The 57,671-nt window shown below is 72.0% G+C and carries 42 protein-coding genes and 1 pseudogene (1 of these 43 running past the window's edge); 11 read left to right on the plus strand and 32 right to left on the minus strand.

Annotated features, from left to right (window positions below; all coding sequences use genetic code 11):
* Window positions 1–299: 299 nt before the first annotated feature.
* From ABD369_RS33890 to eccD, 9 genes are all read right to left on the minus strand, one after another.
* Complete coding sequence (locus ABD369_RS33890; protein WP_344640461.1) at window positions 300–1,985, minus strand: ribonuclease J; 1,686 nt, start codon at window positions 1,983–1,985, stop codon at window positions 300–302.
* A 174-nt stretch (window positions 1,986–2,159) separates the two neighbouring features.
* Entirely contained in the window at window positions 2,160–3,059 is a 900-nt protein-coding gene (gene dapA / locus ABD369_RS33895) for a 4-hydroxy-tetrahydrodipicolinate synthase (RefSeq protein WP_344640462.1), read from the minus strand.
* Between the two features lie 270 nt (window positions 3,060–3,329).
* Entirely contained in the window at window positions 3,330–4,064 is a 735-nt protein-coding gene (gene thyX / locus ABD369_RS33900) for an FAD-dependent thymidylate synthase (protein ID WP_344640463.1), read from the minus strand.
* Window positions 4,065–4,115: 51 nt separating this feature from the next.
* A complete protein-coding gene (locus ABD369_RS33905) occupies window positions 4,116–4,574 on the minus strand; it encodes a tetratricopeptide repeat protein (RefSeq protein ID WP_344640464.1) in 459 nt (152 codons plus the stop codon).
* A 7-nt stretch (window positions 4,575–4,581) separates the two neighbouring features.
* Window positions 4,582–5,328, minus strand: a complete 747-nt coding sequence (gene dapB, locus ABD369_RS33910; RefSeq protein WP_344640465.1) for a 4-hydroxy-tetrahydrodipicolinate reductase — start codon at window positions 5,326–5,328, stop codon at window positions 4,582–4,584.
* Between the two features lie 14 nt (window positions 5,329–5,342).
* A complete protein-coding gene (locus tag ABD369_RS33915; RefSeq protein WP_344640466.1) occupies window positions 5,343–6,710 on the minus strand; it encodes a M16 family metallopeptidase in 1,368 nt (455 codons plus the stop codon).
* Window positions 6,711–6,786: 76 nt separating this feature from the next.
* Window positions 6,787–9,000 carry a polyribonucleotide nucleotidyltransferase gene (locus ABD369_RS33920; RefSeq protein ID WP_344640467.1) on the minus strand — a complete coding sequence of 738 codons (2,214 nt, stop codon included), beginning with the start codon at window positions 8,998–9,000 and terminating at the stop codon, window positions 6,787–6,789.
* 481 nt (window positions 9,001–9,481) lie between these two features.
* On the minus strand, window positions 9,482–9,772 hold the full coding sequence (rpsO, locus tag ABD369_RS33925) for a 30S ribosomal protein S15 (RefSeq protein ID WP_344640468.1): 291 nt from the start codon (window positions 9,770–9,772) through the stop codon (window positions 9,482–9,484).
* 141 nt (window positions 9,773–9,913) lie between these two features.
* Window positions 9,914–11,374 carry a type VII secretion integral membrane protein EccD gene (eccD, locus tag ABD369_RS33930; RefSeq protein WP_344640469.1) on the minus strand — a complete coding sequence of 487 codons (1,461 nt, stop codon included), beginning with the start codon at window positions 11,372–11,374 and terminating at the stop codon, window positions 9,914–9,916.
* A 452-nt stretch (window positions 11,375–11,826) separates the two neighbouring features.
* Between eccD and eccCa the strand changes: the two genes are divergently transcribed.
* Window positions 11,827–15,780, plus strand: coding sequence for a type VII secretion protein EccCa (gene eccCa / locus ABD369_RS33935; protein WP_344640470.1), 3,954 nt, complete (start codon window positions 11,827–11,829; stop codon window positions 15,778–15,780).
* Between the two features lie 460 nt (window positions 15,781–16,240).
* Window positions 16,241–17,653: an APC family permease gene (locus tag ABD369_RS33940; protein ID WP_344640471.1), complete on the plus strand. Its 1,413-nt coding sequence runs from the start codon at window positions 16,241–16,243 to the stop codon at window positions 17,651–17,653.
* 66 nt (window positions 17,654–17,719) lie between these two features.
* Here the strand turns inward: ABD369_RS33940 and mycP are convergent, their stop codons facing one another.
* The 4 genes from mycP to eccB form a co-directional block, all read right to left on the minus strand.
* On the minus strand, window positions 17,720–19,009 hold the full coding sequence (gene mycP, locus ABD369_RS33945; protein ID WP_344640472.1) for a type VII secretion-associated serine protease mycosin: 1,290 nt from the start codon (window positions 19,007–19,009) through the stop codon (window positions 17,720–17,722).
* 138 nt (window positions 19,010–19,147) lie between these two features.
* Window positions 19,148–19,444, minus strand: a complete 297-nt coding sequence (locus ABD369_RS33950; protein WP_344640473.1) for a WXG100 family type VII secretion target — start codon at window positions 19,442–19,444, stop codon at window positions 19,148–19,150.
* Between the two features lie 74 nt (window positions 19,445–19,518).
* On the minus strand, window positions 19,519–19,875 hold the full coding sequence (locus ABD369_RS33955) for a WXG100 family type VII secretion target (RefSeq protein ID WP_344640474.1): 357 nt from the start codon (window positions 19,873–19,875) through the stop codon (window positions 19,519–19,521).
* A gap of 135 nt (window positions 19,876–20,010) precedes the next feature.
* Window positions 20,011–21,630, minus strand: a complete 1,620-nt coding sequence (eccB, locus tag ABD369_RS33960) for a type VII secretion protein EccB (protein WP_344640475.1) — start codon at window positions 21,628–21,630, stop codon at window positions 20,011–20,013.
* Between the two features lie 375 nt (window positions 21,631–22,005).
* On the opposite strand from eccB, the gene eccE reads away from it, so the two are divergent.
* The 3 genes from eccE to ABD369_RS33975 all read left to right on the plus strand — a co-directional run bounded on the left by eccE (window position 22,006) and on the right by ABD369_RS33975 (window position 26,581).
* Window positions 22,006–23,268, plus strand: coding sequence for a type VII secretion protein EccE (eccE, locus tag ABD369_RS33965; protein WP_344640476.1), 1,263 nt, complete (start codon window positions 22,006–22,008; stop codon window positions 23,266–23,268).
* Window positions 23,268–24,035, plus strand: a complete 768-nt coding sequence (locus ABD369_RS33970; protein WP_344640477.1) for a hypothetical protein — start codon at window positions 23,268–23,270, stop codon at window positions 24,033–24,035. Before eccE ends, ABD369_RS33970 begins: the two co-directional genes overlap by 1 nt.
* A gap of 389 nt (window positions 24,036–24,424) precedes the next feature.
* Window positions 24,425–26,581: a nucleotide-binding protein gene (locus ABD369_RS33975; RefSeq protein WP_344640478.1), complete on the plus strand. Its 2,157-nt coding sequence runs from the start codon at window positions 24,425–24,427 to the stop codon at window positions 26,579–26,581.
* A gap of 81 nt (window positions 26,582–26,662) precedes the next feature.
* Here ABD369_RS33975 and ABD369_RS33980 read toward each other — a convergent pair whose 3' ends face one another.
* The 10 genes from ABD369_RS33980 to rimP form a co-directional block, all read right to left on the minus strand.
* Window positions 26,663–27,607 (minus strand): bifunctional riboflavin kinase/FAD synthetase, encoded by a 945-nt coding sequence (locus ABD369_RS33980; protein WP_344640479.1) that lies wholly within the window; start codon window positions 27,605–27,607, stop codon window positions 26,663–26,665.
* Window positions 27,608–27,667: 60 nt separating this feature from the next.
* On the minus strand, window positions 27,668–31,288 hold the full coding sequence (locus tag ABD369_RS33985) for a serine protease (protein WP_344640480.1): 3,621 nt from the start codon (window positions 31,286–31,288) through the stop codon (window positions 27,668–27,670).
* Between the two features lie 329 nt (window positions 31,289–31,617).
* On the minus strand, window positions 31,618–32,523 hold the full coding sequence (gene truB / locus ABD369_RS33990; RefSeq protein WP_344640481.1) for a tRNA pseudouridine(55) synthase TruB: 906 nt from the start codon (window positions 32,521–32,523) through the stop codon (window positions 31,618–31,620).
* Complete coding sequence (locus ABD369_RS33995; protein ID WP_344640482.1) at window positions 32,523–33,581, minus strand: DHH family phosphoesterase; 1,059 nt, start codon at window positions 33,579–33,581, stop codon at window positions 32,523–32,525. The genes truB and ABD369_RS33995 overlap by 1 nt, the downstream gene beginning before the upstream one ends.
* A 119-nt stretch (window positions 33,582–33,700) precedes the next feature.
* Complete coding sequence (gene rbfA, locus ABD369_RS34000) at window positions 33,701–34,144, minus strand: 30S ribosome-binding factor RbfA (RefSeq protein ID WP_344640483.1); 444 nt, start codon at window positions 34,142–34,144, stop codon at window positions 33,701–33,703.
* A 153-nt stretch (window positions 34,145–34,297) separates the two neighbouring features.
* Window positions 34,298–34,594: a DUF503 domain-containing protein gene (locus ABD369_RS34005; RefSeq protein ID WP_344640484.1), complete on the minus strand. Its 297-nt coding sequence runs from the start codon at window positions 34,592–34,594 to the stop codon at window positions 34,298–34,300.
* A 132-nt stretch (window positions 34,595–34,726) separates the two neighbouring features.
* Window positions 34,727–37,858 (minus strand): translation initiation factor IF-2, encoded by a 3,132-nt coding sequence (gene infB / locus ABD369_RS34010; protein ID WP_344640485.1) that lies wholly within the window; start codon window positions 37,856–37,858, stop codon window positions 34,727–34,729.
* A gap of 196 nt (window positions 37,859–38,054) precedes the next feature.
* Entirely contained in the window at window positions 38,055–38,354 is a 300-nt protein-coding gene (locus ABD369_RS34015) for a YlxR family protein (protein ID WP_344640486.1), read from the minus strand.
* Window positions 38,355–38,418: 64 nt separating this feature from the next.
* Window positions 38,419–39,420, minus strand: a complete 1,002-nt coding sequence (nusA, locus tag ABD369_RS34020; protein ID WP_344640487.1) for a transcription termination factor NusA — start codon at window positions 39,418–39,420, stop codon at window positions 38,419–38,421.
* Window positions 39,421–39,467: 47 nt separating this feature from the next.
* Complete coding sequence (rimP, locus tag ABD369_RS34025; protein WP_344640488.1) at window positions 39,468–40,016, minus strand: ribosome maturation factor RimP; 549 nt, start codon at window positions 40,014–40,016, stop codon at window positions 39,468–39,470.
* Between the two features lie 275 nt (window positions 40,017–40,291).
* On the opposite strand from rimP, the gene ABD369_RS34030 reads away from it, so the two are divergent.
* Complete coding sequence (locus tag ABD369_RS34030; protein WP_344640489.1) at window positions 40,292–41,335, plus strand: ferritin-like domain-containing protein; 1,044 nt, start codon at window positions 40,292–40,294, stop codon at window positions 41,333–41,335.
* A 183-nt stretch (window positions 41,336–41,518) separates the two neighbouring features.
* Window positions 41,519–42,442 (plus strand): aminoglycoside phosphotransferase family protein, encoded by a 924-nt coding sequence (locus ABD369_RS34035; protein WP_344640490.1) that lies wholly within the window; start codon window positions 41,519–41,521, stop codon window positions 42,440–42,442.
* Here the strand turns inward: ABD369_RS34035 and ABD369_RS34040 are convergent.
* From ABD369_RS34040 to ABD369_RS34075, 8 genes are all read right to left on the minus strand, one after another.
* Entirely contained in the window at window positions 42,415–42,984 is a 570-nt protein-coding gene (locus ABD369_RS34040) for a GNAT family N-acetyltransferase (protein WP_344640491.1), read from the minus strand. The two genes, ABD369_RS34035 and ABD369_RS34040, sit on opposite strands and share 28 nt — an antisense overlap.
* Window positions 42,985–43,248: 264 nt before the next feature.
* Window positions 43,249–44,124, minus strand: coding sequence for a GNAT family N-acetyltransferase (locus tag ABD369_RS34045; RefSeq protein ID WP_344640509.1), 876 nt, complete (start codon window positions 44,122–44,124; stop codon window positions 43,249–43,251).
* A 177-nt stretch (window positions 44,125–44,301) separates the two neighbouring features.
* Complete coding sequence (gene ispG, locus ABD369_RS34050) at window positions 44,302–45,462, minus strand: flavodoxin-dependent (E)-4-hydroxy-3-methylbut-2-enyl-diphosphate synthase (RefSeq protein WP_344640492.1); 1,161 nt, start codon at window positions 45,460–45,462, stop codon at window positions 44,302–44,304.
* 140 nt (window positions 45,463–45,602) lie between these two features.
* A complete protein-coding gene (locus ABD369_RS34055) occupies window positions 45,603–46,895 on the minus strand; it encodes a M50 family metallopeptidase (RefSeq protein WP_344640510.1) in 1,293 nt (430 codons plus the stop codon).
* A 58-nt stretch (window positions 46,896–46,953) separates the two neighbouring features.
* Window positions 46,954–48,183: a 1-deoxy-D-xylulose-5-phosphate reductoisomerase gene (gene dxr / locus ABD369_RS34060; protein WP_344640493.1), complete on the minus strand. Its 1,230-nt coding sequence runs from the start codon at window positions 48,181–48,183 to the stop codon at window positions 46,954–46,956.
* A gap of 103 nt (window positions 48,184–48,286) precedes the next feature.
* Window positions 48,287–49,729, minus strand: coding sequence for an aldehyde dehydrogenase family protein (locus ABD369_RS34065; protein WP_344640494.1), 1,443 nt, complete (start codon window positions 49,727–49,729; stop codon window positions 48,287–48,289).
* A gap of 170 nt (window positions 49,730–49,899) precedes the next feature.
* Entirely contained in the window at window positions 49,900–51,471 is a 1,572-nt protein-coding gene (locus tag ABD369_RS34070; protein WP_344640495.1) for a PucR family transcriptional regulator, read from the minus strand.
* 166 nt (window positions 51,472–51,637) lie between these two features.
* On the minus strand, window positions 51,638–53,686 hold the full coding sequence (locus tag ABD369_RS34075; RefSeq protein ID WP_344640496.1) for an ATP-binding protein: 2,049 nt from the start codon (window positions 53,684–53,686) through the stop codon (window positions 51,638–51,640).
* Between the two features lie 229 nt (window positions 53,687–53,915).
* On the opposite strand from ABD369_RS34075, the gene gabT reads away from it, so the two are divergent.
* Both gabT and ABD369_RS34085 read left to right on the plus strand, forming a co-directional pair.
* Window positions 53,916–55,274 (plus strand): 4-aminobutyrate--2-oxoglutarate transaminase, encoded by a 1,359-nt coding sequence (gene gabT / locus ABD369_RS34080; RefSeq protein ID WP_344640497.1) that lies wholly within the window; start codon window positions 53,916–53,918, stop codon window positions 55,272–55,274.
* Between the two features lie 380 nt (window positions 55,275–55,654).
* Window positions 55,655–56,272: a phosphatase PAP2 family protein gene (locus ABD369_RS34085; protein ID WP_344640498.1), complete on the plus strand. Its 618-nt coding sequence runs from the start codon at window positions 55,655–55,657 to the stop codon at window positions 56,270–56,272.
* 87 nt (window positions 56,273–56,359) lie between these two features.
* Here ABD369_RS34085 and ABD369_RS34090 read toward each other — a convergent pair whose 3' ends face one another.
* On the minus strand, window positions 56,360–56,695 hold the full coding sequence (locus ABD369_RS34090; RefSeq protein ID WP_344640499.1) for a DUF2218 domain-containing protein: 336 nt from the start codon (window positions 56,693–56,695) through the stop codon (window positions 56,360–56,362).
* A 222-nt stretch (window positions 56,696–56,917) separates the two neighbouring features.
* Between ABD369_RS34090 and ABD369_RS34095 the strand changes: the two genes are divergently transcribed.
* Window positions 56,918–57,397, plus strand: coding sequence for a MarR family winged helix-turn-helix transcriptional regulator (locus ABD369_RS34095; RefSeq protein WP_344640500.1), 480 nt, complete (start codon window positions 56,918–56,920; stop codon window positions 57,395–57,397).
* 123 nt (window positions 57,398–57,520) lie between these two features.
* A pseudogene (locus ABD369_RS34100) lies at window positions 57,521–57,671 on the plus strand (LysR family transcriptional regulator); its annotated part runs 743 nt beyond the window's last position; the annotation flags it as partial.

A 57,671-nucleotide genomic window follows, 5' to 3' on the forward strand; every position in this document is an offset into this window, starting at 1 on the left:
GACGCTTCCTTCGGACCGCCTTCCAGCGGAACCTCCGGGCGCTTCGTTCTTTCGTGTTTCCAGCTTATCAGATGTTTTCCGCTCCGTTTACCGGACCGAATTCCATCGGATTCGCTTTCGCCTTTCGGCGCCCCCAAACTCTATCAGAGTTTTCCGGCCCGCTTTCCGCTCTCGAATTTCGTTCGAGAACTTCCGGCGTCCCGTGGGGCAACCCGGAGAACATTACGCACCGGGCCGCCCCACGTCAAACCGAGCCGGTCGGCTCAGCCGGCCGAACCCGCCTGGACCGCCAGGGCGCCTCAGACCTCGACCACGACCGGCATGATCATCGGGCGCCGGCGGTAGTTGTCCGCCACCCACTTGCCGATGGTGCGCCGGACCAGCTGCTGGACCTGGCGGATCTCCAGCACACCGTCGTTCGCCGACTTGGTCAGCGCCTCTTCCAGCCTCGCCACGACGGGGATGAACGCGCTGTCGTCGATGCCGGAGCCGCGGGCCTGGATGGTCGGACCACTTACGATCTTGCCGTTGGTGGAGTCGACCACGACGAAAGCCGAGATGAAGCCCTCTTCACCGAGGATGCGGCGGTCCTTGAGCGAGGCCTCGGTGATGTCGCCGACCGACGAGCCGTCGACGTAGACGTAACCGGCTTGGACCTTGCCGACGATGCGCGCGACGCCGTTCTCCAGGTCGACGCAGACGCCGTCCTCGGCGATGACCGTACGCTCACGCGGCACACCGGTCGCGATACCCAGGTCGGCCGCCGCTCGCAGGTGGCGCCACTCGCCGTGGACCGGCATCAGGTTGCGCGGCCGGCAGATGTTGAAGAAGTAGAGCAGCTCGCCGGCGGAGGCGTGGCCGGACACGTGCACCTTGGCGTTGCCCTTGTGCACGACCTTGGCGCCCCACCGGGTCAGGCCGTTGATGACCCGGTACACCGCGTTCTCGTTGCCCGGGATCAGCGAGGAGGCGAGGACGACGGTGTCGCCCTGGGTGATCCGGATCTGGTGCTCGCGGTTGGCCATCCGGGAGAGCGCCGCCATCGGCTCGCCCTGCGAGCCGGTGCAGATGAGCACCACCTCGTTGTCCGGCAGGTCATCCAGGGTCTTCACGTCGACGATCAGGTTGCCCGGGACTTTCAGGTAGCCCAGGTCCCGCGCGATGCCCATGTTGCGGACCATCGAGCGGCCCACGAAGGCGACCTTGCGCTTGTACTCGTGGGCCGCGTCCAGCACCTGCTGGATGCGGTGCACGTGGCTGGCGAAGGAAGCGACGATGATGCGGCGATCGGCGTTGGCGAAGACGTTGCGCAGGGCGGCCGAGATGTCCCGCTCGTGCGGGATGAAGCCGGGGACCTCGGCGTTGGTGGAGTCCACCAACAGCAGGTCCATGCCCTCCTCGGCCAGCTTGGCGAAGGTCGGCAGGTCGGTGAGCCGGCCGTCGAGCGGCAGCTGGTCCATCTTGAAGTCACCGGTGGCGACGACCATGCCGGCGGGCGTCCGGACGGCGACCGCGAGGGCGTCCGGGATGGAGTGGTTGACGGCGATGAACTCGCAGTCGAAGGGGCCGATCCGCTCGCGCTGCCCCTCTTCGACCTCCAGCACGTACGGACGAATCCGGTGCTCGGCGAGCTTGGCCTCGATCAGCGCCAGGGTGAGCTTGGAGCCGATCAGCGGGATCTCCGGGTTCTCCCGGAGCAGGTAGGGGACGGCGCCGATGTGGTCCTCGTGCCCGTGGGTGAGGACGATGCCGTCGACCTTGTCCAGCCGGTCCCGGATGTAGCTGAAGTCCGGGAGGATCAGGTCGACACCGGGCTGCTCGTCCTCCGGGAAGAGGACACCGCAGTCGATGATCAGGATGCGGTCCCCGTGCTCGAGGACCGTCATGTTGCGGCCGATCTCACCGAGGCCGCCGAGCGGAGTGATGCGGAGGGCGCCCTCCTTCAGGGCCGGTGGCGCGCCGAGTTCGGGATGCGGGTGGCTCAAAAGACTCTCCTTACGACGCACGCCATATGCCCGGGATCCTCCCCTGAAGACATATGGCGTGCGTGCTTCGTCGGTTTCCTACATTTCAGGTCCTGGTGCCCTCGCGCCTTGGGTCCGGTCCAGCGGCGGGCCTGCGATGGGCCCGGCGAGCCGGGGCGCGCACGTCTGTGTCTGCTACAGGTGTACCCCGCCGGCGGCGAGATCCAGCCTCAGCCGGTCAATCTCCTCCGGCGTGGCGGAGACCAGCGGCAGGCGCAGCGGTCCCGCCGCGTGCCCCTGGAGGTTCAGCGCCGCCTTGCTGAGGATGACGCCCTGGGTGCGGAACATGCCGGTGAACACCGGCAGCAAGCTCTGGTGGATCGACAGCGCCTTGGCGACATCGCCGGCCTGGTAGGCGTCGATCATGGCGCGCAGCTCGCCGGCCACCACATGGCCGACCACGCTGACCACACCGACGGCGCCCACCGACAGCAGCGGCAGGTTGAGGATGTCGTCGCCGGAGTACCAGGCCAGGCCGCTGCGGGCGATGGCCCAGGAGGCGGCGGCGAGGTCGCCCTTGGCGTCCTTGTTGGCGACGATCCGCGGGTGCTCGCCGAGCCGGACCAACGTCTCGGTGCTGAGCGCGACCCCGGAGCGGCCGGGGATGTCGTACAGCATCACCGGCAGCTCGGTGGCGTCCGCGATGGTGACGCTGTGCTGGTACAGGCCCTCCTGCGGGGGCTTGCTGTAGTACGGCGTGACGACCAGCAGGCCGTGGGCGCCTGCCGCCTCGGCCTGGCGGGCGAGCTCGACGCTGTGGTGCGTGTCGTTGGTGCCGACGCCGGCGATGATGTGGGCCCGGTCCCCGACCGCCTCCACCACGGCGCGGACCAGCTGGGCCTTCTCGGCGTCGGAGGTGGTCGGCGACTCACCGGTGGTGCCGTTGAGCACGAGGCCGTCGTTGCCGGAGTCCACGAGGTGCGCGGCCAGGCGCTGTGCGCCGTCGAGGTCGAGACCGCCGTCTGCGGTGAACGGGGTCACCATCGCGGTCAGGACCCGGCCGAAGGGAGTCTGAGGGGTGGAGGTCGGAGCCATGCGTCCAAAACTACTCGTAGGCGGCCGGGGGTCTACCAGGCCGGTCCATGGTTCGGACAGATGTGCCGTTCCGCGGGGGCGGAGTGCCGCTCCGCAGGAGGGCCTGCGAACGGACGGCGGCTGGGCGGCGGGCCCTGACGTGGGACTCCGGTGCTGCTTGCTCGGGGGTTCAAGCAGCACCGGAATCCGTGGTTTTGAGCCTAGGGAGCACCCGGAAAAGCCGCAATCCGGACATGCCACCCGCCCCGCCCGTATGCCTGTCGGCCCAGGTCAGGGGGCGACTCGGCCGTGCTTCTCGAAGGCCGCATGGGTGAGCGGCATGAGCTTCGCCCACTCCGCCTCCATCTGCTCGGCGACCATCTCGATCTCGCGCTGCGGGAAGGACGGAACCGCCGAGTTCTCCCGCTTGGTGCGCAGCGAGAGGAAGTGCATCAGCGAGCGCGCGTTGCAGGTGGCGTACATCGAGGAGAACAGGCCGACCGGCAGCACCGCGCGGGCCACCTCCCGGGCGACACCGGCGTCGAGCATCTCCCGGTACGCCTGGTAGGAGGCCCGGTAGGAGGACTCCATCGCCTCGGTCGCGATCCGGTGCTGTTCCGGGCTGCCCGCAACGAACTCGTACTTGCCGGGGCGGCCCTGCTGGATCAGCTTGCGGTCCTCGCCGGGGACGTAGAAGACCGGCTGCAGCTCGCGGTAGCGACCGGACTCCTCGTTGTAGGACCAACCGCTGCGGTGACGGTGGAACTCGCGGAAGACGAAGATCGGCGCGCTGATGAAGAAGGTCATCGAGTTGTGCTCGAAGGGGGTGCCGTGGCGGTCCCGCATCAGGAAGTTGATCAGCCCCTTGGACTTCTCCGGATCCTGCTGGACCGCCTCCAGGGACTGCTCACCCGCGGTCGAGACGCGCGCCGCCCAGATCACGTCCGAGTCGGCCGCGGCACTGCGCACCAGCTCGACGGTGACATCGCTACGGAACTGCGGAGTCAGGTCCACTTCATCGCTCACGCGAAGATCCTCCAAGAAATACCGGGATGAGCCGTTTGTGACGGCGACAGCCTAGCCCGCCGTGACGGGCGCCGGAGTGGCGTGCAGCTTGATGGCGTGCTGCATGGCCTTGCGGGCGCGCGGCACGTCGCCGGCGTCCGCATAGGCCACCGCGAGCCGGAAGAAGACCCGCCAGTCCGCCGGCGAGGCCTCGGCCTCGGCCTTGCGCCTGGCGAAGACCGCGTCGGCCGAGGCCCGGTCGATCCGGCCCCCCGAGGTGCGCTTCAGCTCGTCCACCGGCAGCCCGCCCTCGGCCTCCAGCTCGCGGGCGAGCCGCTCGCTGGCCCGCCCGAAGCGGATGGTCTGGCGCAGGAACCACACCCCGATCCCCGGGATGACGAAGGCGCAGAGGCCGATGCCGATGCCGAGCGGCTTGCCGGTGGCGATCAGCTGGACGCCCTCGCCCACGCAGATCAGGGCGACCAGGAACAGGACGCCGGAGAGCACGAAGAAACCGGTGCGCGAGGTCATCGACGGCTCACAGGTCCAGGAAGTGTTCGAGGCCGAAGGTGAGGCCCGGGTGGTCCACCACCTTGCGCACGCCGAGCAGGATGCCGGGCATGAAGCAGCTGTGGTGCAGCGAGTCGTGGCGGATGGTCAGGGTCTCGCCGGTGTCGCCGAACAGCACCTCCTGGTGGGCCAGCAGGCCGCGCAGCCGGACCGCGTGCACCGGCACCCCGTCCACGTCCGCGCCGCGCGCACCCTCAAGGCCGTGTGTGGTCGGGTCCTGCTGCGGCCCCCGGCCGGCCTTGGTGCGGGCGGCGGCGATCAGCTGCGCGGTACGGGTGGCGGTACCCGAAGGGGCGTCCGCCTTCCGGTCGTGGTGCAGCTCGACCACCTCGACCGACTCGAAGTACTTGGCCGCGACCTGCGCGAACTGCATGCCGAGGACGGCGCCGATGGAGAAGTTCGGCGCGATCAGCAGACCGGTCCGCGGGCTCTCGGCCAGCCAGCCGCGCACGGTGGCCAGCCGCTCGTCGGTCCAGCCGGTGGTGCCGGTGACCACGTGGATCCCGTTGTGCAGGCAGTATTCGAGGTTGCCCATCACCGAATCGGGGTGGGTCAGTTCGACCACGACCTGGACACCGGCGTCGGCCAGCTCGGAGAGCTCGGAGTCGCGGCCCAGGGTGGCAACCAGCTCCAGGTCGGGGGCGGCCTCGACGGCCTTGACGGCCTCCGAACCGATCCGTCCCCTGGCGCCGATCACGGCAACACGCAGCGTCATCTTCGGTAACCCTCTCAGTGCAGCAGGTCGGCGAGCGCGGCCGCCCGCCTGTCGTTGATCGGGCCGATCAGCGCGAGCGAGGGCCGGTAGGCACCCAGCACATCACGTGCCACGTCCCGGACGTCATCCAGGGTGACCGCCGCGATCTTCGCCAGCATCTCGTCCACGGACAGGTGCTGCCCGTAGCAGAGTTCGGCCTTGCCGATCCGGTTCATCAGCGAGCCGGTGTCCTCCATGCCGAGCACGGTGGAGCCGGAGATCTGCCCGATCGCCCGGTGCAGTTCCTCGGCCGTGATGCCCTCCTCGACCACCTTGGCCAACTCGGCGCGGCAGATCTCCAGGACCTCCTCGACCCGCTTGGGCTGGCAGCCGGCGTAGATGCCGAACAGACCGCTGTCCGCGTACGAGGTGGAGTACGAGTAGACCGAGTACGCCAGGCCCCGCTTCTCCCGGACCTCCTGGAACAGCCGCGAGCTCATCCCTCCGCCGAGGGCCGCGTTGAGCACGCCCAGCGCCCAGCGGCGCTCGTCGTGGCGGGGTATGCCCGGCAGGCCGAGGACCAGGTGGGCCTGCTCGGTGGGACGGTTGAGCACCTGGATCTTCCCGGCGGTGCGCAGCGCCTTGACGGAGCGGGGCAGCTCGGCGGGGTGGCCGGTGGACCTGGCCAGCACCGGCGCGAAGGCCCGCTCGACCAACCGGACCACCTTCTTGTGGTCGAGGTTGCCGGCCGCCGCGACGACCAGGTTCTCGGGCTTGTAGCGGCGGCGGTAGAACCCGGCGATCTGGTCCCGGCTCAGCCCGGTCACGGTCTCCTGGGTGCCCAGGATCGGGCGGCCGAGCGGCGCGGAACCGTAGATGACCTTGGCGAACAGGTCGTGGACCACGTCGCCCGGGTCGTCCTCGGCCATCGCCATCTCCTCCAGGATGACGCCGCGCTCGGCCTCCACGTCCTCCTCGCGAACCAGCGAGCCGGTGACCATGTCGCAGACCACGTCGATGGCCAGCGGCAGGTCGGTGTCGAGCACCCGCGCGTAGTAGCAGGTGTTCTCCTTCGCGGTGAAGGCGTTCATCTCGCCGCCGACCGCGTCCAGGGCGGCCGAGATGTCCAGCGCGCTGCGCCGGGCGGTGCCCTTGAAGAGCAGGTGCTCCAGGTAGTGGGTGGCACCGTTGAGGACCGGGGTCTCGTCCCGGGAGCCGACGCCGACCCAGATCCCGAAGGTCGCCGAGCGGACCGTCGGCAGGGTCTCGGTGACGACCCGCAGGCCGCCGGGAAGGACGGTGCGGCGCACCGTGCCGGCGCCGTCGACGCCTCTGAGCAGGGTGCGAGTGGTGCCGGGTCGCTGCGTTGCCGCCGAGGCCTGAGCCAACGCGGGTACCTCCATGGGTGGGAACAAACAGGGTGCGGCCCGCACGCTCAAGCTGGCGTGCGGGCCGCGGGAGTCAGCTAGCTGCGAGCCGTCACTCGGACGCGGTGGCGGCCTCGCCGCCCTCCTCGCCCTCGACGACCGGGATCAGCGAGAGCTTGCCGCGCGGGTCGATCTCGGCGATCTCGACCTGCACCTTGGTGCCGACCGCGAGCACGTCCTCGACGTTCTCCACGCGCTTGCCGCCGGCCAGCTTGCGGATCTGCGAGATGTGCAGCAGACCGTCCTTGCCCGGCATCAGCGAGACGAACGCGCCGAAGGTCGTGGTCTTGACCACGGTGCCCAGGTAGCGCTCGCCGACCTCCGGCATGGTCGGGTTGGCGATCTGGTTGATCGTGGTGCGGGCGGCCTCGGCGGCCGGGCCGTCCGCGGCACCGATGTAGATGGTGCCGTCGTCCTCGATCGTGATCTCGGCGCCGGTGTCCTCCTGGATCTGGTTGATCATCTTGCCCTTGGGGCCGATGACCTCACCGATCTTGTCCACCGGGATCTTGATGGTGATGATGCGCGGGGCGTTCGGCGACATCTCGTCCGGAGTGTCGATCGCCTCGTTCATCACGTCGAGGATGTGCAGGCGGGCGTCCTTGGCCTGCTTCAGCGCGGCGGCGAGCACCGACGCCGGGATGCCGTTCAGCTTGGTGTCCAGCTGCAGGGCGGTGATGAAGTTGCGGGTACCGGCGACCTTGAAGTCCATGTCGCCGTACGCGTCCTCGGCGCCCAGGATGTCGGTCAGGGTGACGTAGTGCGTCTCACCGTCGATCTCCTGCGAGATCAGGCCCATGGCGATACCGGCGACGGCGGCCTTCAGCGGCACACCGGCGTTCAGCAGCGACATGGTGGAGGCGCAGACCGAGCCCATCGAGGTGGAGCCGTTGGAGCCGAGCGCCTCGGAGACCTGGCGGATGGCGTACGGGAACTCCTCGCGGGTCGGCAGCACGGGCAGGATCGCCCGCTCCGCCAGCGCACCGTGGCCGATCTCGCGGCGCTTGGGCGAGCCCACGCGGCCGGTCTCGCCGACCGAGTACGGCGGGAAGTTGTAGTTGTGCATGTAGCGACGGCGCGTCTCCGGGGAGAGCGTGTCGAGCTGCTGCTCCATGCGGAGCATGTTCAGGGTGGTGACACCCAGGATCTGGGTCTCGCCGCGCTCGAACAGGGCCGAGCCGTGGACCCGCGGGATCGCCTCGACCTCGGCGGCCAGGGTGCGGATGTCGGTGACACCGCGGCCGTCGATGCGGACCTTGTCCTTGATGACGCGCTCGCGGACGATCTTCTTGGTCAGCGCGTTGTAGGCGGCGCTGATCTCCTTCTCGCGGCCCTCGAACTCCGGCAGCAGCTTGTCCGCGGCGATCGCCTTGATGCGGTCGAGCTCGTTGTTGCGCTCCTGCTTGCCGGCGATGGTGAGCGCCTGGGCCAGCTCGTCCTTGACCGCGGCGGTCAGGGCGGCCAGCACGTCGTCCTGGTACTCCAGGAAGACCGGGAACTCGCCGGTCTCCTTGGCGGCCTGGGCGGCCAGCTTGGACTGCGCCTGGCAGAGCACCTTGATGAACGGCTTGGCGGCCTCCAGACCGTCGGCGACGACCTCCTCGGTCGGGGCCTCGGCGCCGTCGGCGACCAGCTTGATGGTCTTGTCGGTGGCCTCGGCCTCGACCATCATGATCGCGACGTCGCCGTCCGGCAGGACGCGACCGGCGACGACCATGTCGAAGACGGCCGACTCCAGCTCGCTGTGGGTCGGGAAGGCGACCCACTGGCCCTTGATCAGGGCGACCCGGACGCCGCCGATCGGGCCGGAGAACGGCAGACCGGCCAGCTGGGTGGAGGCGGAGGCGGCGTTGATGGCCACCACGTCGTACAGGTGGTCCGGGTTCAGCGCCATGACGGTCACGACGACCTGGACCTCGTTGCGCAGGCCCTTGACGAAGGACGGGCGCAGCGGGCGGTCGATCAGGCGGCAGGTGAGGATCGCGTCCTCGGAGGGCCGGCCCTCACGACGGAAGAACGAGCCGGGGATCCGGCCCGCGGCGTACATCCGCTCCTCGACGTCGACGGTCAGCGGGAAGAAGTCGAAGTGCTCCTTCGGCTGCTTGGACGCGCTGGTGGCCGACAGGACCATGGTGTCGTCGTCGAGGTAGGCGACGGCGGAGCCGGCGGCCTGACGGGCCAGCCGGCCGGTCTCGAAGCGGATGGTACGGGTGCCGAAGCTGCCGTTGTCGATGACGGCCTCGGCGTAGAACACGTTCTCTTCCACCTGGAAGATCTCCTCTTTCGTACGTCTCCCGAGGAGCGCCCCTCCGCTTTGCCTACCGGTGGCCCGGGCATCTGGGCCGGTCTTCGATCGAAGCCTCCGGGTCGCCGGCGCCGTCGTCTGGACGGCTCGGCACTCCCCGACGGCCACTACCGAGGACCGGCGCCTCTCGGCCTGCTGGTCGGCGGTCGCGTGTGGACGCTCCCTGGGACGCGGGCGGCTTCCGTTTGAAGCCAGCGGCCCGCTCGGTGATGTCGCACTGCCTCAATTCTCGCGGCGTCTTCGCGACACCATGAGCGGGCATGCCCTTCACCTTACAAATTCACACCCTACAGAGCCCGCCATTACCACGCGTGTGGAAAGGGACTCGTCGCAGGGAGTTCGCCCGGCGTTCGCCGTCCGTCACTGCGGAGGACGGCGGCACCGTGCGGGATGCAGCGAGGGGCGGCTCCCCGGTAGGGGGAGCCGCCCCTGCACGGCGGACTTAGCGGGCGCCGCCGGCGGCACCGCGGCGGATGCCCAGGCGGTCGACGAGCGTACGGAAACGCTCGATGTCCTTCTTGGCCAGGTACTGCAGCAGACGGCGGCGCTGGCCGACCAGGATCAGCAGACCACGGCGGGAGTGGTGGTCGTGCTTGTGGAACTTCAGGTGCTCGGTCAGGTCCGAGATGCGGCGCGAGAGCATCGCGACCTGGACCTCCGGGGAACCGGTGTCGCTCTCGTTCTGACCGAACTCGGCGATGATCTGCTTCTTGACGTCGGCGGCGAGTGCCACGGCATCTCCTTCAAGGGTTTCGCCGAGCGACCCTGGTAGACGGCACAGGATCTGACAGAACTCGGACGGGCCCAAGCGTACCAGCGCCCGCCGGCCGCCCCGACAGCGGGGCGACGGCGGGCGCGTGGCGCGGGCCTCGGATCAGCTGGTGGCGCCGCGGACCAGACCGTAGATGTCCAGCACCGCGAGGGCCAGCGGGACCAGCGAGATCAGCATCAGGCCGTCCACCATGTCCAGGACGCGGCCCCAGAACGGGGAGACGCCCAGACGCGGCACGACCAGCGCGATGGCGGTCAGCACGGCGGCCCCGAAGGCGATCGAGACGCCCAGCCAGACCGTGCGCAGGTCGGTCTGGGTGGTGGAGCCGGCGGCCCGGATGATGAACTCCGGGGTGTGCAGCGACAGGCCCAGGATCAGCAGGCCCAGGCCGGCCAGGCCGGCGATGGTGAGGGCGAAGACCTGCGCGGTGTAGCGGAACAGCCGGGCCCGCAGCATGGTCGCGATGCCGACCGCCAGCGCCAGCAGCTCGCCGTACATGGTGTCGCTGAAGCCGAGCACGGCGCAGGCGCCGACGATCACCGCGGCGCAGCCGCCGACCAGGCCGACCAGCACCTCGTGGCCCCGGCGGGCCTGGTGGGCGATCTTCTCGTACTGGACGGTCTCGGCGCGGTTCTCGTCCTCGGAGAAGTTGCGACCCCGGGTACGGGTCTGGCCGGGGGCGCTGAAGCCGACGGGCAGCCGGGCGAAGCGGGCGGACAGCGCGGGCAGCACGCCGATCGCGGCGATGGCGGCGACACCGGTGACGGCGGCGATGTGGGTGGCCGGGGTACCGGAGAGCAGCACGCCCGCGAAGGTGGCCAGGGTGCCCGCGGCGGCCAGGAAGGAGGAGGCGACGAAGACCGAGTCCTTCTCCGGCAGCAGGCCGACCAGCAGTACCGAGACCACCAGGACGGCGACGCAGCCGACCAGGAACTGGAGCCGGCCGGGACCGTCCCCCTGGTGGGCGATCGCGATGATGCCGCTGCCCGCGATCAGCGTGTGCGGGAGCGCGCCGAGGCCGAGCGCGAGCCCGGCGTCGTGGTCGTCGTAGACCCGGGCGCGGATCCCCGCGAAGGCGACCAGGACGACCGCGGTCACGCCGGACAGGATGCCCGGCAGGCTGTGCATGTCGTGGCGCAGGTCGGAGAACCAGAGCGCGAACCCGAGCAGCACCAGCAGCACGGTCGAGCCGATCAGGCCGAAAGCCCGCATCAGCTCGGGACTCCAGAAGCGGCGGTCGGCCTCGACCGCGCTGGCGATGGCGTCGGCCACGTCGTCGTAGACGGCCGGCGGCAGCGACTCGGCGAACGGGCGCAGGCTCAGCAGGTCGCCGTCGCGCACCTGCTGAGCGGCCAGCGGCAGTCCGCTGTCCAGGACCGTTCCGTCGCGGCGGACCAGGTGGAAGCCGGTCGGCGCACCGTCCGCCTGGGTCTGGCCGGAGAGCCTCAGCACCTCGGGGTAGATGTCCGCGAGCGGGACGTCCTCCGGCAGTGCGACGTCGATCCGGCTGTCCGGCGCCACCACAGTGACCCGGCAGAATCCGGTCGTTGCATTAGCGCTCACCGGCGCTCTCCCCCTTGTTGACTGGCCGTTCGTCGGCTCGGCCCGATCCTCCCGGACCGGAACTCGCGCGATCCGGATGAGACTTGGCGCGGCGTTACCCTACCGCCAGCCGGGCCGGCCCACCCACCGACCCCCGGCCGGTGGCCTGTGAAAGAAGGGTGACGGTGGATCACCCCTCTTCCTCACGACCGGACTGCCCTCGCCCCTGTGGTCGCACCGTCCGGGCAGACCAGTAGGATCGGCCCCTGCGCAAGGCGTAACGGGGGCGGATTCGCGCGACCCCGATGACGCTTGCGGTCGGCGGAGCGGGGGCGGCGTCATCGCAACACGGGGCGTCCTCACCCGTACGTATCCAGTGCGTGAGGGCTGATGCCAGTGGGCGAGCGAAGCGAGCGAACCGTTAGAAGGTGCGAGTTTCGCGAAGCGGCCGACGAGCGAAGCGAGGAGGTCGCATGAGTGTGGTTACCGTCAAGCGTCCGGCGCGGGCGTATCCGCCCGCGGTGCCGGACGAGCCGGTGGAGCTGGTGCCTCCGCCGGAGCTGCCCAGAGCGGGTGGCGAGGACTGGCTGATGTCCCTGTTGCCGTTGCTCGGCATGGGTGGGTCCGCAGCGTTCCTCTTCTCGCCCGGTGCCCAGGGGCCGCAGAAGATGATGGGTGTCCTGATGGTCGCCTCCACCGCGGGTATGGCGGTGGCCCAGATGATCAAGGCACGCAAGGGCGGCAACGCGGGCACCGCGGACGAGCGCCGCGACTACCTGAAGTACCTGCAGCAGATGCGCCGCCAGGTGCGCCGTACGGCCGAGCGCCAGCGCGGCGCCCAGCTGTTCCTGCACCCGGAGCCCGACCAGCTGTGGTCGATCGTGGCGGAGGGCCGCCGGCTGTGGGAACGCAGGCCCGGTGACCCGGACTTCGCCCAGATCAGGCTCGGCCGCGGTCCACAGCAGCTGTCCACGCCGCTGGTGGCACCGCAGACCGCGCCGCTGGACGAGTTGGAGCCGCTGGCCGCCGCTGCGATGAAGAACTTCCTCACCGCGCACGGCACTCTGCAGGACCTGCCGCTGGCGGTCTCGCTGCGCGCCTTCTACCACATCACCGTCTGCGGCGATCCGGACACCGTGTACGGCAACGTCCGGGCGATGATCGCCCAGTTGACCACCCTGCACTCGCCCGATGACCTGGTCATCGCGGTCGCCGCCGCGCCGGGCGCGGTGGAGGAGTGGGAGTGGGCGAAGTGGCTGCCGCACACCCAGCACCGCAAGGACAGCGACGGCGCGGGTTCCCGCCGCCTGATCGCGACCGGGCTCGGTGAGCTGGAGTACCTGCTGGAGAACGAGCTGGCGGGCCGCAAGGGCTTCTCCCGCGACACCGTGCCGTCTCCCGACCAGCCGCACATCGTGGTCATCATGGACGGCGCCTCGGTGCCGCCCGACTCGGCGCTGGCCGGTGCGGAGGGCGTCCAGGGCGTCACCGTGATCGAGGTCGTCCCGGGTGAACTGGACGAGCCCAGCGGACACTTGGTGATCTCTCTGACCAAGGACGAGCTGCTGCTGGAGTCCGCCTCCGGCGCCTCGTACTCCGGCAAGCCGGACACCCTGTCCTCCTGGCAGTCCGAGGCGCTGGCGCGCCAGCTGGCACCGTTCCGGGTCTCGGCCGGCGGGGACGACGGCGACCCGTCGCTGGTCAGCATGGACTTCACCGAGATGATGAGCACCGGTGACCCGGGCTCCTTCGACCCGGCCCGGCACTGGCGTCCGCGTCCGATCGCCGAGAAGCTCAAGGTCCCGCTGGGTGTCGGCCAGAACGGCGAGTACGTCTGGCTGGACATCAAGGAAGCCTCGCTGCAGGGCATGGGCCCGCACGGCATGTGCGTCGGCGCCACCGGTTCCGGCAAGTCCGAGGTGCTCCGCACCATCGTGCTGGCGCTCGCAGTGACCCACTCCTCCGAGGTCCTCAACCTGGTCCTCGCGGACTTCAAGGGTGGTGCCACCTTCGCCGGTATGGCGGAGATGCCGCACACCGCGGCCGTGATCACCAACCTCGAGGGCGAAGCCACCCTGATCGACCGCATGCGCGACGCGATCGAGGGCGAGATGAACCGCCGCCAGGAACTGCTGCGCGCGGCGGGCAACTACGCCAACATCAACGAGTACGAGCGGGCCCGTGCCGCCGGTGCGGCCCTCGACCCGCTGCCCTCGCTGCTGATGATCATCGATGAGTTCTCCGAACTCCTCACCGCGAAGCCGGACTTCATCGATCTGTTCATCCAGATCGGCCGTATCGGCCGTTCGCTGGGCATGCACATGCTGCTCGCCTCGCAGCGCCTCGAGGAGGGCAAGCTCCGCGGTCTGGACACCTTCCTCTCCTACCGTCTGGGTCTGCGCACCTTCTCGGCCGCCGAGTCGCGGGCCGCGATCGGTGTGCCGGACGCCTACCACCTGCCGCCGATCCCGGGTGTCGGTTACCTGAAGTTCGGTTCCGACGTGATGGAGCGCTTCCGCGCCGCGTACGTCTCGGGCCCCTACCGCCCGCCGGGCCAGCAGCGCACCAGCAGCGGCCAGGTGATCACCGCGCAGCCGGTGCTGTTCACCGCGGCCGAGGTGCCGATCATCGAGCCGGTGGTCGAGGAGGTCGTCGAGGAGGTCGAGGAGATCGACGACTCGCTGCTCGACACCATGCTGGACGTCTTCGTCCAGCGGATGCTCGGGCAGGGCCCGCCCGCCCACCAGGTGTGGCTGCCGCCGCTGGAGGACGCCCCCAGCATCGACGGGCTGGTGCTGCCGCTCCAGGTCACCCCCGAACGCGGGCTCACCTCCTCGGACTTCGGCAAGGTCGGCACCCTGAAGGTGCCGGTCGGCATCGTCGACAAGCCGCGCGACCAGCGCCGCGACGTGCTGGAGCAGGACTACTCGGGTGCGGCCGGTCACGGTCTGATCATCGGCGGTCCGCGCTCCGGCAAGTCCACCCTGGTCCGGACCCTGGTGGCGAGCTTCTCGGTCACCCACACCCCGATGGAGACGCAGTTCTACCTGCTGGACTTCGGTGGTGGCGGTTTCCAGAGCCTGGAGGGCCTGCCGCACGTCGGTGGCGTCGCCGGGCGACTGGACGTCGACAAGGTGCGCCGCATGGTCAGCGAGGTGCACGGCGTCCTCAACCACCGTGAGGAGCTGTTCCGCGCGGCCGGGATCGACACCGTCGGCACGTTCCGGTCCAGGCGGGCCAATGGCCAGCTGCCGGACGAGCTGCACGGCGACGTCTTCCTGATCATCGACGGCTGGCTCACCTTCAAGCAGGAGTTCGAGGCGCTGGAGCCGGTCATCTCCGACATCGCCGCGCGCGGTCTCGGCTACGGCGTCCACGTCATCGTGACCGCCTCCCGGTACGCCGAGGTCCGCCCGGCACTCAAGGACCTGCTGCAGAACCGCACCGAGCTGAAGCTCGGTGACTCGATGGAGTCGGAGATCGACCGCAAGGTCGCGGTGAACGTCCCGGCGAACTCGCCCGGCCGCGGCCTCACCGCGGACAAGCTGCACTTCCTGGCCGGCCTGCCGCGCCTGGACGGCAAGTCCACCATCGACGACCTCGGCGACGGCCTGGCCGGCCTGGTCGAGGCGGTCAACGGGGCCTGGACCGGGCCGCGCGCGCCGCAGGTGCGCATGCTGCCCGCAGTGCTCGACGGGAACTCGCTGCCCAAGGGCTTCGAGCACCCCGAACTCGGTGTCGCCTTCGCCGTCGACGAGACCGAACTCGCGCCGGTCTTCCTCAACTTCGAGACCGACCCGATGTTCGTGGTCTTCGGTGAGAGCGAGTCCGGCAAGTCCGCGGTGCTGCGCATGCTGATCAAGCAGATCACCGAGCGCTACACCCCGGACCAGGCCGGCATCGTGATCGGCGACTTCCGCCGCTCGCTGCTGGGCGTGGTGCCGCCGGAGTACCTGGTCGAGTACGCGGCGGCCGCGCCCGCCATGTCCTCGATCGTGGAGATGCTCCGCGGAGCCTGCGCCCGCCGTCTGCCGGGACCGGACGTCACGCCCGAGCAGCTGCGCAACCGCAGCTGGTACAGCGGCAAGGACATGTTCGTGATCGTGGACGACTACGAGCTGGTCGCCACCCAGTCGGGCAACCCGATGGCGCCGCTGGGCGAGTTCCTGCCGTTCGCCCGCGACATCGGTCTGCGCATCATCATCGCGCGCAGCGCCGGTGGTGCCGGCCGGTCGCTCTTCGAGCCGATCATGCAGCGGATGCGCGAGCTGGGCGGCCAGGGCCTGCTGCTCTCCGGTGACAAGAACGAGGGTGCGCTGCTCGGCACGGCCAAGCCGCAGCCGCTGCCGCCGGGCCGTGGCATCTACGTCACCCGCCGGATGACGGCGGGCCAGACCGTCCAGGTCGGCTGGACGCCCGCGCCGTAACAGCGGGCGGTGTCGTAGCACCGAGTGACGAACAGAGGCCGGGTCCGGTGACGGACCCGGCCTCTGCCGTCCCAGGTGCTGAAACGTTATCGAGTTTCTTGCATGACTTTGCTGCGGTTCTCGTTGCGGGAGCGGGCGGCGCGGGGGCCTGGCGGGGCGCCTGGGCCAGCAGCGGCCCACCCAGCAGGGAGCCTTGGATTCACGGGCGGCAATCTGCGTTCACCTTTGATTCAAATACGGCATGGCGAAGGTAACAAATAGGACATGCTCGGTGATCGCCCCGCGCAGCCATAGGATCCCCTGTCCGGCCCGCTTCGGCCTGCGGATTCCGAAGCAGTTCGGCCGTTGACGCGATCTATACGCCCCTGTTCCATGGCTCCGGGAGCGACCGGGACCGACACCAGCCACTGGAGGCGATAGCGCTCCCTCCCCACGACCTCACGAGCCGATCGGAACGCCCATGACCGACACGCTTCGCCCGCCACTCGCCGCAGCCCCCACCACGGCGGCTGAGAGCCTCGACGGAGCGCCGACGAAGCTCAGCCGTTCGCTCGGTGTCGTGGGCGGGACCCTGCTCACGCTCTCCTGCGTGACCCCGGCGTCCTCGCTGTTCGTGATCGTGCCGAGCCTCTTCAACAGCCTCGGCACCGCCACCGCGCTGACCATCGGCATCGGAGCGCTCATCTGCGTCGCGGTGGCGTTCTGCTACTCCGAGCTCGGCACCCTGGTCCCGAGCGCCGGCGGCGAGTACGCGATGGTCGGCACCCTCGCGGGCCGGTTCACCGGGTGGCTGGTGTTCATCCAGTCCCTGATCGTGGTGATGATCGTGCCCTCGGTCATCGCCCTCGGTACCGCCGACTACCTGGCCCCGATCGTGCACATCGACCCGGCGGTCGCCGGCGCCGGCGTGATGCTGGCCGCCACCGTCGCCGGCCTGCTCGACCTGCGGGCCAACGCCTGGATCACCGGTATCTTCCTGGTCCTCGAGGTGATCGCCGCCGCCGTGGTCTCCTTCCTGGGCTTCGCACACACCGAGCGCGGCCTGGGCAGCCTGCTGCACGGCGTGTCCGCCGACGCGAGCGGTGCCACCAGCCCGGTCGGCATGGCCGCGATCCTGGCCGCGATGGGCACCGCCCTGTTCGTCACCCAGGGCTTCAGCACCGCGATCTACCTCTCCGAGGAGCTGGAGGACCCGCGCCGCAACGTCGCCCGCACCGTGCTGTGGACGCTCGCGCTCTCGGTCGTGGTGATCATGGTCCCGGTCGTCGCCATCACCATGGGCGCCCCCGACCTGGCCACGCTGACCGCCGGCGACATCTCCGGCATGGTGGTCGGCTGGAGCAACTCCGCCCTCGGCACCTTCATCAGCCTCTGCATCGCGCTGGCCATCATCAACGCCGGCATCGTGATGGTCATCCAGAACTCCCGGGTGCTCTTCGCCTCCGGCCGCGACCGGGCCTGGCCCGAGTCCGTCAACCGGGCCTTCGGCACCCTGAACCGCTTCAGCGCGCCGTGGGTCTCCACGCTGGCCGTCGGCGTCCCCGGCGCGGTGCTCTGCTTCGTGCCGAACACCCTGCTGACCAACATCACCGGTGTCGCGGTCGCCGCGCTCTACCTGCTGGTCGCCGTCGCCGCCCTGTTCTCCCGCCGTGCACAGCACAAGGACGCCCCGGCCTGGCGCCAGCCGCTCTGGCCGGTGCTGCCGGTCCTGCTGATCGCGGCGCTCGGCTACGTGCTGACCCAGCTGGACGTCACCGCGCTGCTGTGGACCGGCGCCATCACCGTCGCCGCCTCGCTGTACTGGGTCTGCTACCTCCGCCCCCGCCAGGACACCCACTGGGTGATCACCCTGCCCGAGGACGAGCGGGTCTGAGCACCGGGACGGCCGCGGGCCCGGCTCCCCACCCGGGGGGCCGGGCCCGCGGCCGTCCTTTGGATGTCAGCCCTCGTTGCGGCGCCTGCGGTCCCGGACCACGATCGCGCTGCCTGCCAGCCCGGCGACCAGCAGCGCGCCCACGCCCACCGCATAGGTGCCGGTCCGGCTGTCCTTCTGCGCCTGGGTCTCCCCGAGGCCGAGCGGCTGCGCGACGATCTTCGTGGTGTCCAGCTGCACCGGCTTGTCGGGAACCGGGTCCTCCTCGGGCGGGGCGTCGCTGCTGACGGCCTTCACCGGGTCGACCACGCCCCAGCCGATGAACCGGTTGGCACCGGGCCCGGTGCGCTGCGCGGTCTGCTCGATCCGGGCCCGGATCTGCGCGGCCGTCCACTTCGGGTACTTCGCCTTCAGCAGCGCGGCCACCCCCGCCACGTAGGGGGCGGAGAAGCTGGTGCCGTTGTCCACGCACTGACCGTGTCCGGGAACGGTGGAGAGCATCTCCACGCCCGGCGCCGCGATCTTCACGAAGTCCCCGTACTGCGAGAACGAGGCGCGCTCGTTGTTGCGGTCCGAGGCGCCGACCGCCAGCACGGTGTCGAAGGCCGCCGGGTAGGTGGGCCCCTCCCGCCCGTCGTTCCCGGAGGAGGCGACCACGACGATGCCCTGGTCGTCGGCCTGCTTGAGGACGGCCTTGAGGTCATCCTTCTGGGGGAAGTTGCCGCTGTCGTCGGTCGCCCGGACATCCTGCGAGATGTTGATGACGTCGACGTTGGCCTTGATCGCATCCTTGACCGCGTCGATCAGAGTCGACACGTCACCGCTGCCCTGGCTGTCGTTCTGCCGGATCGCGTAGATCCTGGCGTCCGGCGCCAGTCCGACGAAACCCGTCGCCGAGTACGGCTTGGCCGCGATGATCCCCGCCACCTTGGTGCCGTGGCCGACCGTGTCATCGGTGCTCTTGCCGTCGACCTGCTTGCCGTCCTTGTCCTTCAGGAGCGACGGGCCGGCATCCACCTTGCCGTCCAGCTGCGGGTTCCTGTTGTCCACCCCGGTGTCGATCACCGCGACTTCGACCGGGGTCTTGCCATCGGGCTTGAGACCCCGCTCCTTGCCGCCGTTCCAGAGCTGGTCGAGCAGCACCCGCTGGAGCGCCCACGGCACGCCCTGGACGTCCGCGGCCGGGTTGCCGCACTCGCCGGACGCCGCGATCCCCAGCGGCGACCAGCGCAGGGCCGCGGAGTCACTCGGATCCGGCGAGGGCTGCGCCGCGTACGCGGGCACACTCGCCAGGGTCCCGATCACCCCCAGTGCGACCAGTCCCGCGGCAGCCCTGCGGTAGGTACCCAACGACACCTGTCTTCCCCTCTGATCCACCCGATGTCGTGCGCGCGGTCGCCCGCGCGCCAGGGCCTTGAACAGGCCCAGGGCGGGCGCCCGTCCGGACACCCGCCCCATGTGCACTACTGCCGTACCCCGGTGCAGGGCCCCGGCTCAGCCGCCCCAGATCGCCTGGTTGCGCTGCTCGGTCGACTGGTAGCTCTGCGCGGCGTTGTCCAGCGAGGTGGCGATCTGGCCCAGGGCCTGCTGCAGGTCAGCGGCCTTGGTGTCCCACTCGCGCTGGCGGGCCTGGTAGCCCTCCTGCGCCGCGCCCGCCCAGCTGCTGGCGATCCGGGTGACGCCGGCCTTCAGCTCGTCCAGCTGCGACTGGATGCGCGCAGCGGTCTGGCGGACCTCCTGGCTGGCGTTCTGGATGGTGGAGAAATTAACGAGAATGCTCGCGTCGGACACGGTGTCTCCTTCTGGATGGAATCGCGGCGGCCGTCACAGCGGCCGATGAGTTACGGGCGTTTCGGCGCCGTGGCTCAGAACGAGCCCCTCATCGACGACTGCTGCTCCTGCTCGGTCTGCGAGTACGCCTTGGTCGTGGCCTCGATCGCCTGCTTGATCTCGTCGAGCACCTTGTTCAGCGCGGTCGCGTCGTCGTTGAAACGGTGCTGCAGCTGCTTGTAGGCCTCAGCAGCCTGGCCCTTCCAGCCGGCCTGGATCTCGTCGACGAGCGTGTTGAGCCGACCGATCTCCCCCTGGACCTGGGCGTTCACCTCACCGATCCGGTTGGCGAAAGCCGTCATTTCTTCAGCGGTCGTCGTGAACTGACCAGACATGGTCCACCGTCCCCCATGAGAACAGACATCCTGACTGACAGCCCTGGCACGGACCATCCGTCAAACATCACGGTGTGATGTCCTGAAGCACTGTAGTCGCCATCCGCAAGTCACCCAACACCGGGAGTGCGGCAGTTACGAGATGATGACACTGCGCCAGCTGTTCGACTGACGCAGTGTCATAACGGTGTATCAGGCGTTCTGCGCCTGGAGCGCGGCACTGGTGTTGAGCACCGGCCCGGCCGGGACCAGGTCGGACCACGCGCGCGGGACCAGGGTCGGCTGCACCTTGTCGTAGCCCAGCCGGGCCTGCGCCTCGTTGCCCTGCTGCTGCGCCGCACCGCCCTGCGGGTCGGCGGGCGCGCTCGTCGCCGGCGGCGCCCCCTTGGCGTTGGGGCCGTCGTTGTTGCTCGGCACCGAGTAGCGCAGACCGGTCTCGGTGATCAGGAAGTTGCTGCCCGAGCTGTCACCGCCGCCCTTGCCGTCCACCGCGCGGAACAGCAGGCCGTGGCCCGGCGAGACGTGCGCACTGGCGGAGCCGCTGCTGACCTGGGCGGGGTACTCGGTGTGGGCCCAGACCGAACGCTTGACGTTCTTGTCGCTGTCCCAGCCCTCGAAGGTGCTGCAGAGCACCGTACGGGCCCCCTTGCCGTCGTTGACCGCGTGCTCGGCGGGCTTCTCCTTCGGCATGTCCTTGGGGTCGTCGTCCATCATCTTGGTGACGACGCTGTCCTTGAGGCTCGCGTAGTCGTTCGGCGAGAGCTCGGCGAACTTCGGCGTCGTACCCGAGGGGTAGGCGTCCTTCAACGCCCGGCTGTTGCGCATCAGTTCGGCCTGGAAGGCGGAGATCTGGTAGAGGTTCTGTGCGCCCACCACGTAGTAGGTCTTGTCCTGGAACGACAGCAGCCGTCCGACCTTCCGCTCGCTCTGCTGCGTGATGTTCACGGTGGAATGCGCACCGATGTTGTTGCCGGAGGGCATGGTGGGGAACTTGATGGGCGCCCCGTCCCCCAGGGTGGCCAGCCACTCCTTGGAGACCTGCTCCCGCGTGGCGTCGCTGCCGAACAGCGCCGCCTCCATCGCGTGGCGGTCGATCGGATCGGTGCTGTTGTCACCGAGCGCGTGCTTCATGCCCGCCTGGTCGATCAGGTACTCGCTGGCCGGCAGGTCCTTGTTGTTGATGTCCTGCGCACCGTCCTGCGGGCCCTGCACGAACAGCCACTGACCGCTGCCCAGCACCAGGTCCGGCCGCTGCAGCATCTTCTTCTCGCTGTCGGCCGCGACGAACACCGACTGGTTGATGGTCGCCTGCTGCCCGCCCACTCCCGGCCGGTCGCAGACCGACCAGAGCTTCGCCTGCGAAGCGTCGTCCGAGGTGGGCAGCCGGTCCGGGGCGTACGGGATGCCGATGGTCGCGCCGTGGTTCTTGTACGCGTCCAGCGCCGAGTCCACCACCGGCACGACCTTGGCCCCGGCCGGCAGCACCAGCCTGGCCGAAGCCATGTTCAGCACCTGGTGCAGGTACTTCTCGTTGGTCTTGGGGTCGACCAGCACCACGTAGCGGGTGGTGGAGTCCTTGCCCTGGATGATGCTCTTGCCGTCGTCCCAACCCTTGGGCGCGGTGGGCTTGATGACGCCCCACATCCCGAAGCCGGCCACCACGACGGCCGCCACCACGATGCTCGGCAGCACGGCCCGCACCGGACGCGGGGCGTCCTCGTCACTGCCGCCACCCCCCGGCTGCAGGAAGGCGCCGACCATGCGCTTGCGCGCGAAGGTATAGGCGTTGAGTTCGTCGCGGCGTGATGCCATCTTGTCGTCTCCCCTGTTCGACCGACAGCCGGACTGGCCCGACAGCCTCGGCCCGGCACCTGTGCGTACGTCAGCACGATTGGTCCATGCGCGAGTCTGCCACCCGGCGGGCACGAGGTGCAGCGAACCCTCTACGATGCAAAGCCTCTACGATGCGGCAGCAGACGGTGAGTACGGTACGGGTCCGGTGTGCCGACCAGCCAACCGGGCCGTGATATCTGATCAGAGAGGTTCACGCGGGGGATGCCAAGCCAGACCGCTCCAGAGCGACGCAGCACATCGCACGGCAGGAGCAACGGCGGCCGACGGAACGGGGGCAGGGGGACGCGCCGCTCGACACCGGCGCGGTCCGGGGGCGGCACCGCCCCGATCGCGGTGAAGGTCCACCCGCGTCCCGGCCTGCTCGGAACCCGTCTGCGCCTGCAGCAGCTCGTTCTCATCGAGGTCGCCGCCGCGCTGGTCGCGGTCGGCTGGACCATCAGCAAGGCGATGGCCGGGGTGTTCGCGGTGCCCGCGGTGCTGCTGGTGGTCGTCGCACTGCTGCCGCTGGGCGGCCGTGTCCTGCCCGAGGGACTGCAGGTGCGGATGGGCTACGGCGCCCGCCGCAAGCAGGCCCAGCTCAACGTGCCTCCGCCGGGCACCGACCCGGCGCTGGCGCCCGCGCTCGAGGTCGAGCCGGCACTGCGCACCTACACCCACGCCACCGAGGCCGACCTCGGCGGCGGCCGCCCGCTGCGGCGCGAGACCGGAATGGTCGGCGACGGCACCTTCCTGACCTCCATCCTGCTGGTGCAGTCCAAGGACCAGCCGCTGCGGCCCGCCCGCACCACCCTGCCGCTGCCGCTGGACGTGATCTGCTCGGCGCTCCAGGTGGACGACATCGCCCTGGAGTCGGTCCAGCTGGTCCAGCACACCCAGCCCGCGCCCGCCCCGCACCTGCCCGAGCAGTCGCTCGCCGCCCGCGCCTACCACCAGCTGCAGGACGGCCTCAGCACCCCGGGCCTGCGGCTCACCTGGGTCGCACTGAAGCTCGACCCCGAGGCGGCGGCCACCGCCGTACTGGCCCGCGGCGGCGGCGAGGAGGGCGCCCGCAAGGCACTCCAGCGGGTGACCGACCAGCTGGCCGGACGGCTCAACGGCGCCGGTTTCACCGCCACCGTGCTGGACGAGCGCGAGCTGATCGCCGCGCTGGCCATCTCGATCTGCGCCAACCCGATCGCGGTGGCGGGCCGTCAGGGCACCGGCGGCGGTGGCGGAAGCAGCCGCCGGACCCAGGAGAGCCGCAAGTTCTGGCGGATCGACGACCGCTGGCACAGCACGTACTGGATCTCCAAGTGGCCGCAGCTCAGCCGCCCCGGTGGCACCCCCGGCCGGATCGCCGCCCCCGACCTGGTCAACCTGGTCACCGGCACCCCCGCGCTGGCGAGCACCTTCAGCCTCACCGCGAGGCGGGGCACCGGCGGTTCGGTCGGCATCAGCGGGCACGTCCGGGTGACCGGGCGCAGCGAGAGCGAGGTCACCCAGATCGGGCGGCTCGTCGAGACCCGCGCACAGAGTGCCGGTGTCGGCCTGACCCGGCTCGACCAGGAGCAGGCGCCCGGTCTGCTCGCCACGCTGCCCCTGGGAGGGACTTCCTGATGGCCTATCAGACCTACCCCGCCCAGCCGGCCGATTCAGAGGCCGACCGCACCCGCAGCGCGCTGCGGATCCGGCCGGGCTTCGGCCTGCGCGGCCCGCGCCGTGAGCAGCACGTCCTCGCTCCCGAGGACCTCTCCGCACTCTCCTTCCCGGTCGGCGACGACGGTGTGGTCATCGGCGTCGACGCGCAGCAGCAGCCCGCCGTGCTGGGGCTGTTCCGGCCGACCCCGTACGAGGTGGTGCTGGTCGGCGGCATGTGGACGGCGCAGATCATCGCGCTGCGGGCCGCCGCCACCGGTGCCCGGGTCGCCGTGGAGACCGGACGCCCGCAGGCCTGGGGGCCGCTGGCTCAGGCTGCCGGCGGCGGCCAGCCCTGTGTGACGGTGCATCACGTCGGGCGCCTCGGCGCCCAGGGTGCCTCGGTCACCTCACCGGTGCTGGTGGTCCGCGACCTTGGTGCCCGGCCGCCGCGCAGCCGGCTGTCCGCCACCCCGTGGCAGACCACCCTCACCCTGCTGCCCTACCTGGGACCGAACGCAGCCCGGGTGCTCAACTCCGCCGACCTGGTCGGCCTCCAGCGGATCTCGCCGCAGGAGGCCGAGGTCGTCGCGCGGGTCCTCTCGCTCGGCGAGCAGGACGTGACGTCGCTGCCGACGCTGCCCGACAACATCACGCTCTGGGCGACCAGGATGCGGCAGCAGTTCGTGATGACCAACCCGGTCGAGTCGGAGGGCCAGTTGCTGGGCGGCCCGCGGCGAATGGACTGAGCGGAGCGCCGTGGGGGCGCGGGGAACCGCGCGAGGCGGAGGAATCCAGGCCCGCACCGAGCGCGGTCGGCAGGTCGCAGTGCCCACGGGGGCCATCGGGGTGCGACCGGGCCGGCCGCCCGGGGCCGCCCGACGCGGAATCCTTCCGTCGTACGTGGCTCCCCTCGCCCCCACGGCCCGCCAGTCAACGAAGTGCCTCCAGGGGGAGGAGGTGAACAGCCGGTGAGATTCACTCCAAAGGCGGTTGTCAACGCCCCTCGAAGCCCTGGTGAAGGCACGTGAACCCTGGCGTGAGTTCCGGCACCGCCTTCAGGTGACCGCGAGTCACGTCCTAGTCTTGATGCCCGACGGCACCGCGAATCAGCGGCGGCGAAAACGAGGGAGCCCAAGTGAGCAGCGATCGGGACGGCGTCTACGTCGGCGACAACGCGGCAGAAGACGACGACGACTGGTCGGACGTTCCTGACTACTCGCCGCCGTCCTGGTACACCCAGAGCGCGGAGCCCCAGGCGGGCGCACCCGCGCCGACGCCCGCGACCGCGCCGACGCCCGCACCCACACCCACCCCGGTACCGGCACCCGCGCCCGCCCCGGCTCCGGCCCCGGCGCCCGTGCCGGTCGCGGAGGCGGCTCCGGCCCCGGCGCCCGTACCGCCGGCACCGGGCCCGTCCGCCGTGCCGAACAACCCGTACGCCGGCGGTGAGCAGCCCCAGCCCGCACCGCACGCCGAGGTGCCCGCCGCGGAGCCGGTGCCGCCTGCTCCGGCCCCTGCCCCGGCTCCGGCCCCTGCCCCGGCTCCGGTCGCCGCACCCACTCCGCCGCCCGCACCGGTGGAGTCGGCGGCGCAGCCCGTGTCCGCACCCGTCGAGACTGCGGCGGCCCCCGCTCCGGTGCCTGCCCCGGCTCCGGCTCCGGCCGCCCCCGAGCAGCCGGTTCCGCCACAGGCGTGGCCGCCTGCCGACGGTGCGCCGCAGGCCGGTCCCGTGCCGGTACCGGCACAACCTCCGTACCCGCAGGAGGCGGCCCTTCCGCCGCAGGCGCCCCAGGCGCCCCAGCCTCCGCAGAATCCCCAGCAGGCACCCCAGAACCCGCAGGCACCGTGGCCGCAGCAGCCTCCGGCACCAGCACCGACCACCGCCCCCGCCATGCCCGCCCCTCCGGTGGACCCGCGGCAAGGCGGCTGGCCGCAGGCCGGCGGCTACCCGCAGCAGCAACAACAACAGAGCTACCCCCAGCAGGCCGTGCCGCAGGCGACGGCGGCGTACCAGCAGGGCGGCCAGCAGCCGATGGCCCACGGCGCCGCACTCGGTTACACGGCCGCGGTGGAACTGTCCTCCGACCGCCTGCTGCGCGGCCAGCCCAAGGCACAGCGGCAGCAGCCCCGCTTCCAGTTCGGCGGGAAGGCGGCGCAGGCCGACAAGGCACGCAGGCTGGAGATCATCCGTACGCCGGTGATGAGCTGCTACCGGATCGCGGTGATCAGCCTCAAGGGCGGTGTCGGCAAGACCACGACCACCACCTCGCTCGGGGCCACCCTGGCCAGCGAGCGCCAGGACAAGGTGATCGCGATCGACGCCAACCCGGACGCCGGTACGCTCGGCCGCCGGATCAAGCGCCAGACCGGTGCGACCATCCGCGACCTGGTGACCGCGATCCCGCACCTGCGCAGCTACATGGACGTCCGCCAGTTCACCTCCCAGGACCTCAACTCCGGTCTGGAGATCCTGGCGAACGACGTCGACCCGGCCGTCTCGACCACCTTCAACGACTCGGACTACCGCCAGGTCATCCAGGTGCTCGGCCAGCACTACCCGATCATCCTGACCGACTCCGGCACCGGTCTGCTGTACAGCGCGATGCGCGGGGTGCTGGACCTTGCCGACCAGCTGATCATCGTCTCCACCCCCAGCGTGGACGGTGCCAGCAGCGCCTCCACCACCCTGGACTGGCTCTCCGCGCACGGCTACGCCGACCTGGTGCAGCGCTCGATCACGGTGGTCTCCGGGGTCCGCGAGACCAGCAAGATGATCAAGGTCGAGGACATCGTCGCGCACTTCCAGACCCGCTGCCGCGGCGTCGTCGTGGTGCCCTTCGACGAGAGCCTGGCGGCCGGTGCCGAGGTCAACCTGGCGATGATGCGGCCCAAGGTCCGGGACGCGTACTTCGAGCTGGCCACCCTGGTCGGCGAGGACATCGCCCGCGCCCAGCAGGCGGCTCAGGCCCAGGGCGGCTGGGCCCCGCAGCAGCAGTACCCGCAGCAGGGGCAGGCCGGCGGCTACCCGCAGCAGCAGTACCCGCAGCAGGGCGGCTACCAGCCGCCCCCGCCCGGCGGCTACCCCGGCCAGCCCGCGCCCGGCGCCCCCTGGGCGCCGCAGCCGGGCCAGACCCCGCCGCCCGGGTACCCCGCCCCGCCGCAGGGCGGCACGCCGCTGCCGCCGGAGTGGACCCAGCAGGCCGGCGAGCGCCCCGGCTACGGCTACCCGCCGCCGCCCGAGGGCCAGCAGCCCCCGCAGGGTTACGGCTACCCGCCGCCCCCGCAGCAGTGAGCGACGCGCAACGCAGCGGACCCCGCCGACCGTGCTGGTCGGCGGGGTCCGCTGCTTCACGCCGCTGTCCGCGGCCGACTCTCAGGAGCCGTCGGTCAGTTCACGCGCCCGCTTGACGTCGTCGGCCATCCGATCCAGCAGCGCCTCGATCGAGTCGAACTTCTCCATCCCGCGCAGATACGCCAGGAAGTCCACCGCCACGTGCAGGCCGTACAGGTCGAGACCGATCCGGTCGATCGCGTACGCCTCCACCGTGCGCAGGGTGCCGTCGAAGGTGGGGTTGGTCCCCACCGAGATGGCGGCGGGCATCCGCTCGCCACCGGCGGTCAGCCAGCCCGCGTACACCCCGTCGGCCGGGATCGCGCTGTGCGGCACCGTCTCCACGTTCGCCGTCGGGAAGCCGAGCTCCCGTCCGCGCTGCGCGCCGCGCACCACCACGCCCTCGACCCGGTGCGGCCGTCCCAGCACCTCTGCCGCCCCCGTCATGTCCCCCTCCGAGATCAGTCTGCGGACCAGGGTCGACGAGAAGGGCTCGCCGTCCCCGGCCGCTCCACGCACCTTGAGGTCCACCACCTCGACCTCGAAATCGGCCTTGCGGCCGAGCTCCGCGAGCAGCTCGACGCTCCCGGCCGCCTTGTGCCCGAACCGGAAGTTCGGCCCCTCGATGACCAGCCGCGCACGCAGCGCGTCCACCAGCACCTGCTGGACGAAGGCCTCCGGCGTCTCCTTGGAGAACTCCGGCGTGAACGGCAGCACCAGCACCGCGTCCACCCCCAGCTCGGCCATCAGCTCCGCCCGGCGCGGCTGCGGCGCCAGCAGCGGCGGGTGGCTGCCCGGCCGGACCACCTCGCTCGGGTGCGGGTCGAAGGTCACCACGACGGTCCGTACGCCCAGCTCACGGGCACGCTCGACCGTGCGGCCGATGATCAGTTGATGACCCCGGTGCACACCGTCGAAGGATCCGATGGTGACGACGCTGCGCCCCCAGTCCCCGGGGACCTCCTCCAGGCCACGCCAGCGCTGCACCCTGACCGCTCCTCGTTCCTGGCGCACGCTTTGTACGCTCCCATGTTCCAACCTGAACCCCTATAGCGTGCCATGCGCCCGAGTCGGCTTCGGCACCGGAAGGCCTCCTGCGCGCGACGGTGGGCGCGGGACACCGCGTTCGGCCTCCGCGGCGGCGTACTGCGGGTCCCTCCCGGCGGCCACCAGGCCCCGCATCCGGGCCAGCAGCGGCCCGCCGGCCGGCGGCCTCCCGGCGGCCGGCCACTCGGCCAGCAGCCGCGCGAAGGACGCCGAGCGGCCGGCGCAGCGGACCAGCCCGGCATCGGCCCGAGCCGTCCGCGCCGCGATCGTGCGGACCAACTCCCGCACCCGCTCGGGCTCGTGCTCCGCGCAACGCTCGGCCAGCGAGTTCAGCACCGCCGTCAGGACGCCCTCATCGCCCTCGCCCGCCAACAGCGCGTCCAGCACCGGCCCGCGTGCGGGCAGGCCCGGCGCCGCCAGCCGTACCGCCAGGACCCGCCGCACCGGTGCCGGCCGCGCGGTGAGCCCCAGCGCCCGCAGCACCTCCAGCGGCTCGACACAGGGCCGAAGGGTCGCGGCCGGCCCCGAGGTCCGGGACGCCTCCCCGTTCGGGGGCTCCGGGGGCCCTGCGAGCAGCCGGTCCAGGTAGTCGGCGATCTGCCCGACCCGCTCGGGGTGCTCGCGCAGCAGCTCGGCGGCCAGACCGAGACCTCGGCGGGCCACCGCCGGATCGGGCACCTCGGCGAGCACCCGCAGCGCTTCGGCCATCGCCGCGCCGGGCGCCGCCAGGCGCTGCCGGAACGCCGCCAGCACCTGCTCCGGCCACTGGGCCAGCGCGGGGGCCAGCACCTCGGCCGTGACGAACGGGTCGTCCGCCAGGTACCGCGCGATCGCCGCCGCCAGATACCGCCCCCGGCTCTGCCCGTCGCGCACCAGCAACGCCAACGCCGCACCGTGCAGCGCGGGTTCGTCCTCCCGGGCGAGCAGCGCGGTCGCGGTGAAGCGCAGCAGTTCCAGGCCGGAGCCGGTCGCGTACGGCGCGGTGCGCAGCGCGTGCACCGCGGCGGCCACGTGCCGCTCGGGACGGGGGTCGTGGCTCCAGCGGTCGACGGCACGGCAGAGCGCGGAGGGTTCGTCCGCCGCGAGCAGTGAGAGCAGGGCGTCGGCGCGGGGGTGGGCGGTCTCCACCAGGCACTCGGTGAGATCGTCCAGCGCGAGCTTCCGGTGGGCGTGCAGCAGGTCGTGGGCGAGGTCGGCGACGGTGCTCCCGGAGTGCGACCTGAGACGGCGGTCGTCCTCGAACCAGCGGCACAGCAGCCCGATCGCCGTGTGCGGTTCGGCGGCCAGCAGCTCGGCCGTCGCGGCCCGGAAGGCCTGGGTGGCGTCGTCGGCCCGGACCAGAGCGCGGAGCAGGTCCAGCCGGTCCGCGGGAGCCAGCGGCAAGGCGGCCCAGAAGGCCGGCCCGAACGCACCGGTCTGCTCCCCGCGTTCGGCGAGCTGCGCCAGCAGGGGCCGGTGAACCCCGAGGTCGGTGCCGGACCGCAGGGCGGCGGAGAGCAGGTGCCCGGCCCACCAGGCGTGCTCGCTGCCGGCCGGTGCGAGCTCCAGCGCCCGCCACAGCCGGCACAGCCAGCCGTCCAGCGCCTCGGCGCCCCAGGTGGTGCCGGTCCGGGCCAGCGCGACCACCACGGGCCCGGCACGGTGTCTCGGCACCCGGTGCGCTGTTCCTCCCGGCGCTCCCGCTGCGCGGGCGACGGAGGCCCGGCCGCGTTCCGGTTCTCCGGCGGCCGGCGGCTGCTCGGGCCCATCGGTGCCGTCCTCCGCCAGCAGCAGCCGCAGCGCGCCGTCCAGGTCCAGGTGCTGCCCCTGCAGCCACTCGCCGAACTCCTCGTACGCGGGCCGGTATCCGTCCCCGACCGCGACGAAGAGCCGCTCGCCGAGCACCGCCGGGGCCCAGCCCCCGACGGTCGGGAACAGCAGCTCGAACGCGTCCGCCGACAGCCCGCCGTGGCCCGAGCCGAGCATCTGCCGGGCCGCCTCGTGCACCCGCCCGGCGACCACGGCGGCCAGCCGCCGTACCCGGCCGGGTTCGGCCGCTCCCGACCGCGGCCCGCCCCTGCGGTGCGCGCCGGGCCGCCGCGTCTTGGCGCCGTCGGCCAGCCGGTCGGCGATCCGCAGGCAGAGCAAGTCGAGGTACCCCTCGAAGAGTTCGCCGCGCCGGGGTGGTGTGCCGTGCCAGCGCACGCCCGCCGCCCGCAGCTCTCCGGCGATCCGCAGGGCCAGCGGGTGCGTCGCCTCCGCTGCCGCCAACAGTCGTTCGTTTCCGGTGACTTGAACCCCGCCTTGACCGCCGTCCGCGGTCTTCGGCGGCCCCGGCGGCCGGAGCGCCAGCCCGTACCGGCGCGCGGCTCGCTCGGCGGCCTCCTGCGGCAGCGGGCCGAGCCCGTGCACCAGGGCCGCTTCGACTCCCGTACCGTCCGTACGCTCCCACTCGGCCCACTTCTCCGGGCGGCAGGCGATCAACAGGCTCGCGGACGCCGCGCGCAACCACTGCGAGGTCGCCCGCAGCCAGGCCGCACCGGCTGCCGCGGGCGCCTCCTCCGGCGCGTCCAGCACGACGAGCAGGGGTCTCCCGGCCTCGGCGCAGAGCCGCGCGGCCTGCCCGGGCTCGGGGGCGTCGACTCCGAGCAGCCCGGCCGAGCGCGCCAGGGCCCGGCCCACCGGGTCCGCCAACGATCCGTCCCCGGCGCGCAGTTCGGCACCGCGCAGCCATAGCGTGGGCAGCGGGTGGCGCCCGCCGGCCCGGCGGACCGCCAGCGCGGCCAGCTCGGTGGTACGCCCGCTGCCGGGGGCGCCGACCAGCGCGGTGAACGGGCCCTGCGGCTCCTCGCCGGTGAGACCGTCCGGCCGGTCCACCCGGTCGGCGGCCAGGTCGGCGATCCGTCCAGGACCGGCGACGGCCGACCCCAGCTGGGCGGAGGCCAGTTGCAGGACCCCGGCCGGATTGAGCGCCCGCCCGTGCGCGGGGACGGTGACGGCGTTCCGCGCCACCAGCTCGGCCAGCGCACCGGCCGCAGCGGCGTCCCCGCCGGTCACCAACGGTACGGCCACCACCCCGCCCGTCTGCCCGGCCGGCAGCGACGGGACGACGACCCCGAGCACGGCCCCGGTCCCGGCGTCCACCACGGGTGCACCGGCCGGCACCGCCGCCGTCAGGTCCAGCCACAGCGCACCGGCGATCAGATGGAACTCGTCGTGCCAGGGGTACATCGCGGTGCCCGCCCCGAGCACTCCCCCCTGCGCCGACGCCGCCCTGCCGCCGCTGCCGAAGGACGGCACCGCGACCGGTTCCCCGCCCCTGCCCGGGCCGCCGATCGGCAGCGGCGGCACCGGCAGGCCGCCGACCGCCTCCGTCCGCACCAGCGCGAGGCCGTGCCGTGCGAGCGGTTCGATGCAGTCGGCGCCGAGCACCCGCGCCTGCCCGCCCTCGGTGTGCAGGACCAGCCGGTCCAGCCCGGCCACCGTCTCGTGCGCGGTGACCACGGTGCCGTCCAGGTCCGCGGCGAAGCCCAGGCCCCGCAACCGGCCGTCCGGACCGCAGATCCGCAGCAGTGCCCGTCCCGGGTCGATTGCCGCCCAGGACCATCCGTCCGCCGTAACAGACCACCGACCAGCGGCCATCAGCCCGCCCTCCCCCGCAGGGCCGCGAACGGGTCCCGCTCAGCGGGGAGGCCCGCCGCAGCCGCCGTACACACCCGCCGGGAGCCTGCCCCCGGGGGCGGGCGGAGCACCGCAGCCACACCCTGCACGCCGAGCTTTCACCTCGCGCGCCCGCCTGTCCGGGTGAGATCCCCCGGTCCCGGGTTTCCCGTCAGCACGGGACGCAACAGACGCAACGGCCGCCTCAGGCGGTGCAGGCGAGGACAGGCCCTCGGCACGCGCAGGGCATGACCACGGCAGCACGGCCGCGCGGTCGCCCACCACCCCCGGGGATCTGCTCCGGCCGGTCGTCAGCCGACGAAGACGGCCACCGGGCGGGCGCTGGCGCCCCGCTCCTCCACCAGCGCGAGGAAGCGGCCCTCCGGGTCGAAGACGGCGATCGGCCCGTCCACACCCAGCCCCGGGGCTTTCAGCTTCATGCCGTTGGAGAGCAGCCTGGCCTGCTCGGCGTCGATGTCCCAGCGCGGGAAGGCCGCGGCCGCCGCATCGGCGATCGGCAGCACCTCGAGCTTCTCCTCCAACTGCTCCAGGGTGTGCGCGGACTCCAGCCCGTACGGGCCGACCTTGGTGCGGCGCAGCGCGGTGAGGTGGCCGCCCACCCCGAGGTCAGCGCCGAGGTCGCGGGCCAGGGCCCGGATGTAGGTGCCGGAGGAGCACTCGACGGTGACGTCGAGGTCGATCACGGGCGTGCCGTCCTCCGCGACCGCGGCCCGCTGGTCGTGCACCGTGAAGGAGTGCACCGTCGTCGCCCGGGCGGGGATCTCGAAGTCCTCGCCCTCCCGCACCCGGTGGTAGGAGCGTTTGCCGTCGATCTTGATGGCGCTGACCTTGGACGGTACCTGCATGATCTCGCCGGTCAGCTTGGCGATCCCGGCCTCGATCCGCTCCCGCTCGATCCCCGAAGCGTCGGCGGAGGAGGTGACCTCGCCCTCCCGGTCGTCGGTGATGGTGTTCTGCCCGAGCCGGATGGTCGCCTCGTAGGTCTTGGCGGTGAGCATCAGATGCCCGAGCAGCCGGGTGGACCGCTCCACTCCGATCACCAGGACGCCGGTGGCCATCGGGTCCAGCGTGCCCGCGTGCCCGACCTTCCTGGTCCCGGCCAGCCGGCGCATCCTGGCGACCACCCCGTGCGAGGTGAGGCCCTCCGGCTTGTCGACAATGACCAGGCCGTCGGGGCCGGTTCCCTTACGCTTCATCAGTTCTTCTCTGTGCGGATCTCGGTAGGAGGTTCGGAAATCAGGGATCGGCTCGGGCCGAGCGCGGCCCGGAACCGGGCGATGGTCGCCGGCACTTCGTCGCGGGCCGCGAACCCGGCCGCGAACTGGTGCCCGCCGCCGCCGAGTCGGGCACAGACGGCGGATACGTCGATCGCGCCCTTGGCCCGGCAGGAACCCCGCAGCGTGCCGTCCGGGTCCTGCTTGAGCACCAGGGCGACCTCCGCCTCGGCGGGGCGGCGCAGTACGTCGATCAGGCCCTCGATCTCCTCGACGGTCACGCCGAACAGCGCGAGGTCCTGGTAGGGCACCCAGGTCCACACCAGCCCGAGCCCGCCCGCCGCCCCGGGCTCGTACACGGCCCGGTCGAGGGCGGCGGCGAGCACCTTGAGATAGCCGAAGGAGGAGGTGTCCCACAGGGTGCGGGAGATCAGGTCGTGCCGGATGCCGGTGGCCAGCAGCCGCCCGGCGAGTTCGTGGGTCGCCGGGGTGGTCGCCCGGTACCGGAATGACCCGGTGTCGGTGGCGATCCCGGTGTAGAGGCAGGTGGCGAGTTCCTGGTCGAGCGGCACGTCCAGGCGGCGCAGCAGTTCGTCGACCAGGACGGCGGTGGCCGGGGCCTTCGGGTCGATCAGGCGGTGGGTGCCGAAGCCGGGGTTGGAGGCGTGGTGGTCGAGCACTATCAGCACGGGGGCCGCGAAGGCCTTGCCGTGCAGCAGGCCGAGTCGGCTCTCGGCCGCGACGTCCAGGCAGACCACCAGTTCCGGGACGTCCGGCACCTCGGCGGCCGGGACGATCAGCTCCTGGCCGGGCAGGAAGGCCAGCGACTCGGGGATCACCTGGGGGTCGTCGCCGAAGGAGACCCGCACCCGGTGGCCGAGCCTGCGCAACGCGATCCCGGCGGCCAGTGCGGAGCCGAGCGCGTCCCCGTCGGGGCTGATGTGGCAGATCAGGTCGATCGTCCCGGCCCGCCGGACCGCCTCGACCACCCGCTGCCACTCCGACTCGGCCGGGCCCGCCACCGGCGCGGAAAGCGCCACGGACCGGGCGGATCCGCCCGGTGACTCAGTGCGAGGCCCCGGAAGCACCGCGAGGGCACCCTCCACCGTGTTGGTGGAAGATGCCCCCAGGCCGGCCGGAACCGGCTCGGCGGTCACGGCTACTCGTCCTCGTCGTCGCGCTTGGAGCCCGGTGCCCGGTAGGGGTCCGCGTCTCCGGCGTACTTCGCCCCGGCGGCGGCCGTGCGGACGGCGGCGTCGGAGACCCGCGCCTTGTCCAGCAGCTCGTCGATGGTCCGGGCGGTGTCCGGCAGGGCGTCCGCGACGAAGGTCAGAGACGGCGTGAAGCGCACCCCGGTCTGCTTGCCGACCTCGGAGCGGAGCACGCCCTTGGCGCTCTCCAGAGCCGCCGCGGTCGCCTCGCGCTCGGTCTCGTCGCCGTAGACCGTGTAGAAGACGGTGGCCTCGCGCAGGTCTCCGGTGACCCGGGTGTCCGTGATGGTCACGTAGCCAAGGCGCGGATCCTTGATCCGTCGTTGCAGGGTCTCGGCCACCACCACCTGAATGCGGTCGGCGAGCTTGCGCGCCCTTGCGGTGTCGGTCACGTTGCCTCCTCGTACGGTGGGCTCGGTACCCGGGTCAGTGCTTCACCCGGCGGGGCCCACGCCCCAACGTACCTGCCCGCGCCCAGCCTTGTGGGCGCTGTCGGTCCTCGCGGGTGTGACGGTGGCGACTTCAGCACCGCCGTACCCGGCTTCTCACTCATCGTCGTCGTGGTGGTAGCGCCTCCTCGCGGAGAGCAGCTGCACCTCGGGGCGGCCGGCGACGAACCGCTCACAGCTGTCCAGTATCTCGGTGACGTACCCGGCGTCGCCGGACACCACCGCGAGGCCGATCTCGGCCCGGCGGTGCAGATTCTGGTTCCCGGTTTCCGCTGCGCACACGCTGTACTTGCGCTGCAGCTCGGCCACGATGGGCCGCACGATCGAACGCTTCTCCTTGAGCGAGTGGACGTCGCCGAGGAGCAGGTCGAAGGTGAGTGTTCCCACGAACATGTAAGGCAGGTCTCGCCGACCTGAAGGCCTCGTAGGACCCCCTTGAACAGGGGCGTACGAGGACCCTACACAGCGAGACCGGGGCCGGTCGACGGGATAACCATCCCGCCGACCGGCCCCGGCAACCGGCACTTACGAGCGCGGCTTCTCGCGCATCTCGTAGGTCTCGATGACGTCGTCGACCTTGATGTCGTTGAACGACCCCAGGGTCACACCGGCCTCGAAGCCCTCGCGGACCTCGGTCGCGTCGTCCTTGAAGCGGCGCAGACCCTCGATGGAGAGGTTCTCCGCCACGACCTTGCCGTCGCGGATGAGGCGGGCCTTGGCGTTGCGGCGCAGCAGGCCCTCGCGGACCAGCACACCGGCGATGTTGCCGAACTTGGAGGAACGGAACACCTCGCGGATCTCCGCGGAGCCGAGGCGGACCTCCTCGTACTCCGGCTTGAGCAGACCCTTGAGCGCTGCCTCGATCTCCTCGATCGCCTGGTAGATGACCGAGTAGTACCGGACGTCGACGCCCTCGCGCTCGGCCGCGGTACGCGCACGGCCCTCGGCCCGCACGTTGAAGCCGATGATGATGGCGTCCGAGCCCATCGCCAGGTCCACGTCGGACTCGGTGATGGCACCGACACCGCGGTGCAGCACCCGGAGCTCGACCTCCTCGCCCACGTCCAGCTTGACCAGGGCGTCCTCAAGGGCCTCGACCGAACCGGAGACGTCACCCTTGATGATGAGGTTGAGCTGCTCGATGGAGCCGGCCGCGATGGCCTTGTCCAGGTCCTCCAGCGAGATCCGGACCCGACGCTGCGCGAAGGCGGCGTTGCGGTCGCGGGCGGCACGCTTCTCGGCGATCTGGCGAGCGGTGCGGTCCTCCTCGACGACGATGAAGCTGTCGCCGGCGCGGGGCACCGAGGTCAGACCGAGCAGCAGCACCGGGCGGGACGGACCCGCCTCCTCGACGTTGTTGCCGTTCTCGTCCAGCATGGCGCGGACACGGCCGTAGGCGTCGCCAACGACGATCGAGTCACCGACGCGGAGGGTACCGCGCTGGACCAGGACGGTCGCCATGGCGCCGCGGCCCTTGTCCAGGTGGGCCTCGATGGCGATGCCCTGCGCGTCCTGCTCCGGGTTGGCCCGCAGGTCGAGCGAGGCGTCCGCGGTCAGGACGACGGCCTCCAGCAGCTGGTCGATGTGCAGCCCCTGGCGCGCGGAGATGTCGACGAACATGGTGTCGCCGCCGTACTCCTCGGCCACCAGGCCGAACTCGGTCAGCTGGCCGCGGACCTTGGTCGGGTCGGCGCCCTCGACGTCGATCTTGTTGACGGCGACCACGATCGGCACACCCGCGGCCTTGGCGTGGTTCAGCGCCTCGACCGTCTGCGGCATGACACCGTCGTTGGCCGCGACCACCAGGATCGCGATGTCGGTGGACTTGGCACCACGGGCACGCATGGCGGAGAACGCCTCGTGACCCGGGGTGTCCAGGAAGGTGATCGGACGGTCTTCGCCGTTCACCGAGGTGGTGACCTGGTAGGCGCCGATGTGCTGGGTGATGCCACCGGCCTCGCCGGCCACCACGTTGGACTTGCGGATGGCGTCCAGCAGGCGGGTCTTACCGTGGTCGACGTGACCCATGACGGTCACGACCGGCGGACGCGGAGCCAGCGCGGCCTCGCCGCCCTCGTCGGCACCGAAGTCGATGTCGAAGGACTCCAGCAGCTCGCGGTCCTCGTCGTCCCGGCTGACGATCTCCAGAACGAAGCCCATCTCGCCGGCCAGCAGCTCGAGGGTCGCGTCGGAGACCGACTGGGTGGCGGTGACCATCTCACCGAGGTTGAACATCACCGAGACGAGCGCGGCCGGGTTGGCGTTGATCTTCTCCGCGAAGTCCATCAGCGAGGCACCGCGCGACAGCCGGACCGTCTGGCCGTTGCCGCGAGGCAGCATCACACCGCCGACGGACGGGGCCTGCATGGCCTCGTACTCCTGGCGCTTCGCCCGCTTCGACTTGCGACCACGGGCCGGACGGCCACCGGGGCCGCGGCCGAAGGCACCCTGCGTGCCACCACGGGCACCCGGACCACCCGGACGGCCACCGAAGCCACCCGGACGCGGGCCGAAGCCGCCGCCACCGGCACCCGGGGCACCGCCGCCGGGACGGGGGCCACCGAAGCCGCCACCGGCCGGACGCGAGCCCGGACCGGCCGGACGGCCGGCGAAGCCCGGACGGGCGCCGCCGCCACCGGGACCACCCGGACGGCCGCCGGGGCCACCGGGACCACGGCCACCCGGACCCGGACGCGGGCCGGGGGTCGGACGCTGCGGCATCATGCCCGGGTTCGGGCGCGGCATGCCGGACGGGGACGGGGCACCCGGACGCGGGCCGGCCGGACGGGGCATGCCGTCGGGACGGGGCGCACCGGCACCCGGGGCACCCGGACGCGGCGCGCCACCGGGACCGGCAGCGGGACGCGGACGGTCACCGCCCGGACGCGGCGCACCACCGGGACCGGCACCCGGACGCGGACGGTCGCCACCAGGACGCGGCGCGCCACCGGGACCGGCAGCGGGACGCGGACGGTCGCCACCCGGACGCGGACGCTCACCCTGGCCGGGAGCACCGGCGCCCGGACGCGGACGCTCACCCTGGCCGGCGCCGGGACGGCGGTCGCCGGGACGGGCCATGCCGGTGGCGCCGCCCGAAGTGAAGGGGTTGTTGCCCGGACGCGGACCGGCCGGACGCGGGCCCGGACGGGCCGAGGTCGCCGAGGTCGGGCGCGGGCCCGGGGTGGCCGGACGAGCCGGAGCCTCACCGGCCGGGGCCGGGGAGGAGAACTCGGCCGCCGGAGCGGCCGGAGCCGGCGCGGCGGGACGCGCGGCCGGGCGCGGGCCCGGGGTCGGCGCGGCCGGACGCGGCGCGGCGGGGGCGGCCGGGGCGGCGGGAGCCGCAGCGGCCGGAGTCGGACGGGGGCCCGGGGTCGCCGTGGGGCGCGGGCCAGGGGTGGGGGCACCCGGCTTGGGTGCGGCCGCGCCGGTGGCACCGGCGGGCTGGGGCGCCGCGGGCTTGCGCGGGCCAGGCTTTGCGGCGGAACCACCAGCAGGCGGCGTCGCTCCCAAAGCGTCAGTCAACTTACGAACGACCGGCGCCTCGATCGTCGAGGACGCCGAACGGACGAACTCACCGAGCTCGGTGAGCTTGGCCATGACGGCCTTGCTCTCCAAGCCAAGCTCCTTGGCGAGTTCGTATACCCGGACCTTAGCCACTTCGCTCCTGTCTACGTGTCCGGGGTAATCGTCCGCCGGACTGTCGCTACTTCATGGGCGTACTCATCGCGTACTCATCGAGTGCTCATCGCAATCTCGACCTACTTCCATCTCGCGAGGTACCTGACGTGTCGCGCGGCGCACGAGTACTTACGTGCACTACGCATTGCTGTGGTGCTTCGCCGCGCCTGAGAACTCAGGGCGCCGAGGTCTCGCCTGCCCGCTCGCCGACGTACGCGCGCAGAGCATCGGTGTCGAGCACGCCCTGGAGCCGGAAGGCCCTGGGGAACGCCCGTCGACGTACCGCGAGGTCGAGGCAGGCCAGGTCGGGGTGCAGATGCGCACCCCGCCCCGGCAGTGCGCCGCGCGGATCGGGGACGCACACGCCCTCGATCGCCACGACACGCAACAGCTCGTGTTTGGCCGCTCGCTTGCGGCAGCCCACGCAGGTGCGTTCAGGGCATGCACGGACATGCGTCCGGCCAGACGCGCTCAAGTCTACCCCTCCGAAGGGACATGGCGCCGCCCCATCGATCACAGCAGGGCAGCTATAACGTTCACTACTCGGCAGAAGATTCCCCGGCGGGAGCCTCGGTGTCCGGCCGGATGTCGATCCGCCAGCCGGTGAGACGGGCCGCGAGGCGGGCGTTCTGGCCTTCCTTCCCGATGGCCAGCGACAGCTGGTAGTCGGGAACGATCACCCGGGCGGAGCGCTGGTTGTAGTCGACGATCTCCACCTTCGTCACCCGGGCGGGGGACAGCGCGGCGGCGACCATCTCGGCCGGGTCCTCCGACCAGTCGACGATGTCGATCTTCTCGCCGTGCAGCTCGGACATCACGTTGCGCACCCGGCCCCCCATCGGACCGATGCAGGCGCCCTTGGCGTTCAGACCCGGCTTGCGGGACCAGACCGCGATCTTGGTGCGGTGGCCGGCCTCGCGGGCGATCGCGGCGATCTCGACGCTGCCGTCGGCGATCTCCGGGACCTCCAGGGCGAAGAGCTTCTTCACCAGGTTGGGGTGGGTGCGCGAGAGCGTCACCGAGGCACCGCGGACACCTCGGCGGACCGCCACCACGTAGCACTTCAGCCGGGTGCCGTGCTTGTAGTCCTCGCCCGGGACCTGCTCCTGCGGCGGGAGGATGGCCTCCAGCTTGCCGATGTCGACCAGAATGTTCTTCGGATCGTTACCCTGCTGGACGACACCGGTGACGATGTCGCCCTCCTTGCCCGCGTACTCACCGAAGGTCTGGTCGTCCGCGGCGTCGCGCAGCCGCTGCAGGATGACCTGCTTTGCGGTGGAGGCGGCGATCCGGCCGAAGCCGCTCGGGGTGTCGTCGAACTCCTTGGGCTCGACGCCCTCCTCCAGCTCCGACGGGTCCTCCAGGGCCCACACGGTGACGTGGCCGGTCTTGCGGTTCAGCTCGACCCGGGCCCGGCGGCGGGAGCCCTCGGTGCGGTGGTAGGCGATGAGAAGGGCCGACTCGATCGACTCGACCAGCAGGTCGAACGGAACGCCCTTCTCGGTAACCAGCCCACGCAGGGCGCTCATGTCGATGTCCACGGCTACGCCTCCTCTTCTTTCATCACGTACATGGTTCAGCCTGCGCGTCAGTCGTCGGAGGCGTCGTCGGTGTCGTCCGCCGCGAGGTCCTCGGCCTCGTCCAGGAGCTTCTCGTCGTCCTTGCGGTTGAACTCGACCTGGACCCGGGCCTTGGCGACCTCGGTGTACTCCAGCCGGCGCTCCTTGGCCTTGCCGCGGCCCTTGACCGGCTGCACCTCGACCAGTGCGCCGTCCTCGTCCGCCGACAGCACCCGGGCGACGATCTCGCCGCCGTCCGCCAGCTTGACCTTGACCAGCCGGCCCTCGGCCCGGCTCCAGTGGCGCGGCAGGGTGAGCGGGCGCTCGACGCCCGGCGAGCCGACCTCCAGCAGGTACGGGGCGTCGCCCATCACGTCGGAGTCGTCCAGCGCCTGGCCCACCAGCCGGCTGAACTCGGCGATCGCGTCGAGATCGACACCGCCCTCGGCGTCCACATCGATCTGCACCTGGCGACGGCTACCCGCCTGGGCGACCTTGACTTCCTCGAGGTCGAGTCCGGCCTCGGCGGCCAGCGGCTCCAGCAACGCGCGCAGCCGGTCAGTGGGGGTGGTGCTCATCCGGGTGACTCCTCGGCCGCGTCTGCTGTTGTCGGTAGGTGCTTAAGTCAACGCGAAGCCTAGCCGGTCAACCCCGAAACCGCCGATTCCGCCGAGCAGCGCGACCCCCCAGGTGCACCCTGTTGCCGGGCAGCTGCCCGACCGGGTTGCGAGCAACATCACATTGACGTCGCGGTGATCACGACCGGCTGCCGTGTCGATTCTGTAATGATTCACGACACGGGGGGCGCCGTCTCCCATGCCACCACACCCCCTGACCCCGCGGGAGCACGACGATGCCGTCCTCCAACCGGCGGACCCTGCTGGTCCTCGGCGTACTCACCGGCGCCCTGGTCCTCTGCGGCTGCACGGGAGGCGGCGGCACCGACGGAACCGGCGGCACCCGTGAGGCCCGGCCCGACCCCGACCTGCCGCTGCGGGCCCGGGCGGTGGCCACCACCGACACCCTGCTCGCCGACTACGACGCGGTGCTGGCCGGCCCCGGTGCCGCCCAGGCGGACCGGCTGCGGACCTTCCGCGCCGACCTGGCCGCCCACCGCACCGCCCTGGCCTCAGGACTCCCCTCCCCTGCCGGCAGCACCTCCCCCGCCGGCACCCCCTCCGGCAGCGGCTCCGCCGCCGGCGGGGCCGTCCCGCCCAGCACCCGGCCGACCGGCAGTGCGGTGAACTCGGTGGCCGCCCTGGCCACCGCCGAGCGGCAGGCCGCGGGCGCCCGGCTCGCGGACCTGGACACCGCCTCACCCGCCCTCGCCAAGCTGCTGGCCGCCGTGTCGGCCTCGGACGCGCTGCACGCGGCCGCGCTCGGCGATACCGGCCCGATCACCGTCCCGGCACCCGCCCCCTCGTCCTCGGCCCGGGCCGCCGCGTCCGGCCCGGCCGTCTCCAAAAGCCCCGCACCGCTGCCGGGCGCCTCCGCCGCCGCGCTGCAGAACGCGCTGGCCGCCGAGCACGCCGCCGTCTACGGGTACGGCGTGGTCGGTGCCTGGCTGCCCGCCGGAGAGCAGCGCCAGGACGCCTACGCCACGTACGCCGTCCACGAGGCCGAGCGCGACGGCTGGCAGCGGCTGCTCGGCGCCGGCGGCGCGACCCCGACCGCCGCCGCCCCCGGCTACCGCCTGCCCTTCCAGGTGACCGACGCCGCCACCGCCGGACGGCTCGCCGCCCACGTCGAGACCCAGCTCACCGGCGTCTACGCCGACCTCGTCGCCGCCACCACCGGACCGCTGCGCGACCGTGCCGCCACCGCCCTGCGCGACACCGCCCTGCGCGCCACCCACTGGGGCGCCGACCTCTCCGCCCTCCCGGGCCTGCCCGGGTAGCGGCGCCAGGGCAACCGCCGGGGCGCGGCGGGCGGCTCGCGCACCGCCGGAGCGCCGCGGCAGATGCCTCCGAGGAGCTACCCGGCCCCCTTGACGGCTGCGCCTGACCAGCTGTTTCGACCCGATGGCCGACAATGGGCTGGCAGTCACCACACGGGGAAGCACCCGAGCGAGAGGCCCAGCATGTCGCCAGTACCAGGGCAGTTCACCATCCCCGAACGTCTGACGGCGACCGCCCTGGCCACCGCCGGCGCCGCGGGCGAAGCCTGGCTGTCCGCCCTCCCGGAGACCGTCCACGAGCACACCGCCCGCTGGAACCTCACCCTGGAGCGGATCGCCGACCCCGGCGGACGCCTCAGCCTGATCGCCTACGTCCGCCGTCCGGACGACTCGCTCGCCGTCCTCAAGGCCCAGCCGGTCACCCCCGCCACGGCGTACGAGCACGCGGCCCTGCGCCACTGGGCCGGCCGCAGCGCCGTCCTGCTGCTGGACGCCGACCCGGCCGCCGGGGTGCTGCTGCTGGAACGGCTGCACGGCGACATCCCGCTCCGCTCGCTCGCGGAGGCCAAGGCGATGGTGGAGGCCACCAGCCTGCTCCAGCGGTTGTGGGTGCCGCCGGCCGAGGGGAACCCGTTCTCCTCGGTCGCCGAGCGGGCCGGCGAGCAGACCGCGGAGCTGCGCCGCCGCCGGGACCTGCCCGTGGCCGTGGACACCCGGCCGCTGGTCGACGAGGCCCTGGAGACGGCCGCCGGACTGCTGGCCGGCGAATCCGAACACCTGCTGCTGCACGGCGATTTCCACCACGGCAACGTGCTGGCGGCCGACCGGGCCCCCTGGCTGGCCGTCAATCCCGAACCACTGGTGGGCGAACGCGCCTGGGACCTCGCTTGGCTGGCCCAGGACCGGATGGACACCCTGGTCGGCTCCCCCGGCCCGCGCGCCGCCGCCCGCCGCCGCCTCCACCAGCTCGCCGACGCGGTCGAGGTGGACCACGAGCGGTTGCGCGGCTGGACCCTGTTCCGCACCGTCGGTGCCGGGCTGCGCAGCCTGGAGCACGGCGACACCGCGAGCGCCGAGCTCTACCTGGAGTTCGCCTCCTGGCTCTGACCGGGGGGCAGCAGCGGCAGCGACGCGCCCATCACCGCGTACGGGCGGGCGGTGTTCGGGAAGAGCACCTGCCGGGCCAGGTCCCGGTAGCCGAGCGAGCGGTAGAGCCGCCGGGCGGGGGTCTCCGCGTCGATCGCCGAGAGGATGCTGCGTGGCAGCCCGGAGCGCTCGCACAGGGTGCGGATCAGCGAACTGCCGATGCCGCGGCCCTGGAACCCGGGCAGCACGTGCAGCTCGGTCACGGCGAACACGCCGTCCAGCCAGTCGTCGTGCCCGCGCGCGGCCAGGTAGGGCTCGATCACCGTGCTCCACCAGTGCTCGCGCCGGTTGGGCATGCCGTAGCCGAAGCCGACCAGCCGGCCCTCGCTGAGCGCGCCGAGCGCGATCACCCCGGGCTGCTGGGCGTGCCGCGCCACGATCTGCAGCCGGACCGCCACCTCCTCGGGCCGCAGCCCGAAGGCGACCGCCTGCACGTCCAGCGCGTACGGCGCCCAGGCGGCCAGGTCGATGGCCTCGATCGTCACCTCGGTGAGCTGTTCCATCGGACCTTCCTTCGAGGGGACCACCGGCTTCGGCCGGCGGGGGAATCGAATCCTTGGCGAGGCGCCGCGGAGCGAGGCGGCCGGCCCGAACGCTCAGGCCCCGCCCTTCGGCAGCGGGCAGGGCTTGGCCGGGGCCGGCCGCCAGGCTCGCTTGAGGCCCGCGGCTTCGGCCGGCGGGGAGGAGTCACGACCGGGACGTTACTACTACCGTCCCCACCCGATGACCTGCTCGGGCCGAAAACCTGGGGCCCGAGCGGAACTCGCTCAGAACAGGACGCTCATGAAGGCGCCGACCTCGCGGAAGCCGACCCGGTGGTAGGCCGCCCGCGCCCGGACGTTGAAGTCGTTGACGTACAGCGAGACCACCGGCGCGACCTCGCGCAGCGCGAAGTCCAGTACGGCGGCCATGCCGGTCTCGGAGAGCCGCCGCCCGCGGTGCTCGGGCGCCACCCAGACCCCCTGGATCTGGCAGGCTCCGGCCGTCACGGCACCGATCTCGGCCTTGAAGACCACCTCGCCGTCCTCCGAGAAACGGGCGAACGACCGCCCGCCGGCGACCAGTTCGGCGACCCGGGCCTGGTAGAGCAGACCGCCGTCGCCGGCCAGCGGGGAGATGCCCACCTCTTCGGTGAACATCGCCACGCAGGCGGGCATCAGGGTCTCGATCTCGTTCTTCCTGACCCGGCGGACCAGCGGATCGGGGGCCACCTCGGTGGCGGGCTCGGTGGTGGAGAGCAGCGGCTGGTGGGCGCGGACCTCGCGGGGTGTCCCCCAGCTGCGCTCCAGCAGCGCCCAGAGGGCGGCGGTGGGTTCGGCCGGTCCGACGATCGAGGAGCAGCGGCGGCCCTGACGACGGGCCCGCTCGGCGAAGGCCCGGACGGCCTCCGGCCCCGCGTTCACCAGCACCAGATTGGCCCCGGCGTAGCAGAGCGACTCCAGCTGGCCGTCCTGGTCGTACCAGCCCCACATCTCACCGCCGAGCCGCCAGGGGTCGAGCCCGACGGCCTCGACCCGGGTGGCGACGAACGCGTTGGCCACCGGGTCGCGGTGCAGGATCTCCAGGGCGGCGTCGAGATCCGCGGTGTCCAGGATCCGGGTGGCGGCAAGGGCTCGGGCGACCTGGAACGGCCCGGGGAGCATCACACCACGATCGAGCACAGGCACCTCACCAATCGAACTCGCCCGGCCCCGCTCCGGCCGGTTCGGTCGCACGGGCACGGCCCGGGGCGCCCGGTCCCGGCACCCTGCCCGGCCGGTCCGAAGGGGCATGCCGCGGGGCCGTCCGTGGCCGGACGGCCCCGCGGCGGTCAGAACGGATCACTCACCGGCGACCACGACGGGCGCACCGTTCTCGACACCCTCCGCCTGCATCTGCTCGGCCAGCTTCATGGCCTCCTCGATCAGCGTTTCGACGATCTTCGACTCGGGGACGGTCTTGATGACCTGGCCCTTGACGAAGATCTGGCCCTTGCCGTTGCCGGAGGCGACACCCAGGTCGGCCTCGCGGGCCTCGCCCGGCCCGTTGACGACGCAGCCCATGACGGCGACGCGCAGCGGCACCTCCATGCCCTCCAGGCCGGCCGTGACCTCCTCGGCCAGCTTGTAGACGTCCACCTGGGCGCGGCCGCAGGACGGGCAGGAGACGATCTCCAGGCCGCGCTCGCGCAGGCCGAGCGACTCCAGGATCTGGATGCCGACCTTGATCTCCTCGGCGGGCGGGGCGGAGAGCGAGACCCGGATGGTGTCGCCGATGCCCTCGGCCAGCAGCGCGCCGAAGGCGACGGCCGACTTGATGGTGCCCTGGAAGGCCGGGCCCGCCTCGGTGACGCCGAGGTGCAGCGGGTAGTCGCAGGCGGCGGCGAGCTGGCGGTAGGCGTTGATCATCACGACCGGGTCGTTGTGCTTGACCGAGATCTTGATGTCGCGGAAGTCGTGCTCCTCGAACAGCGAGCACTCCCAGAGCGCGGACTCGACCAGCGCCTCGGGGGTGGCCCGGCCGTACTTCTCCAGCAGGCGCTTGTCCAGCGAACCGGCGTTGACGCCGATCCGGATCGGGATCCCGGCGTCCTTGGCGGCCTTGGCGATCTCGCCGACCTTGTCGTCGAAGGCCTTGATGTTGCCCGGGTTGACGCGTACCGCGGCACAGCCGGCGTCGATCGCCGCGAAGACGTACTTCGGCTGGAAGTGGATGTCGGCGATCACCGGGATCTGCGACTTCTTGGCGATGATCGGCAGCGCGTCGGCGTCGTCCTGCGAGGGCACCGCGACCCGGACGATCTGGCAGCCCGAGGCGGTCAGCTGCGCGATCTGCTGCAGCGTCGCGTTGATGTCGGAGGTGACGGTGGTGGTCATCGACTGCACCGAGACCGGGGCGTCGCCGCCGACCGGGACGTTGCCGACCATGATCTGCCGGGAGTACCGGCGCTTGGCGAGCGGCTTGAGCGGCAGGGACGGAATACCGAGCGAGATCGCGGTCATGTGCGCAGGGTTCCCAAGGGGTCAGATGTGGTCGGCCGACCGCACGAACGGCCGGGCCGGGTGTGCCGACAACCGCACACCCGGCCACCAAGGTACGCCACGGCCCGTGCCCCGGGCACATTCGGCCGGTCAGCCAGGGGCTAGTTGAGCTTGACGGGGTTGACGACGTCGGCCACCGCCACCAGCGCCGTGAAGCAGATGAAGATTCCCGCCACCACGTACGCGGCCGGCATCAACTTGGCCACGTCGAACGGGCCCGGGTCGGGCCGGCGGAACAGCCCGGCGACCTTGCGGCGCAGCGACTCCCAGAGGGCACCGGCGATGTGGCCGCCGTCCAGCGGGAGCAGCGGCAGCATGTTGAACAGGAACAGCGAGAGGTTGATCCCGGCGAGCAGCTGGACCATGAAGGCGAGCTGCTGGGTGGCCGGGATGTTCATCGCGAAGACCTCGCCGCCGAGCCGCGCGGCGCCGACCATGCCCATCGGGGAGTCCGCCGGGCGCGGGTCGTGGCCGACGATGGCGTGCCACAGGCCCGGGATCTTGCCGGGCAGTTCGGCCAGCGAGGAGATGCCGTGCCTGGCCATGGTGGTCATCTGGTCGACGCTCTGGCCCAGGCTCAGGTGCGCCACGCCGGTGGCCGGCGAGAAGCCGAGGAACCCGGCCTTGACGGGCGCGCCCTTGACCGGGAGGCCATCCTTGTCGACCGGGTTGACCGCGTTGCTGGTGAGGGTGGCGGTGAGCGGGATCTGCTCGCCCTTGCGCTCGACCAGGATGGTCACGGTCTTGCCCGGCGACTTGCGGATGTCCGCCTGGAGCTGCTTGTAGGTGCTGATCCGGTCACCGTCGAAGGCGAGCACGGTGTCGCCCGGCCTGAGCCCGGCGGCGTTGGCCGGGGACTTCGGGGCGTCCTTCGGGCAGGTGTCGGTGGCCACCCCGGCCGGGACCACGCACTCGCTGACGGTGCTGATGGTCGGCACCGCCGTCTGCATCCCGATGCCCATGAACAGGGCCAGGTAGAGCGCCACCGAGAGGATCAGGTTCATGAACGGGCCGGCGAACATCACGATCACCCGCTGCCAGGGCTTGCGGGTGTAGAACAGCCGGTCCTCGTCACCGGGCTGGAGCTCCTCGTAGGACGCCTCCCGGGCGTCCTCGATCATCGAGCGCCAGGGGGAACTGCTCCGTTGGGTTATCCGGCCGTCCGGCCCCGGCGGGAACATCCCGATCATGCGGATGTACCCGCCGAGCGGGATCGCCTTGATGCCGTACTCGGTCTCACCCTTGCGGCGCGACCAGACGGTCCGCCCGAAGCCGACCATGTACTGCGGCACCCGGATGCCGAAGATCTTGGCTGTGGATAGGTGGCCCAGCTCGTGCCAGGCGATCGAGAAGAGTAGTCCGACCAGGAAGAGCAGAATGCCGAGCACCCACATCGCCGCTGTTGTCACTGCCCGTCCTCCGTCATGCCGCTCCGCCCGCCGTCCGTGGTGTTCAGCCTGCCGCCAGCTCGGTGGCCCGGGCGCGGGCCCAGTCCTCCGCGTGGAGGACGTCCTCGACCGTGAGGGAAGTTCCCGGCGCCGGGGTGCCGTGCTCGGCGACCACCTTGGCCACGGTGTCCACGATCCCGGTGAAGGCGAGGCGGCCGTTCAGGAAGGCCTCGACGCACTCCTCGTTGGCGGCGTTGAAGACGGCCGGAGCCGTCCCGCCGAGCGTACCCACCTCACGGGCGAGCTCCACCGCCGGGAACGCCTCGTTGTCGAGCGGGAAGAACTCCCAGCTGGCGGCCTTGGTCCAGTCGCACCCGGGGGCGGCGTCCGGCACCCGGTCCGGCCAGCCGAGGCCGAGCGAGATCGGCATCCGCATGTCCGGCGGGCTGGCCTGGGCCAGCGTTGAGCCGTCCGTGAACTCCACCATCGAGTGCACGATGGACTGCGGATGGACCACGACCTCGATCCGGTCGAACGGGACGTCGTACAGCAGGTGCGCCTCGATCACCTCAAGGCCCTTGTTCACCAGGGTGGCCGAGTTGATGGTGATCACCGGGCCCATCGCCCAGGTCGGATGGGCCAGCGCGTCCTTCGGGGTGACGGCGGCCAGCTGCTCCCGGGTCCGGCCGCGGAACGGGCCGCCGCTGGCGGTGACCACCAGCTTGCGGACCTCAGCCCGGCTGCCGCCGGCCAGCGCCTGGAAGATCGCGGTGTGCTCGGAGTCCACCGGCACGATCTGGCCCGGCTTGGCCAGCGCCTTCACCAGCGGCCCGCCGACGATCAGCGACTCCTTGTTGGCCAGCACCAGCACCCGCCCGGCCCGCAGCGCGGCCAGGGTGGGGCGCAGCCCGATCGACCCGGTGATCCCGTTCAGCACCGAGTGGCACTCGACGGCCGCCAGCTCGGTGGCCGCGTCCGGTCCGGCCAGGATCTGCGGCAGCGGGCGGCCCTGGGCCTTGGCCGCCAGCGCCTCGCGCAGCGCGGGCACGGCGTCCTCGCGGGCGACGGCCACGGTGTGCACGCCGAGCCGCATCGCCTGCTCGGCGAGCAGTTCCACCCGTCCGCCGGCTGCCGAGAGGGCGACCACCCTGAACCGGTCGGGGTTGCGCAGCACCACGTCGATCGCCTGGGTGCCGATCGAGCCGGTGGAGCCGAGGATCACCAGTTCCCGGGGTCCGGAGGGGTCCTTCACGACCGGGGTGAAGTGCAGCTGCGGGTGAGCGAGCGAGTTCATGCGGTCCATTGTGTCCTGTCCCGCGGGCGCCCGGCCGACGGGCCGCCCGGACAGTGGGACAGCCCGCCACCGCACCGCGGTGACGGGCTGTCCGCAGGACTTCTCAGAGGTCCAGGCCGGTGAGGACCATGACCTTCTCGTAGGTGAAGTCGTCCATGGCGTACTTGATGCCCTCGCGGCCGACACCGGAGTCCTTGACCCCGCCGTACGGCATCTGGTCGGCACGGAAGGACGGGGCGTCGCCGATGATCACGCCGCCCACCTCCAGCTCGCGCTGGGCCCGGAAGGCGGTCTGCAGGTCGTGGGTGAAGACACCCGCCTGCAGGCCGAACGCGGAGTCGTTGACGGCGGCGAAGGCTTCGTCCACACCGTCCACCTTGTGCAGCGAGAGCACCGGGCCGAAGACCTCGGCGCGAGCCAGGATCGCGTCGGCGGGCAGGTCGGCCAGCACGGTCGGGGCGTAGGCCGCTCCGTCGCGCGTGCCGCCGGTGAGCACCTTGGCGCCCTTGGCGACGGCGTCCTCGACCCAGGACTCGACCCGCTTGGCGGCGTTCTCGTCCACCAGCGGACCGACGTCCACGGCGTCGTCCTTCGGGTCACCGGTCACCTGGGCCTGGACCTTGGCCACGACCTTCTCCACCAGCGCGTCGTAGACCGCGGCGTCGGCGATCACGCGCTGCACCGAGATGCAGGACTGGCCGCCCTGGTAGTTGGAGAACATCGCGATCCGGGTGGCCGCCCAGTCCAGGTCGGCCTCGGAGGAGTAGTCCGCCAGCACGACCGCGGCCGCGTTGCCGCCGAGCTCCAGGGTGACGTGCTTGCGCGGCACCGAATCCATGATCTGGTAGCCGACCTTGTCGGAGCCGGTGAACGAGATGACCGGCAGCCGCTCGTCCTGGACCAGGGCGGGCATCTTCTCGTTCGGCACCGGCAGCACGCTCCAGGAGCCCGCCGGCAGGTCGGTCTCGGCCAGGATCTCGCCCAGCAGCAGCGCGGACAGCGGGGTGGCCGGGGCCGGCTTGAGGATGATCGGGGCGCCGACGGCGATCGCCGGGGCGACCTTGTGGGCGACCAGGTTCAGCGGGAAGTTGAACGGGGCGATACCCAGCACCACACCGCGCGGGAAGCGGCGGATCAGCGCGAAACGGCCCACACCCCCCGGGTCGGTGTCCAGCCGCATGGTCTCGCCGTTGGTCCGGCGGGCCTCCTCGGCGGCCCAGCGGAACACCGAGACGGCACGGCCGACCTCGCCACGGGCCCACTTGATCGGCTTGCCGTTCTCGGCGGTGATCAGCTGGGCGATCTCCTCGGTGCGCTCGGCCAGGCGCTTGGACACGTGGTCCAACGCGGCGGCACGGACGTGCGCCGGGGTCGCGGCGAAGACCGGCAGGGCGGCGGTGGCGGCGGCCACGGCCTCCTCGACCTGCGCGTCGGTGGGGACGCTGACCTTGCCGACCAGGCTGCCGTCAAACGAATGCCGGACCTCGAAGTCCCCGTCGCCGGACGCCCGGCGGCCGGCCAGCCAGAACTCATGGGTGGTGGTCACAGTCGTACCGGCCCTCTCCCTCGTCAACCTCTGTGCCCCACGGCCATGGAGCCACAACCGAGGGTATGGGTCCCGAACGGCAAACCGGATTGGACACATCGTCCCAGTCAGTCCGAACGCCAGTACATGACGGCGAACCTCCAGTGCGCGGGCCTCTCGATCGCTCCCGCCTACTCCTCGCCCGCCCGCAGAGCCAGCCAGAGCTCCATCCGGACATCGGTGTCGTCCAGCGAACGGCCCAGCAGTTCCTCGACCCGTCGCATGCGGTACCGCAGCGTGTGCCGGTGCACCCCGAGGTCGGCGGCCGCCGCGTCCCACTGCCCGTGCCGGGAGAGCCAGGCCCGCAGCGAGGCGACCAGATCGCCCCGTGCCGTACGGTCGTGCTCCCGCAGCGGACGGAGCAGGCCCTCCGCGAAGGCCGTCACGGCCTGCTCACCCAGCAGCGGCAGCAGCGAACCCGCGCCGACCTCCTCGTGGTCCACCGAGCGGCGGCCACCGCGCAGCGCCACCGCCAGCGCCCGCTCCGCCTGGGCGAAGGCCGTCCCGGCCTCCTCCAGACCGGACGGCGCCGACACTCCCAGCGCCAGGCCGTCGTGCTCCTCCACCGCGCCCAGGCAGGCGCGGTGCGCCGCGCCGTTGTCCAGCGCCAGCACCGTCAGCCGCGGGCCGTGCGCCCCGTTCTCCCGGGAGACCAGCAGCCGCTCCCCGACCCGGCCGCCGGCCTGTTCGGCCCGCTCGCCCAGCTCGCCCAGCGCCTCGGCGGCCTCCGGCGCGGCCCCCGTCGACGCACCGGCCACCAGCACCCTGACGGTGCCCTCCGGCAGCCCGCCGAACAGGCCCGTCGCGACCTGCCGCGCCGTGTCGACCTCACCCGCCAGCACCATGCCCAGCAGCGCCGCACCCATCCGCTCCTCGGCCTGCCGCAGCTCGCGCGAGCGCTCCAGGGTGAGGGTGAGCAGGGCGACGGCGGCGTTGAGGACGTACCGCTCGGTCGGGGTGATCCGGTCCTCGGTGCCGACCGCCAGGAAGCCGCGGGGCCGACGGTCCGCCCCCAGCGACTGGACCACCACGTAGTCCTCGTCGGCGGTGTCGATCCCCGGGGCGCGGCCCTGCAGCGCGGCGCTGGACGGGGCCGGTCTACGGCGCAGCCGGTCCACCTCGGCAGCGAGCCGGCCGGCCCGACGGGCAGCCCAGTCCGGTGCCACCGCGGACAGCGCGCCCGAGCCGTCGTACAGCGCCGCCCAGCCGCCCAGCCGGGCCGCCAGCCGGCGCACCACGGCTGTGGCGCCGTCCTTGCCCAGCGCGGCCCGGGTCAGCTCCTCCTGGGCCTCGAAGCTGGTGGTCACCGCCTCGTACTGCTCGGCGGCCAGCGCGGCCGAGACCGTCTTGCTGATCGCGATGAACGGGGTCGCCTCCGGGACCCGCAGCAGCGGCAGGCCGCGCTGCGCCGCCGCGTCCACCAGCGCCTGCGGCACCTCGGTGTGCGAGAGGCCCACCCCCAGGCCCAGTCCCACCACGCCCGCGTCGGCCAGCCGGTGCACGTACGCCTGCAGCTGTGCGGCGGCCTTACCGAGCTTGATGCCGGTGGTGAGCAGCAGTTCGCCACCCTCGAGGAACGGTGTGGGGTCGTCCAGCTCGCTGGTGTGCACCCAGCGGACCTGCCGTTCCAGGTGGTCCGCACCGGCCAGGACGGTCAGGTGGAGCGAGGTGTTGCGGACGACGGAGGCGAGTGTGGGGGGCATGCCAACCTTCGGTGGTTTCGACCCGGGCGCGTCATTGCGATCAGGCGAGGGAGGATCTGCCTCCATTATGTACGCCTCGGACAAGCCGCAAGGCCGAATCCACCGCAGCGGAGTCCACCCGGACCGTCGGACCGTCAACCCCCTGACCCGGCGCGGCCGTAGCGGCTCAGCCGCGCAGGTCCACCAGCAGCGGCGGCACCTGCTCGCCCGCCACCGTGGTCAGCGAGATCACCGCGTGACCGGTGGGCAGCGCGTGAGCGAGCTCGGACGGGGACCAGCGGTGGCGCTCCACGTCGCGGGTGGTGACGCTCTGGGTTTGGGCGGCCGTCCCGGAGAGCGCCTTGCGGACGAACCGGCCGGAGCGGCGGAGCAGTCCGCCGGAGGTGTCCGGGGTGTGGGTCACCGAGGTCTCGGCGACCAGGTGCGTGCCCCAGGCCTCGGAGAAGAGCTTCCCGTCCCAGGGCGCGATCCCGGGGAAGGCCATCCGGCAGCCGACCGCCCCGAACAGCGGCGTGCGCAGCGCCTCGGGCAGGTCGACCAGGGTGCGCAGCAGCAGCACCGCCCCCGCGTTGGCAGTGCGCATCCGCTGCAGGCCGCGCACGGTGTGGGCGTCCAGCGCCGCGGAGGCGTCGTCCACCACCAGGCCCGCGAACAACGCCTGCTCCCGCCGCACCCCGGCGGCCTGGACGAACTGCGCCACCACCAGCCGGGAGAGCATCCGCGCCGCCTCGGGGTGGCTGTGCTCGGGCAGCTTGACCCGGACCCGCAGCGGGTGGTCCAGGACCCGCATGGCGAAGGCCGGCTTGCCGGGCCGGGGCCCGGGGAAGCACTCCGCGAAGGCCGGCCGGTCGAGCAGCGCCAGCCGGTCAGCGAGCAGCGTGCCCGGGTCGTCGGCCCGGCCGTGCTGGCGCATCCGGTGCTGCAGGTCGGACTGGTGCCGGTCGAGCTGCCCGGCCTCGCGCAGCGCCTTCTCCAGCGCCGCGAAGCCGTCGGGGTCACCGCCGAGCAGGGCGCGCAGTTCCCGCACGCCCGGGTAGCGGCGGTAGGCGGCGTGGAAGGGGCCGACGATCTGCTGCAGGGCGGTCCTGGCGTTCTCGGCACGGGCCGACAGCTCGTCGGGGAGCAGCGCGTCGGCCAGCCGGGCGGCGGCCTCCTCCACCTCGCCGGCGGCACCGAACAGGTCGAGGCCGTACGCCGAAGCGGGGTCGCCGGGAGCGATCACCACGTCGTACCACTCGTCGGGCCCCAGGTCGGCGTCGGCCGCGCCGACCACCACCGCGCAGGCCGTCCCGGCCAGGGCCTGGAGGCAGAGCGCCTCGGCAACCGGGCGGGCCAGTCTGGCGGTCTTGCCGGTGCCGGCCGGTCCGACGGCGAGCAGCGAGGTGCCGAGGACGGCCGGGTCTAGGGCGAGTCCGGCGCTGCGGTGGGCCACCGGGTTCTTGATCACGTCCTGGGCGGTACCGAGCCGCAGCTGACGGGTGAGCAGGTCGTGTACGGCGCCGCGCCCGGGCAGGTCACGGGCCTCGGAGGGGTGTGCGCAGGCGGCGGCGCCGCGGGCGGCGACCTCCTCGGTGAAGGCGGAGAGCAGCTCGCCGTCACCGAGGACGGCCTCCCAGGCACGCTGGATCCGGACGTAGTCGACGTCGCCGACCGCCTCGGCGTCGAGCCGACGGGCCGCCACCGGAGCGCGGTGGCGCAGCTGTTGCCAGGGATCGGTGGGTCCGGTGGGCCGCGCGGCCTCGGCCGGATCGGGCTGCTCGTGGGTGACGGTGCGGGCGAGCAGCGGGGCGATGTAGCGGCGCCAGACCTCGGGCCAGCGGCCCATCCGGCCGAAGAGCCTGACCACGGCCGCGACCACGGCGGCGTTCACCGCGACCAGGGCGACCAGGGCGGTGGTCTGGTCGAGCCCGTTCAGCAGGCCGAGCAGTCCGGCGAGACGGAGGACGAGCTCGACGCCGTAGACGTAGGCGAACCAGGCGACCAGCAGGTTGAGCGCGGCGCGCAGCAGCAGCGGTCCGGCGGGGACCCGGGCGTCCCTGGCCCGGTCCGGGTCGGTGGGGCGGTAGCCGTGGCGGTAGACGCCTGGCGCCGCCTCGGGCCTGGGTTCACTGATCCAGGCGGTCAGATCGAAGGGCTGGCTGCGCTGCTGCGGTAGGGCGACCGGGGCCCGGTCCGCCGGTGCCGTCCACTTCCCCTGAGTGCCGTCCAGTCCCATGTCCCCGGCCCCGCTCCCTGTGCCCACCCGGCTGTGCCATACCCGTGCCGCCGAACCGGCGACACTCCCGCGCTCAATGTAGTGGAGCGGAGCCTCGCGCCCGCCGCTTCACGCGCGCTGGCCGCACAGGACAAGTCGGAAGGCGCACTGCTACCGAGTGGCGCATGCCTGAGCCCATGACACGGCCTTAGCCTGCGAGGACCGCGCCTTGAGAAAAATGGAGAACAGCATGAGTGCTGCAACGCCGCTCCCGCAGGAGCGCCGCCTGGTCACCGCTATCCCCGGCCCGAAGTCCCAGGAGCTGCAGGCTCGCAAGCTGGGCGCGGTGGCCGCCGGTGTCGGCACCACCCTGCCGGTGTACGTCACCCGCGCAGGTGGCGGTGTGCTGGAGGACGTGGACGGCAACTCGCTGATCGACTTCGGTTCCGGCATCGCCGTGACCAACGTCGGCAACAGCGCCGAGGCCGTCGTCGCCAAGGCGAGCGAGCAGCTGGCCGCCTTCACCCATACCTGTTTCATGGTGACCCCGTACGAGGGCTACGTCGCCGTGGCCGAGCAGCTCAACGAGCTGACCCCGGGTGACCACGAGAAGCGCACCGCGCTGTTCAACTCCGGTGCCGAGGCGGTCGAGAACGCGGTGAAGATCGCCCGCGCGTACACCAAGCGCACCGCCGTCGTGGTCTTCGACCACGGCTACCACGGCCGCACCAACCTGACCATGGGCCTGACGGCGAAGAACATGCCGTACAAGCAGGGCTTCGGTCCGTTCGCCCCGGAGATCTACCGCGTTCCGGTCGCCTACCCCTACCGCTGGCTGACCGGTGCCGAGAACTGCGCCGCCGAGGCCGCCGCCCAGGCGATCGACATGATCAACAAGCAGATCGGCGCAGAGAACGTCGCGGCGATCATCATCGAGCCGATCCAGGGCGAGGGCGGCTTCATCGAGCCGGCCAAGGGCTTCCTGCCGAAGATCGTCGAGTTCGCCAAGGCGAACGGCATCGTCTTCGTCGCCGACGAGATCCAGACCGGCTTCTGCCGCACCGGCCAGTGGTTCGCCTGCGAGGACGAGGGCATCGTCCCGGACCTGATCACCACCGCCAAGGGCATCGCCGGTGGTCTGCCGCTGGCCGCCGTGACCGGCCGCGCGGAGATCATGGACGCCGCGCACGCGGGCGGCCTGGGCGGCACCTACGGCGGCAACCCGGTGGCCTGCGCCGCCGCGCTGGGCGCCATCGAGACCATGAAGGAGCAGGACCTCAACGGCAAGGCGCAGCGGATCGGCGAGATCATGCTGGGCCGCCTGCGGGCGATGCAGGAGAAGTTCGACATCATCGGCGAGGTCCGCGGCCGCGGCGCGATGATCGCCATCGAGCTGGTGAATCCGGGCACCAAGGACGCCAACCCGGAGGCCACCGCCGCGATCGCCAAGGCCTGCCACGCCGAGGGCCTGGTCGTGCTGACCGCCGGCACCTACGGCAACGTGCTGCGCTTCCTGCCGCCGCTGGTGATGCCGGAGCACCTGCTCACCGAGGGTCTGGACATCCTCGAGGGCGCGTTCTCGATCGGCGGCGCCTTCACCGGCGCCTGATCCCGGGGTCCGGCCCCGCCGGCCCCTCGACGGAACGGGCCCGGTCCTGTGGACCGGGCCCGTTCCGTAGTTCGACCGCGGATGACCGCGGCGCCACAGGCAGTCGCCCAGCCGTGGAGGTTGCTCCAAGACTGGTGAAGATGCTGTGCGGAACCGGCGGATCTCCTCGGCCACGCAACGGCTTTGACGTACTGTCATGACAGATGGACAGCGAGCTGCAACCCTTCGCGACACCACCCGCCGCCCCACCCGGGGCGGCCGGCCCCGAAGACCGATCGACCGACCGTCCGGCCCACACCCCCCGGGGCGCACGGAACGGCGATCACCTCAGCCGCCCCGGAGCTCTCCCCCCTGCTCCGGGGCGGCTTTCTCGTTCTGTCGTGCCCCTGACACTCCTGGTGGCGCTGGCCGCGATCTCTTGGCAGGTCGCCGTCCACGGCCCGCTGCTCGGCCTGGACACCACCGCCCAGCGGGCCGTCCACGGGCTGCACCACCGGCTGCACAGCCCCGCCCTGGACCGCTTCGGCGTCCTACTGGCCGATCTGGGCGGCTCCGTGCCGGCCATCCCGGCACTGCTCGGCCTGGCCGGGCTGGCCGCCTGGCGGGAGTGGCGCACCGGCGTACGACGCTGGTGGCTGCCGCTACCCACGGCCGCACTGGCCGCCGTACTGATCCCGGCACTGGTCGTACCGGCGAAGAGCTGGTTCGCCCGGCCAGGGCCGCTCGGACTGCCGCTCACCCCCGACCAGTGGGGCTGGTACCCGTCCGGACACACCGCCACCTCGGCGATCGCCTACGGGGTCGGCGCCCTGCTGCTCGGCCGCACCGTGGCGGTGGCGGCCCGGCGGTGGCTGCACACGGCGACCGCGCTGCTCTGCCTGGGGGTCGGCACCGGCCTGGTGTGGAGCGACTTCCACTGGCTGCTGGACGTGACCGCCAGCTGGTGCCTGGCCGGCGTGGTGCTGTGGAGCCTGAACCGCTGGGCCGGACGCCGCTGACCCGCGGCCTCGCGGGCCCCCGTGCACGGGGAGCCCTCCGCACCGGGCACCCGCCGTTCCAGGACACACCGGGCGCCCGCCCGGCGCCTACTCGCCGGACGCGTCCGCGTTGCGGTGGACCAGGCCGGGCTCGCCGTTGTCGCGGCGCCACTCCACCACCAGCTCGTCGCGGGCGCCGAAGCGCACCAGGTGGCGCCCGACCACGTCCTCAAGGCCGGGCAGGCTCTCGGCCGCGCCCTCGACGGTGAGCAGCAGTGCCTCCGGCTCGGCCACCAGGGTGGCGGTACCGGCGGCGAAGACCAGCCGGCCGCGGCCGGCCTCATCGGACCACTCGGCCTCGACCCTGCGCCCGATATGGGCCGCCAGCTGCTTGCCGTAGCGTGCCGGACGGTCGGTGGCGACCCGGGCTTCGGAACGGGACATGCGCACTCCAGTGATCGGGGGATCCGCCGGGGCACACGGCCCGGGATCCTCGCGGGGATCTTCACGGTAAAGGTGAGGGTGCCCTTACCCGGAGCCACGCTAACCCAGATACTGAGTCTGACTCAAGATGTTATTGGGGCCATATTCCCCGTACGGCCCGATACCCTGACCTCACCCACCCCGGCCCAGGGCCGGGGGCACACCCCGAACCGGGAGCCCGCCATGACAACCTCGCCCGTCGACACTGCGGCGGAGCTCGCCGACACGCTGACCCGGGCGATGAAGCGGATCCGGCGGCGGACCATGACCCGGCTGGAGCCGTACGGCATCACCCCCGCCCAGGCTCGCGCGCTCCGGGTGCTGGCCCATGCCCCCGGTTGCGAGGGCCGCGAGACGATGCGGCTGAGCGAGCTCGCCGACCACCTGCACATCGCCCCGCGCTCGGCCACCACGGTGGTGGACGCGCTGGAGGAGGCCGGCCTGGTCGAGCGCACCCCGGACCCGACCGACCGGCGCGCGGTCCGCGTGGTGCTCACCGCTGACGGCCGCGCGGCCCTGGAACGGATCCACCAGGTCAGGCACGAGGTCGCCCAGGAGTACTTCGCCCCGATCAGCCCGAGCGACCAGGACGCCCTGCTCCAGGCGCTGCGGACCGCCGAAGCGGTGTATGAGGCGGCGCCGCTCGGGGGTTTGGCGCGCTGACCACGGTCACCGACGGCGCACCGCCACCGTCGGACTGCGCCCGGCGGTGGCGGTGCGCCGCCCCCGGCCGGTCTGCTTCGACGGCCGGCCCGCGACCAGGGCCTCGCGCTCTAACATCACCGCATGCTGGATCTAGGAAGGCTCCGGGCCCTGCACGCGGTCGCGGTGCACGGCTCGGTGGGCGGCGCGGCCGCCGCACTCGGCTTCACACCCTCGGCGGTCTCCCAGCAGATCGCCAAGCTGGAACGGGAGACCCGGACCACCCTGCTGGAGC

Origin of the sequence: Kitasatospora cystarginea, assembly GCF_039533515.1 — a bacterium.
GTDB classification, from domain to species: Bacteria; Actinomycetota; Actinomycetes; order Streptomycetales; family Streptomycetaceae; genus Kitasatospora; species Kitasatospora cystarginea.

What these genes read in the sequence shown, in the direction of transcription:
- dapA (WP_344640462.1), bottom strand. Translation starts at nt 3,059, where the DNA reads ATGGCTCCGACCTCCACCCCTCAGACTCCCTTCGGCCGGGTCCTGACC.
- ABD369_RS33905 (WP_344640464.1), bottom strand. Translation starts at nt 4,574, where the DNA reads ATGACCTCGCGCACCGGTTTCTTCGTGCTCTCCGGCGTCCTGTTCCTG.
- dapB (WP_344640465.1), bottom strand. Translation starts at nt 5,328, where the DNA reads ATGACGCTGCGTGTTGCCGTGATCGGCGCCAGGGGACGGATCGGTTCG.
- ABD369_RS33915 (WP_344640466.1), bottom strand. Translation starts at nt 6,710, where the DNA reads ATGGAGGTACCCGCGTTGGCTCAGGCCTCGGCGGCAACGCAGCGACCC.
- eccCa (WP_344640470.1), top strand. Translation starts at nt 11,827, where the DNA reads ATGAGTGTGGTTACCGTCAAGCGTCCGGCGCGGGCGTATCCGCCCGCG.
- ABD369_RS33940 (WP_344640471.1), top strand. Translation starts at nt 16,241, where the DNA reads ATGACCGACACGCTTCGCCCGCCACTCGCCGCAGCCCCCACCACGGCG.
- ABD369_RS33955 (WP_344640474.1), bottom strand. Translation starts at nt 19,875, where the DNA reads ATGGTCCGTGCCAGGGCTGTCAGTCAGGATGTCTGTTCTCATGGGGGA.
- eccB (WP_344640475.1), bottom strand. Translation starts at nt 21,630, where the DNA reads ATGGCATCACGCCGCGACGAACTCAACGCCTATACCTTCGCGCGCAAG.
- ABD369_RS33970 (WP_344640477.1), top strand. Translation starts at nt 23,268, where the DNA reads ATGGCCTATCAGACCTACCCCGCCCAGCCGGCCGATTCAGAGGCCGAC.
- ABD369_RS33985 (WP_344640480.1), bottom strand. Translation starts at nt 31,288, where the DNA reads ATGGCCGCTGGTCGGTGGTCTGTTACGGCGGACGGATGGTCCTGGGCG.
- truB (WP_344640481.1), bottom strand. Translation starts at nt 32,523, where the DNA reads ATGAAGCGTAAGGGAACCGGCCCCGACGGCCTGGTCATTGTCGACAAG.
- ABD369_RS34005 (WP_344640484.1), bottom strand. Translation starts at nt 34,594, where the DNA reads ATGTTCGTGGGAACACTCACCTTCGACCTGCTCCTCGGCGACGTCCAC.
- rimP (WP_344640488.1), bottom strand. Translation starts at nt 40,016, where the DNA reads ATGAGCACCACCCCCACTGACCGGCTGCGCGCGTTGCTGGAGCCGCTG.
- ABD369_RS34030 (WP_344640489.1), top strand. Translation starts at nt 40,292, where the DNA reads ATGCCGTCCTCCAACCGGCGGACCCTGCTGGTCCTCGGCGTACTCACC.
- ABD369_RS34035 (WP_344640490.1), top strand. Translation starts at nt 41,519, where the DNA reads ATGTCGCCAGTACCAGGGCAGTTCACCATCCCCGAACGTCTGACGGCG.
- ABD369_RS34040 (WP_344640491.1), bottom strand. Translation starts at nt 42,984, where the DNA reads ATGGAACAGCTCACCGAGGTGACGATCGAGGCCATCGACCTGGCCGCC.
- ABD369_RS34045 (WP_344640509.1), bottom strand. Translation starts at nt 44,124, where the DNA reads ATGCTCCCCGGGCCGTTCCAGGTCGCCCGAGCCCTTGCCGCCACCCGG.
- ispG (WP_344640492.1), bottom strand. Translation starts at nt 45,462, where the DNA reads ATGACCGCGATCTCGCTCGGTATTCCGTCCCTGCCGCTCAAGCCGCTC.
- ABD369_RS34055 (WP_344640510.1), bottom strand. Translation starts at nt 46,895, where the DNA reads ATGTGGGTGCTCGGCATTCTGCTCTTCCTGGTCGGACTACTCTTCTCG.
- dxr (WP_344640493.1), bottom strand. Translation starts at nt 48,183, where the DNA reads ATGAACTCGCTCGCTCACCCGCAGCTGCACTTCACCCCGGTCGTGAAG.
- ABD369_RS34070 (WP_344640495.1), bottom strand. Translation starts at nt 51,471, where the DNA reads ATGCCCCCCACACTCGCCTCCGTCGTCCGCAACACCTCGCTCCACCTG.
- ABD369_RS34075 (WP_344640496.1), bottom strand. Translation starts at nt 53,686, where the DNA reads ATGGGACTGGACGGCACTCAGGGGAAGTGGACGGCACCGGCGGACCGG.
- gabT (WP_344640497.1), top strand. Translation starts at nt 53,916, where the DNA reads ATGAGTGCTGCAACGCCGCTCCCGCAGGAGCGCCGCCTGGTCACCGCT.
- ABD369_RS34090 (WP_344640499.1), bottom strand. Translation starts at nt 56,695, where the DNA reads ATGTCCCGTTCCGAAGCCCGGGTCGCCACCGACCGTCCGGCACGCTAC.
- ABD369_RS34095 (WP_344640500.1), top strand. Translation starts at nt 56,918, where the DNA reads ATGACAACCTCGCCCGTCGACACTGCGGCGGAGCTCGCCGACACGCTG.